Here is a 56,739-nt window from a genome sequence, read left to right on the forward strand (position 1 = left end):
AGGCCTTCGAGGAATCCGCGCCCGGGCCGCTGCAGCCGCTGCCCGGCGACCTGCTGGCCCTGGCCGGCCTGGCCGATGCCCCGGCCGGCTGGCGCCCACGGCGCGACCAGGTGCGCCCGCAGACCATTGCCCCCGTGCGCGGCGGCGGCCTGCTGGACGAGACGCCACCCGTGCAGGTGCTGCTGGCCGGCAGCTCCAACGGGCTGCGCAGCAATTTCGCGCCGCAGCTCGGCCGCGCGCTGGGCCAGGAAGTCTGGAACCTCAGCATGGATGGCGGCCAGTTCAGCGGCGCCATGGTGGCCGCGCTCAAGCGCCGCGCCTCCTGGCCGGCCAGCCTGCGGCTGGTGATCTGGGAGTTCTCGGAAAACACCTTGTCCCTGCCCCTGACGGACGATGAAAAAGCGGCGCTCAAGGAGATGGACGCCGCCTCCCCGCCTGCGTGACCCCGCCCGCTACATGCTGTTCAATTCCTATCTTTTCCTGCTGCTGTTCCTGCCCATCGCGCTGGCGGGCCACTACCTGGCCGGGGCCATCAGCCTGCGGCTGGCCGCGTTCTGGCTGTGCCTGACGTCCTTTGTCTTCTACGGCTGGTGGAACCCGCAGTTCGTCGCCCTGCTGGCGCTGTCCATCGCCTTCAACTACGTGGTGAGCCTGCTGATCCTACGCTTTGCGGGCCGCGCGCGGCTGCAGGGGCTGGTCACCGCCCTGGGCGTGGGCGCCGACCTGGCGGCGCTGTTCCACTACAAGTACTTCGCCACGCTGTTCAACTTCCTGGGCGAATGGGGGCTGACGCAGGGCGGCATGCACGAGCTCATCCTGCCGCTGGGCATCTCGTTCTTCACCTTCACCCAGATCGGCTACCTGCTGGACTGCCGCTCGGGCATCGTCAAGGAACGCAGCCTGCTCAGCTACGTGCTGTTCGTGACCTTCTTCCCGCACCTGATCGCGGGGCCCATCCTGCATCACAAGGAAATGATGCCGCAGTTCGCGCAGCCGGATAACTACCGGTTCCGCGCGGACAACCTGTCCATCGGCGGCACGCTGTTCGTGATCGGCCTGGCCAAGAAAGTGCTGCTGGCCGACGAGATCGCGCCCTATGCAGACGCGGGCTTCGCGGCGCCCGGCGAGCTGCAGTTCTGGGCCGCCTGGGGCGCCAGCCTCAGCTACGCGCTGCAGCTGTACTTCGACTTCTCGGGCTACTCGGACATGGCGCTGGGCCTGGCGCGCATGTTCGGCATCCGTTTCCCGCTGAACTTCAACTCGCCCTACAAGGCCGGCAGCATCATCGACTTCTGGGCACGCTGGCACATGACGCTGACGCGCTACCTCACGGCCTACCTGTACTACCCAGTGGCCATGGCCATCTCGCGCGCACGCGAAAAGCGCGGCCTGTCCGTGGGCTCCAGCGCCGCGCGCACGCCCGGCGGCTTTGCGGCCACCATCGTCGTGCCCACGCTGTTCACCATGGGGCTGGCGGGCATCTGGCACGGCGCCGGCCTGCAGTACGTGATCTTCGGCCTGCTGCATGCCTTCTACCTGTCGGTCAACCATGCCTGGCGCATCTTCGTGGTCAGCCGCAAGCCGGCCGCCGCACGCAAGTCGGGCCGGGGCGTGCAGGCGCTGTGCGTTGTCATCACCTTCATCGCCGTGCTCATCGCCCAGACCTTCTTCCGCGCCCATGGCGTGGGCGACGCCATGCTGCTGCTCAAGGGCATGGCCGGCCTGCGCGGCGTGGAGGCGCTGGAGTCGCTGTCCCACGTCCAGGGCCTGGCACTGGGCGATGCCATACGCCTGGCCATAGGCCACCACATGCAGCTGGCCCTGGTGCTGCTGCTGCTGGCCATTGCCTGGTTCACACCCAATGCCCACCAGATCCTGGGCCGCTTCTCGCCCGCCATGTTCAAGGTGCAGGAAGCGCCCCGGGCCTGGATGCGCTGGCGCCCCAGCGCAGGCTGGACGGCCGTGACCCTGGTCCTGCTCTTCCTGTGCCTGGTCAACCTGCACAAGGAAACCCGCTTCCTGTATTTCCAGTTCTGAAACACCTGTTGGAGAAAAACCATGTCCCTGAATGACATCGAAACCAAGATTGCCCAGATCATCGGCGCCATCATCCTGACCTCGGTCGAGCCCGATACGCTGCTGCTCGAATCGGGCCTGGTGGACTCGCTGTCCGCCGTGGACGTGGCACTGGCCATCGAAAAGGAATTCGGCGTCAAGATACCGCCATCGGAGATCGACCTGCACCTGGAATCCGTGCACACGCTGGCGCAGTACGTGGCCGAGCAGCGCAAGGCCTGATGCAGCGCCTGCACGCCGCCGCCCTGTCCCTTTGTCCCTGCGCAACAAGGAGCCCGCATGCGATTCAGTTTTGACCGCTTCGACTTCACCGAGCCCGGCGCCGACACCGCGCGGCCCGCCGTGATCGATGCCGCCGGCACGCTGGACTGGCAGCAACTGGCCCAGGCCGTGGCGCAATGGGAGCAGCAGGCGCTGGCACGCGGCGCGCGGCGCGACGAGCCGCTGCTGATCACGGGGCACAAGGAGACCGCGTTCCTCGTGGCCATCCTCGGCTGCCTGCGCCTGGGCGTGCCCTTCGTGCCGGTGGACGTGATCAACCCGCCCGAGCGCATGGCGCGCATCGCCACGCTGGTGCAGGCCGGCCTGCACTACGACGCGCAGGCCCGCAGCTTCCTTGACACCGGCATCGCCGCGCAGCCGCTGCAGGAAAAATCGCTGGCCTACATCATGTTCACCTCGGGCAGCACGGGCGATCCCAAGGGCGTGCAGATCGGGCGCGAGAGCCTGGGCCTGTTCGCCGGCTGGATACGCGACTGCCTGGCCCTGGGCGAGGCGCCGGTCTTCATGGACCAGATGCTGTTCAGCTTCGACTTTTCGCTGTTCAACTGGATGGGCGCCCTGGTCACGGGCGGCGCCTGCGTGCTGTGCGCGCGCGAGACCATTGCCGACCGCCAGGCCTTTGCCGCCTACCTGGCGGGCACCCATGTGAACGTCTGGGCGTCCACGCCCTCCTTCGTGCGCCAGCAGCTGCTGGATGCCGACTTCGACCAGCAGCACCTGCCCGACCTGCGCGTCTTCGTCTTCGGCGCCGAATCGCTCACGCCCACCGTGGCCGAGGCGCTGTGGAGCCGCTTTCCCCAGGCGCGCATCATCAACTCCTACGGCCCCACCGAGGCCACCTGCTCCACCACCTGGGTGGAGATCGACCCCGCGCTGCGCCAGCGCGCGTCGCTGCCCTTTCCCATCGGCCGGGCCAAGCCCTATGCCGATGTGTTCCTGGACGAAGGCGAGATCTGCGTGGCCGGCGACCACGTGATGCGCGGCTACCTGAACCGCCCCGACCTGCACGCCACACGCATGTTCATGCGCAACGGCAAGCGCGGCTACCGCACGGGCGACCTGGGCGAGATCGACGGCGACGGCCTGGTCACCTTCCACGGCCGGCGCGACGACCAGATCAAGATGCACGGCTACCGCATCGAGCTGGCCGAGGTCGATGCCGTGCTGGCCACCCTGCCCGGCGTGCGCGCAGGCGCGGCGGTGGCGCTGAAGCGGCCCGATGGCTTCATCGTGCGCATGATCGGCTTCGTGGACCTGGACCGCAGCGGCCCGCCCGGCATGCAGCCCCTGCCCGAAGACCTGGCCGGGTGGCGCGAATTGCTGGCCCAGCGCGTGCCGCCCTACATGATTCCGTCGGAACTGCTGGCCTGCCACGGCTTTCCGCTGACGCAGACTGACAAGGCCGACCGCAAGCAACTGGAGCGCATGTACCTTGATGCACGCATGCGCCCCGCCAAGGAAACCAAGGACCCGCAGGCATGACCTCCGTTTTTTCCCCCGTGATGCGTACCGTCGCGCTCGCCCTGGCCGGCCTGGCCGGGCTCTCCTGCCTGCCTGCCGCGCATGCCGAAGGCACGCTGGCCCAGCTCTATGCGGCGCGCCCGCCAGCAGGCTCGTCCTTCGTGCGCGTGGTCCACCCCGACGCGGGCAGCCTGCGCGTGAAGATAGGCGACGGCCCCGAGCAGACGCTGTCCGGCAGCAAGCCGGCCAGCAGCTACGCCATCGTCAAGGGCGACACGCCCTTTGCCATTCAGCTGGACGGCAAGAGCGCCGGCAGCATGAAGGTGGCGCCGGGCAGCTTCACCACCTTGGTGCCGCAGCGCCAGGGCAAGAACGCGGCCACGCGCTTCACGTCCATCGACGACTCCGGCGGAAGCCAGGACGCGCTCAAGGCCGAGCTGCGCTTCTACAACCTGATCGACGATTGCACCGAAGGCGGGCTCAAGATCGCCGGCACGGGCACGCCGCTGTTCACGGGCGTGGCGCACGCCAAGTCGGCCAGCCGCTCCATCAACCCGGTCAGCGCCCAGCTCGCCGCCACCTGCGCCACTGCGGCCAGCGCGCCGCTGGCGCTGCCCCAGCTGCAGCCGGGCGACCACTACAGCCTGTTCATGACGGGTACGGCCGCCGCACCCGTGCTGCGCGGCCAGGCCAGCGCCACCGACACCTATCGTCCCTGACCCAGCCCAAGGAGACCGACACAGACATGCGCACCCGCTCCGTATTGCGTGAAGACCACCTGCTGTTCAAGGAACAGGTGGACCGATTCGTGGCCACCGAGATCCTGCCCCACATCAATGACTGGGAGGCCGAGGGCATCACGCCGCGCGCCCTCTGGCGCAAGGCGGGCGACAGCGGCCTGCTCAACTGCGACCTGCCCCCGCCCTACGGCCAGGGCGGCGACTTCGGCCACGCGGCCGTGGTCATCGAGGCGCTGGCGCGCGCCAACTGCCTGGGCATCGGCTTTTCCATCCATTCCGACATGGTGGCGCCCTATCTCTGGAACTTCGGCACGCAAGTGCAGAAGGACCGCTGGCTGCCGCGCATGGCCACGGGCGAGCTGATCGGCGCCATCGCCCTGACCGAGCCCGGCGCGGGCAGCGACCTCAAGGCCGTGCGCACGCGCGCCCGCCGCAAGAGCGACAGTGAAGGTGACGGCTACGTGCTCAACGGCCAGAAAACCTTCATCACCAATGGCGTCAACGCCGGCCTGATGGTGGTTCTGGCCAGCACCGAGCCCGACCTGGGCGCGCGCGGCCTGTCGCTGTTCGTGGTGGAAGAAGGCATGAAGGGCCTGGGCAAGGGTGCCGCCCTGCGCAAGATAGGCCAGCACAGCCAGGACACCTGCGAGCTGTTCTTCGACGAGCTGCACCTACCGGCCGACCACCTGCTGGGCCGCGAGAACGCCGCCTTCGAGCATGTGACGCAGGAGCTGGCGCAGGAGCGGCTGGCGATCGCGCTGCGCGCGGCAGCCTCCACCGAAGGCATGCTGGACGAGGCCGCCGAGTTCGTGCGCAACCGCAAGGTCTTCGGGCGCCGCGTGCTTGACTACCAGAACACCCGCTTCAAGTTCGCCGATGCCCTGGCCAAGACCACCATGCTGCGCGTCTTCCTGGACGACTGCCTGGCCCAGCACATGGAAGGCTCACTGGACTCCGTCACCGCTGCCATGGCCAAGCTCAACGCCACCGAGCTGCAGGGCCAGGTGCTGGACGAGCTGCTGCAACTGCACGGCGGCTACGGCTACATGGCCGAATACGGCATTGGCCGCGCCTGGGCCGATGCACGGGCGCTGCGGATCTTCGGCGGAAGCAGCGAAATCCTCAGAGAGATCATCGGCAAGCGCTTCTGACCCGGCAGCCACCGCGCTCAGCGGGCGGCGGCCTTCCACTCGCGCAGCAGTTGCCGGGCCTCCGGCGTGTCGTTCAGCACCCAGGGGTCGATGGCGAAGGCGACGACGCGCTGGGCGCCGTAGTCGCGGGCCACGTCCCACTGGCGGCGCACGCGCTCGAAACTGGCCGTGCGCGCCTGGAAGTCCGAACCATCGGGCCGCGTGGGCGGCAGTTGCTCGAACAGTTCCACGATGAGGTCGAACGGCGCCCTGCGCTCCAGCAGCATCTGCTGCAGCGGTGCCAGCGCCTCGTAGTTGCGCAGCCCCGCCACGCCCACGCCGTCCTGCACCATGGGGCGCAGGGACACCCGGTCCAGCAGGATGCTCCACAGCGTGGGCAGGCTGCCCAGTGTCTGCAGCTGGCTGAAATAGGTGGAGATGCCGGGCACCTGGCCGGACGTGGCCGCTGCCGCCTGCGCCAGTGGCTGCAGTGCGCTCACCAGCAGCTCGACGCGCTCGGGCGCGGCCCAGTGGTATTGCTCCAGCTCGTAGGGGATGTACCAGCCGCGAAACGCCGCGTGGCGCGGCCAGGTGCTGGCGTACATATGGCTGGCGCCCTGCTCGGCGATATGCGCCAGGTAGGGCGCGGGGCCCGCGGCGTTGGAAAGGCTGATCTGCTTCCACCAGCGCTCGTCATAGGGCAGGCCCAGGTGCACGCCCATGCCCAGTTCGGTGCAGATGTCCAGCAGGTCGGCGATCTGCGCGTCGGCCAGCATCCAGCTGTCCGCCTCGGAATCGCCCAGCAGGCCGCTCCATTGCACGAACAGCTCCCGGCAGCCCAGCGCCTGGGTGGCGGCCAGGCGCTGGCGCCATTGGTCGCGCGGCATCTCCAGATGGCTGCGCCACGGCTGCAGAAAACTGCCCGACACGGGCGCCGAGGCCGCGCAACCGACCAGCGAGGCACAGGCGGCGGCCGCGCCGGCGCCGAGGAATTCGCGTCTGGACAAATGCATGGTGGGAACGGCCGCAAGGCTGCGTGAAGCGAAGCACCAAGAATACAGCCAAGCGGCGCGGCAGCCGCCTTAAAAAGCAGCAGTCCAGCCAGGCTTGACCTGGCTGGGCTGAGGGTTGTCGCTTTCAGGGGCCGCGCAACATGCGTCGCCGCGGTATGGATCAGGAAACCTTGCCGACAGCGGCAGGTACCGCTGTTCCTGCCGGGGTCACCTCCATGGCGGGAGCACCATCCAGGGCGGCATTGAGCTTGGTGTAGTCCAGCTCGTTTTCCCAGCGCGAGACCACCACGGTGGCCACGGCGTTGCCCATGAAGTTGGTCAGCGAGCGGCACTCGCTCATGAAGCGGTCCACGCCCAGGATCAGGGCCATGCCGGCCACCGGCACTTCGGGCACCACGGCCAGCGTGGCGGCCAGGGTGATGAAGCCTGCGCCGGTCACGCCGGCAGCGCCCTTGGAGCTGAGCATGGCCACCAGCAGCAGCGCGATCTCATGGCCCAGGGTCAGGTGGGTGTTGGTGGCCTGGGCGATGAACAGCGCGGCCAGCGTCATGTAGATGTTGGTGCCGTCCAGGTTGAACGAATAGCCCGTGGGCACGACCAGGCCCACGACGGACTTGCCGCAGCCGGCGCGCTCCATCTTCTGCATCAGCGAAGGCAGGGCCGATTCCGAGGACGAGGTGCCCAGCACCAGCAGCAGTTCCGCCTTCAGGTAGCGCGCCAGCTTGAGCACCGAGAAGCCGCACAGCCGCGCCACGAAGCCCAGCACCACGACCACGAAGAGCAGCGAGGTGATGTAGAACGAGCCCACCAGCCAGGCCAGGTTCACCAGCGAACCCAGGCCGAACTTGCCGATGGTGAAGGCGATGGCGCCAAAGGCTCCCAGCGGCGCGGCCTTCATCAGGATGCCCACCAGCTTGAACACGGGGGCCGTCAGCGCCTCCAGGAAGTTGAGCACGGGCTTGCCCGCATCACCGACCATGGCCAGCGAGATGCCGAACAGCACGGCCACGAACAGCACCTGCAGGATGTTGTCGCCCACGAAGGGGCTGACCAGCGTCTTGGGGATGATGTCCATGGCAAAGCCGGTGAGCGTCAGCTCGTGCGACTTGGCCACATAGCCCTTGACGGCGGCCTGGTCCAGGTCGGCCGGGTTGATGTTCATGCCCGCGCCGGGCTGCACCACGTGCGCCACCACCATGCCGACCACCAGGGCCAGCGTGGAGAAGAACAGGAAGTAGGCCATGGCCTTGAGGAACACGCGGCCCACGGTGCGCAGGTGCGTCATGCCCGCAATGCCGGTGACGATGGTCAGGAAGATCACCGGCGCGATGATCATCTTCACCAGCTTGATGAAGGCATCGCCCAGCGGCTTGAACTGCTCGGCATACTGGGGCTCGAAGTGGCCGAGCAGCACGCCTGCCACGATGGCGACCACCACCTGGAAATACAGCTGGCGGTAGAAAGGCAGCCGCTCGGGGCTGGCGGCGTGGGTGGGGACGGCATGCATGGTGCGGCTCCGGCGGGACTGTGTGGGGGTGGGCGCACCACCAAGGTGCGGCGAGGTCCAGTTTGTACCGCTGGCGTGCTCCGGCGCCGATAACCTATTGGTATTAGGCGCCGGTGCGCTCCCAGGGAGAATGCACGCAGAATCAGGGTAATCCCCAACTCCTTCCCGCCCCTGGAAGGCTCCAAGCTGGCGCCCAATCGGGTCCAGACCACCATGCCCCAACCCGTTCGCCGCCCTTCACGCCGCTCCTTCTGGACCCTGCTGCTGCTGTTCGGCGGCATGCTCGCCTGCATGCTGCTGGCCGGTGAGCTGGTCTACCACCGCGCCCTGCGCGGCGAGGCCGAAAGCGTGCAGCGCCAGCTCAGCCTCTACGCCCAGGCCCTGGGCCAGCGCATAGACCGCTACCGCACCCTGCCCGAAGTGCTGGCGCTGGACGCGCAGCTGCGCGCCGCCCTCACCCACCCGCTGTCTCCCGCCGAGGTCGATGCCCTGAACCGCAAGCTGGAGCAGGCCAACGGCGCCAGCCAGTCGTCCACGCTGACCCTGATCGACCGCCACGGCACGGCCCTGGCTGCCAGCAACTGGCGCGAGACGCGCAGCAACGTGGGCGTGGACTACAGCTTCAGGCCCTATGTGCAGCAGGCGCTGTCGCGCGGCAGCGGGCGCTTCTACGGCATCGGCCTGACCACGGGCCTGCCGGGCTACTTCCTGTCGCAGGCCATCCTGGACGAACAGAACGCCGTCGCGGGCCTGGTGGTGATCAAGATCGCGCTGCTGGAGCTGGAGCGCGAATGGCTGCAGACGCCCGACGTGGTCATGGCCTCGGACGAGCACGGCGTGGTCTTCCTGGCCAGCCAGCCCGACTGGCGCTACCGCCTGCTGTCACCCCTGAGCCCCGCCGACGAGGCGGACCTGGCCGCCACGCGCCAGTACATAGACCAGGAGTTGCACCCCATGCGCTACCGGGTGCGCCAGGGCCTGGAGCAAGGCAGCCGCCTGGTGCAGATGCAGGAGCCCGCCCTGCCCGGCACCACGCTGTGGCAGACCCTGCCCCTGCCCGGCAGCGACTGGCAGTTGCACCTGCTGCACGACACGCAGGCCAGCACCGTGGCCAGCCGCTGGGCGGCGGCGGCCGCTGCGGGCGGCTGGCTGGCCCTGGGCCTGCTGGTGCTGTTCGTGCGCCAGCGCAGGCGGCTGGCCGCGCTGCGCCTGCGCAGCCGCCTGGAGCTGGAGACCGTGCTGCGCCAGCATGCCCAGGAGCTGCGCACGGCCCAGGACGGCATCGTCCAGGCCGCGCGCCAGGCCGACACGGGCCTGAGCCGCAGCCTGGAGCACCTGCCCCAGGGCGTGGTGGTGATCGATGCCGACCTCAACCTGGTGGCCTGGAACTCGCGCTACGTGGAGCTGTTCCGGTTTCCCTCCGAACTGCTGCGCACGGGCCAGCCCATAGAGAACCTGTTCCGCTACAACGCCCGGCGCGGCCTGCTGGGGCTCGGCCCCATCGAGGAGGCCATCCACCGGCGGCTGCAGCATCTGCGCAGCGGCAGCCCGCACCTGCGTGAAAGCACCAAGGACGACGGCACGGTGCTGGAGATCCGTGGCAACCCGCTGCCCGATGGCGGCTTCGTCACCAGCTACGCCGACATCACCAGCTACAAGAACGCCGCGCGCGAACTGCGCTCGCTGGCCGATGCGCTGGAGCAGCGCATTGCCGAGCGCACGCGCGACCTGGCCGAAGCCAAGCGCGAGGCCGAGCAGGCCAACCGCTACAAGACCCGCTTCGTGGCCGCCGCCGTGCACGACCTGCTGCAGCCGCTGAACGCCGCGCGCATGTTCAGCTCCCTGCTGCGCAGCCATCTGCATGACGACGCGGGCCGCCATGTGGCCGACAGCATCGACGGCGCCCTGGCCGCGCAGGACGCCATCCTGGGCAGCCTGCTGGACATCTCGCGCATGGAATCGGGCCAGCTGGAGGTGCGCGTGCGCGACTTCGCGCTGGGCCCGCTGCTGCAGGTCATGCGCCACAACTTCGGCATCCTGGCCGAAAGCCGGGGCCTGCGCCTGAGCGCAGTGGACACGCGCTGCGTGGTGCGCAGCGACGAGGCGCTGCTGCGCCGCATCCTGCAGAACTTCCTGTCCAACGCCATACGCTATACGCGCCAGGGCCGCATCGTCATCGGCTGCCGGCGCCAGGGCCAGCAGTTGCGCATCGAGGTGCACGACCAGGGCCCTGGCATTCCCGAAAGCCTGCAGCACGAGATCTTCGAGGAATTCCGCCGCCTGGACGAAGGCCATGGCGACGACCGTGGCGCCGGGCTGGGCCTGGCCATCGTCGAGCGCCTGGGCCGCCTGCTGGGCCACGAGATCGGCCTGCGCTCGCACCTGGGCCGGGGCAGCGTGTTCTGGGTCTGCGTGCCGCTGGGCGATCCCGCAGCCGTGCCGCAGATCGCCGCGGCCACGCATTGCGGCGAGGCAGGCCAGGACGCACCGCTGCAGGGCATGAGCGCCTGGTACGTGGAAGACGATGCCCAGTCCTGCACCGCCATGCGCGCCCTGCTGCAGCGCTGGGGCTGCAACGTGCCGCTGGCCGGTGGCCCGGCCGAGGCGCTGGCGCTGGCCGCGCCCGGCGAAGCGCCGCAGCTGGTGCTGCTCGATGTGCGCCTGGGCCAGTTGCACGGCCCCGATGTCTACGCGCAGCTGTGCCAGCGCTGGGGCCAGTCGCCGCCCGTGATCCTGGTCACGGCCGAGCGCGACGGCATGGTGCGCCGCCAGGCGGCCGAGCGCGGCTGGGGCTTTCTGGCCAAGCCCGTGCGCCCGCCCGCGCTGCGCGCGCTCATGAGCCAGATGCTGCTGCGCCACCGATAGACGTGGCACGGCAGGGCCTGGCGTTCAGACCGTGCCGTCGTTCTCCAGGCTCTTGACCAGCACGGCCGCCTGCGTGCGGCTGTAGCACTCCAGCTTCTTGAGAATGGCCGTCACATGCACCTTGACGGTGTTCTCGGCCAGCCCCAGCTCGTGGGCGATCTGTTTGTTGAGCAGGCCATCGGCCAGGCACAGCAGCACGCGGAACTGCTGGGGCGTGAGCTGGGCCAGCCGCGCGGCCAGCGCGGCGTCGGCCTCGGAGCGCTCGGCGGCCATGGGCGGGAACCAGCTGCCGCCGTCCAGCACTTCCTGCAGGGCCGTGCCTATGGCCTCGGCCGGCGCCGACTTCGGAATGAAGCCCGCGGCACCGAACTGCTGCGCACGGCGGATCACGCGCGGATGGTCGTTGGACGAAATCACCACCACCGGAACATCGGGGTACTCGCCGCGCACATGCAGCAGCGCCGAGAAACCACGCGCGCCCGGCATGGCCAGGTCCAGCAGCACCAGCTCGATCTCGGGGTGCTGCTGCAGCGCCGCGCCCAGCGTGGCGGCGCTTGCGGCCTCCAGCACGGCGAACTGCGGCAGGGCCTCGCGCAGCACATGGATCACCGCGGCGCGGAACAGCGGGTGGTCATCGGCAACGAGCAGCGTGGATTCGGACATGGGCGCGAGTCTGACACGTCTGGAAGCACATGCCCGGCTCATGGGGCCCAGGCCTGGTCCATGGCCGGGTTGCAAGCTGGCACGCTGTTTGCAATCAGTTGCAGCCAAAGGCCTGGCAACAGGCACAGATCCACCGCCCAACCGACGAACAAGGAGCCCTGAATTGACCTTTGAGCCCTCTTGCAACGACCTGCTGCACAGCCCTGGTGCCCCGGCCCCATCCCAGTGCACGGCAGTGTTCAAGCCGCGAGAGTGCAAAACACAAATTAAGTTTCGTCATAACTGTGTCAAAGACACCACTTTCTGGCCGGTGCAATGGCTGGGATGCGTTGTAATACGCGGCTTAGCCAGTCAAGACCGCCTTGCGCACAGGCCGCAAAGACGTGCCGACGCCAGCCCGCCCCTGATGCGAAAACGCCACTGTCCCAGGTTTGCCACGTAGCCCAGCCCGGGCGATTGGTTCATCGTCTGCCCCGGTCACAGCACTGGCCACCCGTTTCCACTCTCCAACAATGAAAGACTCCTCAACATGAAACGTTCCTTCATCGCACTGGCCGCTGCACTGGCCTGCGCCGGCGCTGCACACGCCCAAAGCTCGGTCCAGCTGACTGGCCTGGTGGACGCCTATGCCGGCTCCATGCGCATGGCTGGCGACGCCAGCGGCAAGGGTGTCGTGGGTTCGGGCGGCATGACCACCTCCTGGTGGGGCATGAAGGGCCAGGAAGACCTGGGCGGCGGCCTGAAGGTCGATTTCCAGCTGACGGCCTTCATGCGTGTGGACACTGGCAGCCCTGGCCGTTTCGATGGTGACCCGTACTTCTCGCGCGATGCCAACGTCGGCCTGTCCGGCGGCTTCGGCACGGTGCGCCTGGGCCGCGGCATGGCGCCCAACTTCCTGCCCACCATCCTGACCAACCCCTTCGGCGACTCCTTCACCATCTCCCCGCTGGTGCTGCACGCCAACGTGGGCACGACAGCCTGGGGCTCGGCCAACCTGACCACGCCGTCCGACACCGGCTGGAGCAACCAGGTCGTCTACACCACGCCCAAGTTCGGCGGCCTGCAGGCCAACGTCCACTACCAGTTCGGTGAAAAGGGCGGCGATTCCGGCAAGAAGAACATCGGCGTGAACGCCATGTACTTCGGCGGCCCCCTGAGCCTGGTGGCCTTCTACGAGCGCGCCCAGATCAGCAACCCCGTGAGCCTGGCCGTGATGCCCACCAAGACCGACTGGATGCTGGGCGGCACCTACAACTTCGAAGTGGCCAAGCTGTACGCAACCTACGGCCAGGCCAAGGTCAAGGATCTGGATCGCAAGAACAGCACCTACTCGCTGGGCCTGGACGTGCCCGTGACCAGCGCCGGCACCATCAAGGCAGCCCTGGCCCGCACCAAGGCCGAAATCGGCGCCGTGGACTCCACGCGCACCACGGCCAGCCTGGGCTACGACCACTACCTGTCCAAGCGCACCGATGTGTACACCGTGCTGATGCACGACCGCATCACGGACCTGAAGTCGGGCACCAGCCTGATCGCGGGTATCCGCCACCGTTTCTAAGGCGACGCCTGGCCTGCCAGCACGGGCCAGGGACTTACGTCCCGAACTTTCAGCGAGGCTCTGCCTCGCTTTTTTTTTGGCCTCTTGAAAGTCGATAGAAATTTTCTCTCAGTACTTTTTTACAAACGTCAAGAGAGAAAGCGATTGTCCGACAGCCGCGCTGCGCAATCCGGTGTGCAATGGAGTCCAGGCCCAGCCCAATGCTCTGCCTGCGCTGCCAGACAGGAGGTCCACCATGCGCAGACCCAGCCCCTTCGGACGTCATCCCTTCATCGCCTTCACCGCCACGGTCGTGCTTGCCGTAGCCGCCAGCGTTGCCACCTTCTGGCTGGACAGCGCCGCCCCGGCCGCAGACACCTTGCTGCAAAAAGACCCGGGCGCCCTGCTGTCGTCGATGTAAGCCCTGCAAACGCCTGCAAATGCCTGCCCAGCGCCATCCCTTTCGGACTGGCGCTGTTTTCATTTGCCGGCCGATGTGCCCCCACCGCTGGCCGTCTTCTCCAGCAGCGACAGCCTGCGCCTGACGGCCTGGGCCTTGTCCACCTCGCCCGCCTGATCATGGGCCCTGGCCTGCAGCAGCAGCCAGGCCATCACCGCGCGGCGCCAGCCCTGGGCCGAGGCGGTTTCGGCACCCAGCTCCAGTAGTTGCGGCTGCGCCGCACCCGCCCGCAAGGCCGCACCGGCTGCCACCAGCCGGGGCAGCGGCTCCTTGATGGCGCTCACGGCGGCCAGCGCCGACGCAGACCCGCCCAGCAGCGCCTGTGCCACGGGGCGCTGTAATTCTGGCAATAGCGCAATGTCTTCGGGCCGGGGCTTGCCTTGCAGATACCGCGCATAGGCTGCCTCCGCCGGCGCAGCGTCAAGCGCCAGCGCCTGGTAGCCGGGGCAGTCGTCCCATTCCAGACTGGCCACCTGGGCCGCGCAGCGCATCAGCTCCAGACGCGCGGCCAGGTCGGTGCGGCCCGTAGCGGCCACCTCGGCGCGGGCCTTGTCCCATTCCATGGCCTGCACGCGCTGGCGGCCTTCCAGGTAGGCGGTGGATGCGCGTTGCGAAGCCGATTCGGCATTCAGCGCCCAGTCCGGCGCGGGCGGGCGGCTGCTGCAGCCGGCCAGCACCAGGGTCAGCACGGCGCCGGCGGCGGCATGGCGCGCCAGGAGGGTTGCGGCAGAAAGTTTCTTGGCGGCAGCACTCATGGCAGCTTCAACTCCGGTTGGTGCGCAAACGGCCACTTGCGCTGCAGGTCGGCCAGCACGCCTTCGAGGCGGCGCAGGTTGCCCTCGACCTCGGCGCGCAGGGCGCCCAGGTCGGCCGTGGCCTCGCGCGCATTGGAGCCCACGGCCTGGGCCTCGGCCAGCACGGCGTCCACCTTGCCCAGCGTGCGGCGCGTGTCGGCCAGCAGGCCGTTGAGCTGCACCACGGTGGAACGCACCTCGGGCATGACGCCGCCGGCGTCGAACACCTGGCTGTCGGCCCGCGCCACCATGCGCTCCATGCGGGCCAGCGTGGCATTGGCGCGGTCCAGCAGGGCCGTGACCTTGCGCGCCTCCTGTTCGCTGCCCATGACCACGCCCAGCACGCCGCCCGGCCCCTGGGCCCGGCCGGCCAGGCCGCGCAGCTCGGTCAGCGACCCGCCCAGGGCCGAGTCCGGCGCGGTGAGCTGGGCGATGTTGCCCAGCACTTCCTTGGCCGTGGACATGATCTGCGGCAGCTCGGCCGTGGCATCGCCACGCAGCACGGGGCGCACGGCCTCGTCGGGCAGCGGCGGATCGCTGAGGATGCCGCTGTAGGCCTTGATGGTGGTGCCGCCCACCAGCCCCTTGACCAGGGTGAAGACGCTGGACTCGCGCAGCCAGTGCGCGTCCTTTCGCGGCACGTCGATGAGGATGCGCACATTGCCGTCCTGGGCCAGTTCGATGCGGCGCACGCGCCCGATCGGAAAGCCCGAGAAGGTCATGTCCATGCCCACGCTCACGCCCTCGGAGTCGTCGGCCGTGAGCACCAGGCGCTGCGTGGCGTCGAACACGCCGCGCGAGTACAGCAGGTACAGGGCCGATCCAAGAATCAGCACCAGCGTGAACAGCAGCAGTCCAGCAGCCTTGGCGCGCAGGTGCGCCACGGGCTTGAGGGCCTCGATTTCCTCGCCGTCCCAGGGGTCTGGCGGCGGGCGCCGCGTATCGGTCATGGCATTCCTTGTTCTGGCACGGGCCTTGCCGTGCATGTGGGGTTCGTGGAGTTCAGCGGGCGTGCTCAGTAATAGTTGCCCATGAGCGAGATCACCTCGATCACCAGCAGCACGGCAAACATGCGCGCAAAGCCGCCCAGCGCCGCGCCGCCCAGCCGGTGGCGCCGCAGCGGCGCATACAGGCCCGAGGCCATGGGCATGATGGCCACGGTGAGGCTGAAGAACCAGGTCTTGAGCACGAAGACCAGGGTCACGGCCGGCGTGAAGATCTGGCCGAAGATGCGCGTGTAGCCGGGCAGGCCCGCCAGCGTGAAGCCATAGACGCTCAGGTAGACGGTGACCAGGGCCACCACGCAGCTGAGCACGGCCAGCGTGACCGAGGCGAACACGCCCCCGGCGGCGCGCGGCACCAGGGCCATGCGCAGCGGATCGGAGCCGCGCTCCTGCCAGGCCTGGAGCTGGCCCCGTGCGCGCAGCTGCGCAATCAGCGTGCCATTGGGAATGGTGCAGCGCATGGCCACGAACAGCGCGGCCGTCAGCGGGATCAGCTCGATAACCAGCACACGCACCACCATCTCCAGCGCATAGCGCGACAGCCCATAGCTCAGCGCCGTGACGATGACGATGCGCGTGATCACCGCGCACAACAGCGCCGCCAGCGCCGTGAAACCCAGCAGGATGGGCCCGGTCTGCACATAGATCTGGTGCGCCATGGCACGCCGTGCACCGCGCCGGTAGCTGGAAGGGGACATGGCCAGCACCAGCAGCACGGCGCCCAGGTAGACGCTGCGCCACCAGGCCAGCGCATGGTCGCGCAGCGCCGCCCAGATGCGGTCGGGAAGGGACAGGGCTGCGTGGCTGAGGCTCATCGGGCGATGATAGCGAGCCGTACCGGGACGGTCCGTCGGACGCCGGCGCAAGACAGGCAGCTGCGGACGGCGCTACACATGGCGTTTGGCGCCGGAGCTGCCCAGGGCGGGTGCCAGCGGTTCGTCGGCCTGGGCGTGCAGGGCCTCGATCAGATGGCAGTAGCTGTCCGACCCGTCGCACTGGCTGCGCAGCTGCATCAGCTCATGCTCCAGCGCGCGCAGCTCGGCCAGGCGCTCGCGCACATGGCCCAGATGCGCATCCAGGGTTTCGTTGGCGGCCACGCAGTCGGCCTTGCTGGCGCCGTCCAGCGCCAGCAGGGTGCGGACCTCGTCCAGCGACATGTCCATGGCGCGGCACAGGCGGATGAAGCGCAGCCGGTGCACATCGCTGTCGCTGTACAGCCGGTACTGGTTGTTCTCGCGCACGCCTGCACTGAGCAGCCTTTCCTTCTCGTAGTAGCGGATGTTGGCGGCGGCCACGCCGGAACGCTTGGCCGCCTCGCCGATGCGCCAGCGCGCAGATTCATGCTGTGACATGCTTGACCTTGAAGTGACTTCACCGTTTCCAATGCTCGCATGAACTCCAATCGCCTGCCAAGCCCTCAGGGCAACGAGGCCCTGAAAGCCTCCCCAGCCCTTTCCAAGCCCGCCTCGACTTCGCCGTCTTCCGCCTGCGGCACCGATTGCTGCGCGCCCTTCACCATCACCCAGCCCACGCCGGCCCGCAAGAAGGCCCAAGGCCACTCGCATGCGCACGGCGAGGGCCATGGCCACGATCACGCCCATGACCATGACCATGACCATGACCACGGTCACGACGAGAGCGATCCCCATGCCGGCCACGACCACAGCGTGCTGCCCGGCTGGCCGCGCATCACGGCCGCGCTGATTGCAGCCGTGCTGGCCGAAGCCGCCCACTGGTTCAGCGGCTCCCAGGGCGGCGTGCCGGCCCTGCAATACGGCGGCATGGCCGTGGCCGTGCTGGCCATTGCCCTGTCGGGCCTGGGCGTCTACAAGGCCGGCATCCGCGACGTGCTGCGCCTGAAGCTGGGCATCCATGCGCTGATGGCCATTGCCGTCACGGGTGCCTTCGCCATCGGCCAGTGGCCCGAGGCCGCCATGGTCATGGCCCTGTACGCCGCGGCCGAGCGCATCGAGGACCAGGCCATGGACCGGGCGCGCAATGCCATCCGCAGCCTGCTGCAGATGGCGCCCGAGACGGCCGACGTGCTCCAGCCCGATGGCAGCGTGCAGCGCGTGGCCGCCGCCGACGTGGCGCTGGACGCCACCGTGCGCGTGGCCCCCGGCGCGCGCGTGCCGCTGGACGGCGTGGTCCTGCGAGGCCAAAGTTCGGTCAACCAGGCGCCCATCACCGGAGAAAGCGCCCTGGCCGACAAGGCCCCGGGCGACGAGCTCTACGCCGGCAGCATCAACCAGGATGGCGAGCTGCAGATGCGCGTCACCTCGGCGGCCAATGACAGCCTGATCGCGCGCATCGTCCATGCCGTGGAGCAGGCCCAGGCCTCCAAGGCGCCCACCCAGCGCTTCGTCGATCGCTTTGCCGCCGTCTACACGCCCATCGTGCTGGTGCTGGCCATTGCGCTGGCGGTGCTGGCACCGCTGGTCATGGACTGGAGCTGGCATGACGCGGCCTACCAGGCGCTGGCCCTGCTGGTGATCTCCTGCCCCTGCGCCCTCGTGCTGTCCACCCCCGTCACCGTGGTCAGCGCGCTCACGGCGGCTGCACGCCGCGGCCTGCTGATCAAGGGCGGCCAGGCGCTGGAATCGGCCCGCAAGCTGCGCGCCATTGCCCTGGACAAGACCGGCACGCTGACCACGGGCAGCCCCAAGCTGGTCGAATGGAAATCCTGGAGCGAAGAAGACGCGGCCCAGGACTCCAGCCAGCCCGCCGCATATGCCCTGGCCCTGGCCGGCCGCTCCGACCACCCGGTCTCGCGCGCCATTGCTTCCGGCCTCCAGGCCGATGCCGCCGTGGCCGCCGATTCCGCACGGGCCTCGGTCAGCAAGCTGCTGGCCCTGCCCGGCCGTGGCGTGCAGGCCGAGATCGACGGCCAGCTCTGGACCCTGGCCAACCTGCGCTGGGTGCAGGAGCAAGGCTGGGACAGCGCCGCGCTGCGTGCCAGCCTGGCCACCCATGAGGCCCAGGGCCGCACCGTGACCCTGCTGGCCGACAGCAGCGGCGTGCGGGCCCTGTTCGCCGTGGCCGACCCGCTGCGGCCCCAGGCCCGTGAGGCCGTGGCACGCCTGCAGGCCCTGGGTGTGCAGCCCGTGGTGCTCAGCGGCGACAACACGGCCACCGTGCGCTCCATCGCTGCCGAAGCCGGCATCCAGGATGCGCGCGGCGGCCTGCTGCCCCAGGACAAGCTCGACGCACTGGCCGAGCTGCAGCGCACCCGCGGCCCCACCGCCATGACGGGCGACGGCATCAACGACGCACCGGCCCTGGCCCAGGCCGATATCGGCTTTGCCATGGGCGGCATGCACAGCACGGGCATGGCCATGGAAACCGCCGACGTGGTGCTGATGAACGACGACCTGCGCCGCCTGCCTGAGGTGGTGGAACTGTCGCGCAGCGCCCACGCCGTGCTCTGGCAGAACATCGCCCTGTCGCTGGGCGTCAAGCTGGTGTTCTTCGCACTGGCCCTGGCCGGAAACGCCAGCATGTGGCTGGCCGTGCTGGCGGACATGGGTGTGAGCCTGCTGGTGGTCGCCAACGGCCTGCGGCTGCGCCGCTGGGGCAGCGACAGGGAGGCGGCATGACCGACGCCCAGCGCCGCGCCGCCTTCACCCACCTGCTGCACAGCTTCCGCTCAAGCCAGGACCAGGCGCCCGCACAGCGCTGGCTGCTGCTGGAGGCCAGCCATGTGCTGGGCCAGCAGATGCTGGGCCTGCACTGGCGATCCCACTGCTGGATGCTGCGCCATGCGCTGCAGCTGCGCGATGGCGGGGAGGTAGCAGGCCAGTTGCTGCGCCTGGCCCTGGTGCCTGCAGGCCACCTGCTGGACCGGCTGCCGCGCGGCAACACAGGCCGCGCCACGGTGCCGGCCACCCTGCCCATGGACATGCCGCCCGCCGTATCGGCCCTGATCGCCGAGGCCCTGCGCGCCACGCGCCGCCCGCCCCGGCAAAGCCCACGCGCCTGAGGAACTTCGCGCCGCCGTCCGGTATCATCCAAACCTATGCGCCGCCCCTTGTCCATTGTCCTGGTCTTGCTGCTGGTCCTTCGTGGCCTGCTGGGCGACGCCATGGCCATGGGGGCTGCGCCGGTCATGTCGGCCCTGGCGCCGGCTGCGGCATCTGCGCCAGCGTTGGCTCCGGCGTCGGCACTCCACCACCACGCGCCCGAAATCGCGCGGGAAGTCGCGCTGGAAATCACGCAATCGCCGGACAGCCCTGAGCAGCATCATGCGGCGCACGTCGCAGATCACGACCCAGATCACGCATCACACGCCGAGCACAGTGCAGGCTGCGCTCCCCAGGCCGGTGGCCTTGCGGGCGGCAGCTGCGGCGAACATGAACATGGGCCCAGCTGCACCCTGTGCGGCATCTGCCATTCGGCCCTTTTCACTCCTGGCCAGATCGGTTCGGACGGCGCAGCGCCGTCCGCCGCACTGCGCCCCCAAGGCAGCGCGCGCTTTGCCAGCGCGGCCAAGCTGCAGGCCATCAAGCCACCCATTTCCTGAAGCCTGACGCCCGAAGTGCGTCCGCGCCATCCCTGCCGCCCCTCCATGGGCAGCCCGCTTGCGGGCATGGCGGGGCGTCTGGCCGCGGATGCGTTGTCCGTTTCGCATTCAGGAGAACACCATGCGCCGTGCGCATTTTCTCGTCCCCCTTATCCAATTCGGGCTGGCGGCCCTTGCCGCATCCAGCCCCGCTGCCTGGGCCCAAGCCCATGACGGCAGCCACCCCCCGGCCTCTTCCTCCGCAGGCCTGACCGGCGCCATCGATCCGGCTGCGGCCAGCCTGCCGCTGCGCCATGCCGCGCTGCCGGCCAGTGGCGCCGTGGAAACCGAGCTGACCGACTGGCGCCAGGCCAATGCGGCCGTGGCCGAGTTTCCCAACGGCCATATGGACATCCTGCGCTGGGAAGCCGCCCAGGGCGGCCGATCCACGCCTGCGCCGTCCCCGCACGGCTCTCACATGCAGCACGGAGGCCGGCCATGAAGCGCACCCTCTTCGCCCCCACCCGGCTGGTCGGCGCCATGGCTGCCGTGCTGGTCCTGGCCGGCTGCGCCAGCATCTCGCCCGACGGCCTGCGCGGCGCGGTCCAATCCCATACCGCCAGCCGCCTGCCGGACGGCGCCCAGCTGCCGCCAACCGATCTGCAGGCCCGCGACACGGCGCAGCAGCGCATCGACGAGTGGCTGCGCCAGCCGCTGGACATGGACCAGTCCGTGCGCATCGCACTGCTCAACAACCCCGGCCTGCAGGCGCGCCTGGCGCAACTGGGCGTGCAGGATGCCGAACGCGTTCAGGCCCTGACCCTGCCCAACCCCACGCTGGCCCTGGGCCGCATGGTCAACAGCGACGAGCGCGAGATCGAGCGCCAGCTGAGCTTCGGCTTGGTCAGCCTGATCACCCTGCCCTGGCGCAGCCGCTGGCAGGGCATGCAGATGGAACAGGCCACCCTGACCGCCGCGCAGGATGTGCTGCGGCTGGCCGCCGACACGCGCCGCGCCTGGCTGCGCGCCGTGGCCGCGCGCCAGCAGCTGGCGTCCAGCGAGCGCATGCACGAAGCGGCCGAGGCCGGTGCCGAGCTGGCGCGGCGCATGGCCCGCGTGGGCAACTTCAGCCGGCTGCAGCAGGCGCGCGAGCTCAGCATCCAGCAGGACACTGCAGCCCAGCTGGCGCGTGCGCGCCTGGCCGCCACGGCCGAGCATGAGCAACTGGCCCGTCTGATGGGCCTGTGGGGACGGCGCATCGATTTCAAGCTGCCCGACCAGCTGCCCGCCATCCCGCAGGCCGCCACGCAGTTGCGCTCCGGGGACGACGCCGAAGCCACCGCGCTGCGCGAGCGCCTGGACCTGCGCGCCCTGCGCCGCGACCTGGACCAGTTGGCCGAGCGCCCTGGCTGGGCACGCCTGGGCGCCATGTTCGGCGACATCGGCCTGGGCTACAACCGCAACACCGCCACGGACCGGGCCACCGGCCACAGCGATGTGACACGCGGCTGGGAGATCGACCTGCCCCTGCCGCTGTTCGACTGGGGTGGCGCCGCCAGCGGCCGCGCACGTGCCGAGGTCCGGCGCAGCGCGGCCCAGTTGCAGCAAGGCGCCATCCAGGCGCGGGCCGAGGCGCGCAGCAGCTGGATGCGCTACCGCACGGCCTGGGACCTGGCCCACCAGCAGCAGGCCGAGGTGCTGCCGCTGCGCCGCTTCATCCAGGACGAAACCATGCTCCGCTACAACGGCATGTTCGTCAGCGTCTGGGAGTTGCTGGCCGAGGCCCGCAACAGCGCCCAGGCCGTGGCCACCGCCACCGACGCCCAGCGCGACTTCTGGCTGGCTGACACCGACCTGCAGCTGGCTCTGGCCGGAACCTCGCCAGGCACGGTCGAGGCCGCATCCAGCGCCGCCGCACCCACTCCCACGAACACAGCGAGCCACTGACATGAACCGCCGCAACTTCTTCACCGGCGCGGCCGTGGCCGCCGTCTCCAGCGCCGCCGTCAGCCGCGTGGCCCTGGCCGCCCTGCCCGAGGCAGCGACCCAGTCCTCGGCCGAAACCGCCGCCCCGCTGGCACCGCCCAACGGCCGCCCCTACCGCCCCGTGGTCACGCTCAACGGCTGGACCACGCCCTGGCGCATGAACGCAGGCGTCAAGGAATTCCACCTGGTGGCCGAGCCCGTGGTGCGCGAGGTGGCACCGGGCTTCTTCGTCAACATGTGGGGCTACAACGGCCAGAGCCCGGGACCGACCATCGAGGTGGTGGAAGGCGACAAGGTCCGCATCTTCGTGACCAACCGCCTGCCCGAGCACACCACCGTGCACTGGCACGGCCAGCGCCTGCCCAACGGCATGGACGGCGTGGGCGGCGTGACCCAGCCGCACATCCCGCCCGGCAAGACCTTTGTCTACGAGTTCACGGCGCGCCGTCCCGGCACCTTCATGTACCACCCGCATGCCGACGAGATGGTGCAGATGGCCATGGGCATGATGGGACTGTGGATCACGCATCCGAAGGCGGCCCATCCGCAGATCGCCGAGGTCCAGCGCGACTACGCCTTCCTGCTGTCGGCCTACGACGTGGAGCCCGGCTCCATGACGCCGCGCGTGGCCGAGATGACGGACTTCAACATCTGGACCTTCAACAGCCGGGTGTTCCCCGCCATCAGCCCCGTCGTCGCCAGGCGCGGCGACCGGGTGCGCCTGCGCGTGGGCAACCTGACCATGACCAACCACCCCATCCACCTGCACGGCCACGAATTCGAGGTCACGGGCACCGACGGCGGCCCCGTACCCCGGTCCGCGCGCTGGCCCGAGGTGACCACCGACGTGGCCGTGGGCCAGATGCGCCAGGTGGAGTTCATCGCCGACGAGCTGGGCGACTGGGCCCTGCACTGCCACAAGAGCCACCACACCATGGGCGCCATGGGGCATGACACGCCGACCATGATCGGCGTGGACCACCGGGGCCTGGTCGGCAAGATCCAGAAGATCGTGCCCGACTACATGGTCATGGGCGAGCGCGGCATGGGCGACATGGCCTCCATGGAAATGCCCCTGCCCGACAACACCTTCCCGATGATGACCGGCACGGGCCCCTTCGGCCCCATCGAGATGGGCGGCATGTTCACCACCCTCAAGGTGCGCGAGCAGCTGGGCGCCAACGACTACGGCGACCCGGGCTGGTTCACCCACCCCAAGGGCAGCGTGGCCTATGAATGGAAGGGGCCGGCGGGCGAAGCCTCCGCACCGCGACAGACCACGCCCGGCCAGTCCCCCGGCGCGCCCAGCGTGCGCAAGCCCGGTGCGGGCCATGAGCACCACTGATGCCATCCAAGGAGTACCTCATGAACACCTTTGCCCTCCTCCTCGCCACCGCACTGCTCGCCGGCCCCGCTGCCGTCTTCGCCCATGGCAGCGAAACCCACGATGACGCTCCCAAGGCCGCCGCGATCAAGGAGCAAAAGCCCTGGGGCATTGCCGGCGATGCCTCGGCCGCCCGGCGCACCATCACCCTGGACATGAGCGACAACATGCGCTTCACGCCAGAGCGCATCAGCGTCAAGCGCGGCGAGACGGTGCGCCTGCGCGTGGCCAACAAGGGCCAGGTCATGCACGAGATCGTGCTGGGCACGCCGGCCTCGCTGGACGAGCACGCGCAGATGATGCTCAAGTTCCCCACCATGGAGCACGGCGAGCCCTACATGGCCCATGTCTCGCCCGGCAAATCCGGCGACCTGGTCTGGAATTTCAACCGCGAAGGCAGCTTCGACTTTGCCTGCCTCATCCCCGGCCACTACCAGGCCGGCATGCGCGGAACCATCACGGTGACGCAATGAGCGCGCCCCTTCTTCCCCCCCCTTCAGGAGCACCCCATGAAACATGAACGCATGGCATCCGCCCACCCGCGCCGCAGTGCGCTGCGCCGCATGGCCCTGGCCTGCACGGCATTCGCCGCCCCTTCGCTGTGGGCGGCTGCACCCACGGCGCCCAAAGAAGCACCCAGCACCCGCATCCCCGTCGAGGTCTGGAAGGACCCCAACTGCGGCTGCTGCCAGGACTGGGTGGTGCACATGGAGCAAAACGGCTTTGCCGTCACCGTGCACGACACCGGCAACAGCGCCGTGCGCGCCAGGCTGGGCATTCCGGCGCGCCTGGGCTCCTGCCACACGGCCCTGGTCGAAGGCTATGCGCTCGAAGGCCATGTGCCTGCGGCCGACGTGCACAAGCTGCTCAAGCAAAAGCCCAAGGCGCTGGGCATTGCCGTGCCCGGCATGCCCGTGGGCAGCCCCGGCATGGACGGCCCCGAGTACGGCGGCCGCAAGGACCCCTACGAGGTGCTGCTGATCACCAAGAACCTCATGAACAGCGACGTTTCCACCCGCACCTTCACCAGCTACCGCTGAACCCCGGAGCACACCATGCACAACACAGCCCTCCTTGTTTCCCGTACGTCCCGTACGTCCAGTACCGCCCTTGCCGTGCGCCTGGCCCTTGCCGCCGCGCTGATCCCGGCCTGGGCCGGTGCCCAGGCCACGGCCCACGACCATGCGGCGCATGGCGCGCAATCTGCAGAAACCGCACCTGCCGCCGCCAGCCAGGACCTCAGCGAAGGCGAGGTCACGCGCTGGGATGCTCGCACCAGCAAGGTCACGCTGCGCCACGGCGAACTCAAGAACCTGGGCATGCCGCCCATGACCATGGTCTTCCAGCTGCGCGTGGCTGCACCCGAGCCCGCCCTCAAGGCCGGCGACAAGGTGCGCTTTCGCGCCGAGCAGGACCAGGGCGCCTTCGTGGTCACGCAGCTGGAAGTGCTGCGCTGAAGAGCGGGTGCAGGGCTGCCGTTTCGGCTAAGGTGAAGGCCTGTCCATCACCGAGCAGAGCAGCGCATGCCAAGCACCGACTCAGACCCCGGCTCCATCACCCGCGTACAGGGCATCGAGGTAGGCCACCACACCGATGCCCGCCGCCCCACGGGCTGCACCGTCGTGCTGGCGCGCGGCGGTGCCGTGGGGGGCTGCGATGTGCGTGGCGCCGCCCCCGGCACGCGCGAGACCGACCTGCTGCACCCCTCCAACCTGGTGCAGCAGGTGCATGCCGTCATGCTCTCGGGCGGCAGCGCATGGGGGCTGGACGCGGCCAGCGGCGCCATGCGCTGGCTCGATGAGCAGGGCATAGGGCTGGATGTGGGCGTGGGCCGCGTGCCCATCGTGCCGGCCGCCGTGCTGTTCGACCTGGCGGTGGGCGACAGCCGCATCCGCCCGGGTGCCGATGCCGGCCATGCGGCCTGCCAGGCCGCCAGCGCCGCGCGGCCTGCCGAGGGCAATGTGGGCGCCGGCATGGGCGCCTGCGTGGGCAAGGTCTTCGGCATGGATCGCGCCATGAAGGGCGGCATTGGCACGGCCTCGCTGACCGTGCATGGCGTCACCGTGGGCGCGCTGATCGCCTGCAATGCCGTGGGCGATGTGGTCGACCCCCACAGCGGCGCGCTGCTGGCCGGCGCGCGCAGCCCCGATGGCCGCCAGCTGCACGACACCTGCCGTGCCCTGCTGCGCGGCGAAGAGCCCCGGCCGCTGCTGGCAGGCACCAACACCACCATCGGTGTGATTGCCACCGATGCACGCATCACCAAGGTCCAGGCCCAGCGCCTGGCCGTGGTATCCCATGACGGCCTGGCACGCGCCATACGCCCCGTGCACACCATGAGCGATGGCGACACATTGTTCGCCCTGGGCACGGGCCTGGCCGAGCACTCGCTGGGCATGCTGACCCTGTCTGTCATGGCCGCTGAGGCCGTGGCCCTGGCCACGGTGCGTGCCGTGCTGGCCGCGCAGTCGCTGACCACGGCCGAAGGGCTGGAGCTGCCCTGTGCCAGGGAGCTGGCCGCCTGCCGGCCCTGACCGGGCTCAGGCCTGCAGCGCAACCGCCCAGGCGTCGTAGCCGTAGACGCCATCGGCATTGCCACCGGCGCGCAGCCAGTTGTTGCCGCGCGAGCCGATCTGGATCTCGCTGGTGCGCTGCATGCGCATGGCCTGGTAGCGCGCCAGGACCTCGGGCACCTGCTGCGGACCCGGGGCGGCATCCAGGTTGCGGGCCAGCACCACGGCGTCTTCGATGGCCATGCCTGCGCCCTGGGCCATGAAGGGCATCATCGGGTGGCAGGCATCGCCCAGCAGCGTGATGCGGTCCTGCGACCAGGCCGGCAGGGGATCGCGCTCGTACAGCGCAGTCTTGAGCACGCCATCGCAGGCGTCGAGCAACGCCCGGGCATCGGGATGGAAATCGGCGTAGAAGCCGCGCAACTCCTCGACGCTGCCGGGCGTGGTCCACGATTCCTCGTGCCAGGAATCCTGGGCCGTGGTGGCGAAGATGAAGGTGTCGCGCCCCTGGTTCAGAGGAAAGGTCACGATCTGGCTTTGCGGCGTGGCGCCCCACCATTTGGTGAAGGCCTGGATGTCGGGCACATGGCGCACGCGCTCGGTGGGCACCACCGCGCGGAAGGCCACCACACCCGTGAAGCGCGGGCTCTCGGCACCGAACAGGGCCGCGCGCACCACGGAGTGGATGCCGTCCGCGCCAATGAGTGCGTCCAACCCGGCCACTTCGCTGCCATCGGTGAAGGCGATGTCCACGCCTTGCCCCGTCTGCGTGATCTGGCTGGCACGCTTGCCCAACTGCACCTGGTCCAGCGGAAAGGCATCGGCCAGCGCGGCCAGCAGATCGGCGCGGTGGATGGTCAACTGCGGGGCGCCGTACTTGCGCTCGGCCTCGTCACCCATGGTCAGGCGCGAGGTTTCCTCGCCCGTGTCCCAGTTGCGGCTGATGCGGTGCGTGGGCCGTGCGGCGCTGGCGCGCACGGCAGCGGCAATGTCGGCGCCCAGGCCATCGAGGGCGCGCACGGCATTGGGCGTGAGGTTGATGTCCGCGCCCACGCGCAGAAACTGCCGGCTTTGCTCGAACACCAATACTTCATGCCCTGCCTGGTGCAGCGCATTGGCTGCCGCCAGTCCGCCAATGCCTGCTCCGACGATGCCTATCCTCAAACGCGCCATGATTCCTGTCTCCTGCTGGTGGGGTCTATTCGGTGATGCGCCCCGTGATCCGGAGCGCACCGATGCAGGACATTGTCTTTTTGACGGGCCTCAGGCCTCAACCTCCGCAAGGCCCGAATTGGGCACGATTCGTCCCCATCGGCGCCGGCGCATGTCCGGCAGGCGCCTCAGTCCACGCGCCGCAGCTGCCCTTGCGCCAGCAGCTTGTCGCGCATGCGGCGCGTCATGGACTGGGTGCTGCCATCGGTGGCCGTGAACAGGAACAGCGTCTGCTGCGGGCTGACCCAGGTCAGCTGGGTGCGGATGCACTGCCGGGCGTTGGACAGTTCCACCCAGGTGCCCAGTGCCCAGTCTTCGGACACCACGGGAACCACCGGCGGCGGTGGCTCCAGGGGCAGCGCGGGCTCGGCAGGCATCGGGGCGGCTTCGCCACCGGCCAACGCAGCCTGCCCCGCAAGCCCAGCAAAGGCCTGCGGCGCTTGTGCAGCCGGGGTGGCCGGCAGCTCATCCTGCAGCGCCTCGGGCAGCTCCAGATCCTGCTCGGTCAGCGCGCCGATATCGTCCACCATCGGCTGCCGCACATCGAGCGGCACCGGCAGGGAGGCCGCCACGCCAAACAACGACTGCGGCAGACGGCCCGCCAGGGAGCCGGGCGTTGTCTGGCCAAGCGTTGCCGCACCAGTGGAGGAAGACAGGGACGCCAGCACCGAGTCCGACCCGTAGATGGTCGGCGGTACGGAGTCCAGATAAATGTCCACGCTCTCTATGGGCTGGCGGACCACACCGGCATCCAGCGCGTCCTGGTGCAGGCCGGCCAGGCGCGCGGCAAAGGCCTGGATTTCCTCTTCCGTACGCCCCACGCTGCGCAGGCCAGCGCGCAGCCGGGCCTGCAGCCGGGGTGCCAGCGCCACCAGGCGGTCGGTATCACGGCCCGCATGTGCCGACACGCTCCACAGCAGGCTGGGCACCAGGGCCAGATAGCCGCCGGGATCCCGGGCCTCGCTGCCGTCCACGGGTTCCTGAACGCTGGCGATCACTTCGGCCCAGGGCCCAGTGGCGAATTCCAGAATGTCATCGGGCACGCCCTGGGCGCTGGGCAGGCGCCGGATGGCGGCTGCAATCTGCTCGGCCCTGGGCATGGCGGTTTCGGGCCAGCGCGGGTCCACGCCCCGCCTTTCCACATGCCTGAGCGCAGCCGAGACAGGCCCGGTCACCGTGCCGCCTTCCGGCATTTCGCCAGGACCCACGGGCTGCATGCCGCTGCCGCCCCAACCGTCGCGCAGCTGCTGCAGCACCGTGGCAAAGGCCGACGCATCGGCACGCTGCAGGGCCGCCAGCCGCATGGCGGCGGAATCGGCCACCTGCAGGAATTGACCGTAGCCGGGCGCGGATTCACTGTCGAACCACAGGCTGCGTGCCGTCAACTCATCAAGCAGCTGGCGCGCGGGGTGGCTGCGGTCTTCAAAAAAGCGCGCGTCCTGGACCACCAGCTGCTGCAGCAGCGGCTCCAGACGGCCCACGGTGCGCTGCACGGAAGGCAGCAGGCGCGTGTCGGCCGCCATGAAACGCATCATGCGCTGCAGGGTGTGCAGCGCGGCGCCGTCGTCGGCACGCACGCCGGGTGCGGGCTCCTGCTGCTCGGGCGGCTGCAGCGCCTGCATCAGTTGCTCCAGCTGGGCCGAGTGGTGCTGCACGGACTCCAGCGCCATGCAGCTCAGCGAAGTCCAGCCTTCGGGCAGCGCCGCCAGCACGGTGGGTGCCGTCTCGCTGCCCTGCCAGGCGGTGGTCTGCAGGCGGCTTGCGCCGTCCATGGCCGGCGCAAACTGCCCGGGCACGGAATAGGCGGATGTGTGGGCCAGCGCCAACATGGAAGAAGGCGCCGCAGCGGGCGCCTCGCGGTGCGAATCCATCCAGCGTGGATCGGACAGCAGGGCCGCCACCAGGCGCCGCGTCAACTCATCTTCCTGGGCCTGCTGGCCAAAGGAGCCATAGGCGCGGCTCTGGGCCACGGCATCGCCATAGTGGGAAGGCGCCCGCCAGCGGCTTTGCCCCGGCAGGTCGGAATGGCGGCGTCCCGCATCGGGCGATGGGGCCTGTGCTGGCGCCAGGCCATAGGCCGCAGGCTGCACTCCCTTGTCACGCAGGGATTGGGCGATATGGCCGTACTCGGACACCAGCAGCGCACCCAGGTGCTCGCGCATGAAGCCCAGCCAGCAGGCGGCGGAGCCGGGGTCCACCCCGGTGTCGTCGATCACGCGCTGCAGCGCCTGCACATAGCTGTGGGGCCGCAGCGGATTGCGTTCGGGCTGGACACGGTCCAGGCCCTGGACGGCGCTGACCAGGGCATCGAGCTCGGCCAGCGCGATCTCCACCTGCGGCGCCACATGCTGCAGCAGGCGCTGGTGGGCCAGCTGCGACTGCAGCACGGAATCGTCCAGGAGGGAGAGAGAGGCGAAATCGGTGGTGCCGGGCACACCGGACGCACCGGACATGCCAGGCACAGGGGGCCAGACAGCAGCGCCGCCGGATTGACCAAAGCATTCCAGCAGCGCCCGCCCATAGCCCTTGAGCATGGGCGCCCGATGGCGGGCCAGCAGCTCCAGCGCCTCGGGGATTTCAGCGCGGCGCGGCAGGCCCGAGCCCGGCTGGTCGGCCTGCTCCATGGCATGCGCCGTGCGCTGCAGCAGCCGCAGGATCAGCGCCTCCGAGCCACGCACAGCCTGCACCAGGCAGGCTTGCAACGCGGCAACAGAAACGGGTGGAGGATTCATGGCCCGAAGAATACAGGCTCCAGCCCGTGCCGGAGGCGCTTTGAGGCTTGCCTTTGATGCTTACTTCAGTGCCTTGTAGCGCATGCGCTTGGGCTTGGCACCCTCCTCGCCCAGACGCTTTTTCTTATCGGCTTCGTACTCCTGGTAGTTGCCGTCGAAGTACACCCATTGCGAATCGCCTTCGGCGGCCAGGATGTGCGTGGCGATACGGTCGAGGAACCAGCGATCGTGGGAGATCACCAGCACCGTGCCCGCATACTCCAGCAGCGCATCTTCCAGCGCGCGCAGGGTTTCCACGTCCAGGTCGTTGGACGGCTCGTCCAGCAGCAGCACGTTGCCGCCCTGGATCAGCGTCTTGGCCAGGTGCAGGCGGCCGCGCTCGCCGCCGGAGAGGTTGCCGACCTTCTTTTGCTGGTCCTGGCCGTTGAAGTTGAAGCGGCCTGCGTAGGCACGCGAAGCCATCTGGAACTTGCCGACGTTGATGATGTCCAGCCCGCCCGAGATGTCTTCCCACACCGTCTTGTCGTTGGCCAGCGCGTCACGCGTCTGCTCCACATAGGCCATCTTGACCGTCTGGCCCACGATGACTTCGCCGGAGTCGGCCTGCTCGCGCCCCGCGATCAGCTTGAACAGCGTGGACTTGCCGGCACCGTTGGGACCGATGATGCCGACGATGGCGCCAGCGGGGATGTTCATGGTCAGGTTGTCGATGAGCACGCGGTCGCCAAAGCTCTTGGTGACGTTGTTGAACTCGATGACCTGGGTGCCCAGGCGCTCGGCCACAGGAATGAAGATTTCCTGGGTTTCGTTGCGCTTCTGGTATTCGAAATCGCTCAGCTCCTCGAAGCGCGCAATACGGGCCTTCGACTTGGTCTGGCGGCCCTTGGCGTTCTGGCGAACCCACTCCAGTTCCTTCTTCAGGGCCTTGGCGCGGGCTTCCTCGCCCTTTTGCTCGGACTCCAGGCGGCTTTGCTTCTGGAACAGCCATTCGGAATAGTTGCCCTTGTAGGGAATGCCGTGGCCACGGTCCAGTTCCAGAATCCACTCGGCAGCGTTGTCCAGGAAGTAGCGATCGTGGGTGATGGCCACCACGGTGCCGGTGAAGCGGTGCAGGAATTGCTCCAGCCATTCCACGGACTCGGCATCCAAGTGGTTGGTGGGTTCGTCAAGCAGCAGCATGTCGGGCTTGGACAGCAGCAGCTTGCACAGGGCCACGCGGCGCTTTTCGCCACCGGACAGCTTGCCGATCACGGCATCCCAGGCCGGCAGGCGCAGGGCGTCGGCAGCGATCTCCAGCTGGTGCTCGGAGTCGGTGCCGGCAGCGGCGATCTTGGCTTCGAGCTCGCCTTGCTCGGCGGCCAGCGCGTCGAAGTCGGCATCGGGCTCGGCATAGGCGGCGTAGATTTCATCGAGGCGCGAACGGGCCGCGTTGACTTCGGCCATGGCCTCTTCCACGGCCTGGCGCACGGTGTGCTCCGCATTGAGCTGCGGCTCCTGCGGCAGGTAGCCGATGGACAGGCCCTGCATGGGCAGCGCCTCGCCTTCGAATTCCTTGTCCACCCCAGCCATGATCTTGAGCAGCGAGGACTTGCCCGAGCCGTTCAGACCCAGCACGCCGATCTTGGCGCCCGGGAAAAAGCTGAGAGAGATGTCCTTCAAGATCTGCCGCTTGGGCGGCACGGTCTTGGTGAGGTGGTTCATCGAGAAAACGTATTGAGCCATTCTGGTCCGAGTACTTGAATCGTTGATTTCTGCAAAAACCGGGCAACAAATCGGTTGCACGCCAGCCGTGATTATCCGCGCATGCGACAATACCCTGCGTCACGGGTTCCAGTTGCCCGTGACATCAGCATTCCAGCTGGGGACGATGGACGCTGTTTTCCAGGCTCCCGACATTGAACTACATCCGCCTACGACTGGTCCGGCAACCGCCCTGGTTGCCTCGACAGGCAGATACCCAGCGCCCCGGACGGGCGCATCTTTGATCACATGACATTTGAAGAACTGAATCTGGCTCCCGCCATTCTGAAGGCCGTGCTTGAGGAGGGTTACGAGAACCCGACTCCCATCCAGGCACAAGCCATCCCTGCGGTGCTCGCCGGCCACGACCTGCTGGCAGGTGCCCAGACCGGCACCGGCAAGACCGCTGCCTTCACCCTGCCCATGCTGCACCGCCTCTCGCAAGGCCAGGTGCCGCGCAACAAGTTCGGCGGCAAGGGCATCCGCGCCCTGGTGCTGACGCCCACGCGTGAACTCGCCGCACAGGTCGAGGAATCGGTGCGCAGCTACGCCAAGTACCTGGACATCAACTCCACCGTCATCTTCGGCGGCGTGGGCATGAAGCCCCAGATCGACCGCATCAAGAAGGGCGTGGACATCCTGGTCGCCACGCCGGGCCGCCTGCTGGATCTGCAGCAGCAAGGCTTCATGGACCTATCCACCGTCGAAGTCCTGGTGCTCGACGAAGCCGACCGCATGCTGGACATGGGCTTCATCCATGACGTCAAGAAGGTGCTGGCCCTGGTGCCCAAGGACAAGCAAAGCCTGCTGTTCTCGGCCACCTTCAGCGACGAGATCCGCGACCTGGCCAACGGCCTGCTGCGCAACCCGCAGTCCATTCAGGTCACGCCCAGCAACACCACGGTCCAGCGCATCACCCAGGTGATCCACCCCGTGGGCCGCGGCAAGAAAAAGCAGGTGCTGCTGCACATCATCAACGAGAACAACTGGAGCCAGGTTCTGGTGTTCACGCGCACCAAGTTCGGCGCCAACAACGTTGCCGAATTCCTGACCAAGAACAACATCAGCGCCATGGCGCTGCACGGCAACAAGAGCCAGAGCGCCCGCACCCAGGCCCTGGCCGGCTTCAAGACCGGCGAGCTGCGCGCCCTGGTCGCCACCGACATCGCTGCACGCGGCATCGATATCGACGAGCTGCCGCACGTCGTGAACTACGAGATCCCCAACGTGTCCGAGGACTACGTGCACCGCATCGGCCGCACGGGCCGTGCCGGTCGCGAAGGCCACGCCGTCAGCCTGGTCTGCATGGACGAAGAAGGCTTCATGATGGACATCGAGCGCTTCACCAAGCAGGAAATCCCTGTGCAGGTGCTCGAAGGCTTCGGACCCGAAGAGGACGAAGTGGCCGAGCCCATCGCCATGGGCCGCCAGACCATCTGGGGCGGTGCAGGCAAGCCGCCCAGCCGTGACGTCATGCAGGCCGCCGCCAAGGCTGCGCGCCAGGAAATGATGGACCGCATCCGCACCACCAAGGCCACCCAGCCCGACCGTGGCGGCCGCGCAGGTGGCCGTGGCCAGGCTCCCAAGGCCGGCTCGGATGAAGGCCGCTCCGAAGGCAACGCCGGCGGCCAGGGCCGTGGCCGCAACCACGCCGGTGCAAGCGCCAACAACAAGCCGCGCCGCGATCGCTTCGATGGTCCGGGCAATGGATCCGGCGCCGCCCACCGTCCCAAGGCAGCCCCCCAGAACGCCCCCAGGCGCGGCCCGCGCCCTGACGGCGAAGGCGGCGGCGGTGTCCGTCGCTTCGATGACCAACCCCCGCGCGCTGATGCCCACCTGGGCACGCAGCTGGGCCATGCACGCAGCAGCGGCCCCCGTGGCAGCGCAGGTGGCGGCCAGCCCGATCCGATGCGCACCAGCGTGGACACCATGGCCGAACGTGGCCGCCGTGGCGGCTTCAACCGCGGCGGCAATGGCGGCGGTGGTGGTGGCGGCTTCGGCGGCGGTGGCCGTGGCGGCCCCTCGCGCGGCGGCTACGGTCGCTGACCTGCACCACGGCTCCTTGGCATGCCCTGCGGCAAGCCGAGGAATCCGCCAACAAAAAAGGGCTGCATCTCTCCGGGGCTGCAGCCCTTTTCACGTGGCGCAGATTGCGCATTCAGCCGACAGCGCGCCGCAAGCCTGCATGGCTATCATCCCGATAGCATTGCGGCCTGCGGCTATTGAAGGCCGCGCCCTTTTCCCGGATTTCAAAGACTCCCCCGACTGGTTCCTCAAGGCCACGCCATGACACTGCAGACCCCACACGCCACCCCCTCCAGCCAGCGCCCCGATTCGGAGCTGCCACAGGACAGGTTGCGGTGGTCGGCCCTGGCGTGCGCAGCCCTGCTTTCCGCCTGCGCCAGCACCCCGCTGCCGCCATGGCCCACCACCTCCAAACCCCAGGCGCCCGCCCCCACCCGGCCGGCCCCAGCCACCCCGGTGGTGCCGCAGGCGACCACGCAGCCCATCGCGCCGGCCAACAACCTGGTCCCGCTGCCCTACAACGCGGCCGTGGCTGCGCGCTTTCCCGATCCAGCCACCCGCTACGACACACCGGGCCTGGCGCCGCAGCGCAACCAGTTCACCACGGCCAGCGAACTGTCTTCCTGGCTGAACAGCCAGGCCAGCAAATCCCTGGGCCGCGACACGCGCCTGGGTATCGTGCAGCCCGGCAGCTCGCAGCGCGGCAGCCCCATCCAGGCCCTGGTGGCCACGCGCGCACCCGGCATTCAGCCATCGGCGCTCTATGACAGCCGCCGCCCCACGGTCATGCTCGTGGCCGGCCAGCACGGCGACGAACCCGCGGGTACGGAGGCCTTGCTCATCATCGCCCGCGAGCTCGCCCCCGGCGGCCTGCTGGAGCCGCTGCTGCAGCAGATCAACGTGATCCTCGTGCCGCGCGCCAACCCCGACGCAGTGGAAGCCGGCACGCGCAATGCAGCCGATGGCACCGACATCGCCCATGACCACCTGCTCCTGAACACGCCGGAGGCCAAGGCCCTGGCCACCTTGGCACGCGACTACCGCCCCGTCGCCGTGGTGGACCTGCAGGAATTCCCCGCCGCCAGCGTCTTCCTGCAGAAGTACCAGGCCATACAGCGCTACGACGCCCTGCTGCAGTACTCGGCCACGGCCAACCAGAATGAATTCGTGACCAAGGCTGCGCGCGAGTGGTACACGGCGCCGCTGCGCACCGCGCTGTCGCAGGCCGGGCTGAGCAGCGACTGGTACTACACCACCAGCCAGGACCTGCAGGACAAGTCCATCTCCATGGGCAGCCTCGCGCCCGATTCGCTGCGCAACGTCAGCGGGCTCAAGAACTCGGTGGGCTACCTGGTCAGCAGCCGTGGCTCGGACCTGGGCCGCGCCCACATCCAGCGGCGCGTGCACACCCTGGTCACCGCGTCCACACGCATGCTGCATTCCAGCGCCGAGCGCGCCAAGGACCTCACCCAGGTGCAGGCCTTCGTGGCGCGCGAGACCGCCTCCCTTGCCTGCCACCAGCAACTGGCCGTACTGGCCGAGCAGACCCCCGAGCAGCGCACCCTCACCATGATCCAGCCCGACACGGGCGCCGACCAGCAGGTGCGCGTGGACTGGAACGCTTCGCTGCAGCCACGCACCACGCTGTCGCGCCCGCGCTCCTGCGGCTATTGGCTGTCCGCCAGCGCCCAGCCCGCCGTGGACAGGCTGCGCCTGCTGGGCCTGCAGGTGCTCAAGGTGGCCGAGCCCGGCCAGCTGCTGGCCGACTCGTACAACGAAGCCCGCTCGGCCACGCCCGCCAGCGGCGCCTATGCGCTCACGCGCGGCGCCGTCGAAGCGCCCGTGGGCAGCTACTACCTGACGATGAACCAGCCCATGGCCAATCTTGCCGCTGCGGCGCTGGAGCCCGACACGCCCTACAGCTACCTTGCACGCGGCCTGGTGCCCACGATGACCGACATGGCGCGCGTGATGGCGCCTCCTTCGGTGGTTTTCGAGGAAGAAGACGACGCCGAATGACGGCAAGGGCGCCAGGGCACGCCGCCAAGCCCTGAGCGCCCGCCCATTGCGGGTATGATCCGCGCTGGCCCGTCAGCGGCCATACCTGCCCGTAGCTCAACCGGATAGAGCAATTGCCTTCTAAGCAATAGGTCGGGGGTTCGAGTCCCTCCGGGCAGGCCATCCTGGCATCCCAAGAAATCCCAATACGTCCAAAGAAGTCCAAGGGCCCGTACTGGTCTCGGGCTTCAGGTACATCCAGCTTTCGATGTCGTCCAACGGCGCCCCGGTGGCGCCATACACGCTTGACGTGATGCCATCCGGAGTGGGTTCGACGTGCCTGACTACGTGCCTGACTAACGGCAAGCACCGGGACATTGCCGTGCTCTACGGGCAGGATCGATGTCGCACAAGAGCTGTCTCCTGGCGTCCGCTCGGCGCACATGTAACACGACGGCCGCGTGATCGCACGGTCCCGATTGATTGAAAATCTGGTCGCTCTGGAAAAGCAGCTTCCGGAGGTGGAAGGCATCAAGGTACCCGGCCGGATCATTCATCTGTCAGCGATGAAGATGGAGCTCCGGGTGGTAGCCAGTCGGCTTCCCGGCAGCTCAGTCTTCGTCCATCGCCTCAAACCGCTCTGCCAGAAAATCCATCAGCGCCCGCACGGCCGGCAGCAGCCCGCGCCGTGAGGCGAACACCGCATGGATGATCTCGCGCCGTGGCGCCCAGCCCGGGATGACGTGGACCAGTTCACCGCGCGCGATCTGCTCGCGCACCATCATCGAGGGCAGTTGCACCACGCCCACCCCCGCCAAGGCCGCCGCGCGCAGCGCCAGCATGCCGCGCGTGACCAGGCGCGGCCGGTGGCGGATGGCCGCCTGCGTGCCGTCCGGGCCGATCAGGTGCCACACATGCTCGTGCTGCGGCAGGCCCAGGTCCATGCTCGGCAGGCCTGCCAGGTCGGCGGGCACCTGGGGGATGCCGCCTGTCAACAGCCGCGGGCAGGCCACCAGGCATTGCCCGCGCTCGGCGAGCATGCGCATCACCAGGTCGCTGTCTTCCAGCGGCGGCGGGCGCACGCGGATGGCAACGTCGATTCCTTCGCCCACCACGTCCACGCGGCGGTTGGTTTCCTCGAGGTGGATCTCCACGCGCGGGTACGCGGCCATGAAGGCCGCCAGCATGTCGGCGATGCGCGCATCGAGCAGCGCCACCGGGCAGGTCATGCGCACGATGCCACGCGGCTCGGCGTGGGTCAGCGCGATGGCCTCGTCGGCGGCGTCGGCCTCCACCAGCATCGCCTTGCAGTGGCCGTAGTAGGTCTGGCCGGTCTCGGTGACGGCAAATCGCCGCGTGGAGCGCTGGATCAGGCGCGTGCCGAGACGCTCCTCAAGCTGCGCGATGCGCCGGCTCAGCTTGGATTTGGGCATCCCCAGCGCGCGGCCCGCGGGCGCAAAGCCGCCGTGGTCCACCACCTGCACGTAGTAGTAGAGGTCGTTCAGGTCTTTCATTGCACACCGTCTTCATCGTTCCTCAGATAGGACTCTGATGGCAATTATTAACGACTACCGCGTTCATCGTTCGAATCCTATTCTCTATCCATCAGCCAAGACCTTTGTCTGGGCGACCCAAGGAGATTCACCATGACCAAGCCCTACGTCCGCCTGGACAAGGACAACGCCGCCGTGCTGCTGGTAGACCACCAGACCGGCCTGCTATCCCTTGTACGCGACATCGACCCGGACAAGTTCAAGAACAACGTGCTGGCGCTGGCCGACATCGCCAGCTATTTCAAGCTGCCCACCATCCTGACGACCAGCTTCGAGAACGGTCCCAACGGACCTCTGGTGCCGGAGCTCAAGAGCCAGTTTCCCCAGGCGCCCTACATCGCCCGGCCCGGCAACATCAACGCCTGGGACAACGAGGACTTCGTCAAGGCCGTGAAGGCCACGGGCAAGAAGCAACTCATCATCGCCGGCGTGGTGACCGAGGTGTGCGTGGCCTTCCCGGCACTGTCGGCCATCGAGGAAGGCTTCGACGTCTTCGTGATCACTGACGCCTCAGGCACCTTCAACCCCATCACCCGCGATGCGGCGTGGAATCGCATGTCGCAGGCCGGCGTGCAACTGATGAGCTGGTTCGGCGCTGCCTGCGAACTGCACCGCGACTGGCGCAACGACGTGCAGGGGCTGGGCACTCTGTTTTCCAACCACATCCCCGACTACCGCAACCTGATCACGAGCCACATCACGTTCACCCAGGGCAATTGAGGAGAAGACCGTGAGCACACCCCAAACCATCGCCAACTTCAACGGCGCCCGCCCGGTCATCGATCCCGACAATGTGGCGATGCTGCTGATCGACCATCAAAGCGGCCTGTTCCAGACCATCAAGGACATGCCCTTCACCGAGGTACGTGCCAATGCCACCACACTCGCCAAGGTAGCGACACTGGCGAAGATCCCGGTCATCACCACCGCATCGGTGCCGCAGGGTCCGAACGGCCCCTTGATCCCCGAGATCCACCAGTACGCCCCGCATGCCCGGTACGTTGCGCGCAAGGGCGAGATCAACGCCTGGGACAACCCGGAGTTCGTCGCTGCCGTCAAGGCCACCGGGCGCAGGCAGCTCATCATCGCGGGGACGATCACCAGCGTCTGCATGGCCTTTCCCAGCATCGCCGCGGTGCACGAGGGCTACCAGGTCTTCGCGGTGATCGACGCCTCGGGGACCTACTCGAAAATGGCGCAGGAAATCACGCTGGCGCGCATCGTGCAGGCTGGTGTCGTGCCGATGGACACGGCGGCGGTGTGCTCGGAGGTGCAAAAGACCTGGAACCGTGAGGACGCGTTGCAGTGGGCGCAGGCCTACAGCGCAGTCTTCCCGCCTTACCAGTTGCTGATCGAAAGCTACTCCGAGGCGCAGGAAGTGGCCAGGAACGGTGAGCAGCTGGATTCGCAACGCACCTGACTGCGGTAGCACGGAACGGGTACGAGGCCGCTTGCCCAAGGTGTCGGCGGCCATGGTGGAATTTGTGGATGAGGCGCAGGACTGAGGCCCCGGCCCCGATGGCGCTCAGCGCCAGCAGTCTCCCACCGTTCCCAAGGGCGAGATGCCCTTCACGCCCAGGGCGTTCAGGGTGTAGTCGCCGCAGCGCCTGTCCGATGCCTGGCGGCCTGTGCGCGTGGCCTTGAGCGTGTAGCCGCCGTCATTGGCGGCCGTGGCCATCGTCAGGGTGTAGTGGCCGTTCTCGGACTTGTCCCCCCAGGGCAGTCTGAGGTTGGCGACGGAGCTTGTGTATCCGCCGTTCTGCGCCCGCCAGCGCTCCTGCCGGGCGGCGGCCTCGCCCAGCAGGCTTTGCGCCTCCACGCGCCGCGATCGCAGCACGTATTCCTGGTAGGAGGGGTAGGCGATCGCCGAAAGAATGGCGACCACCGCCACCGTGATCATCAGCTCGATCAGCGTGAATCCATTTAGCTTGCTGCGCACGCATTTCTCCTTGGGGGCCCGCAGGGCCAGCCAGACGGCCGGGGCCGGCAGGCCCCTGTGTGTAGTGGATGGGTGTGTAGTGGATGGGATGGCGGTCACGGGTTCGCTGGCTGGCGGCGCCAGCTCTGTCGCCCCCGGTCCACTCCGCTGTTGATATCGTCGCCCCCGGTCTTGACTGGGTCTCCCGCCCCGCTTGGCTTTCCGCTGGAGTCGAAGATCTTCGCGCCGCTGATGGTGGTCCTGCCCGGCCCCACCTCGCGGCCGTTGACCTGCTGGCCTGCCAAGTTGTCGGAGGCGTTGAAGATGCCGTCGCCGTTCACATCGAAGGCGACATAGTCGGTCTTGCCCCCGGTGTCGGGATCGATGGCGTAGATCGTGCTGGCCAGGCCTGCGGAGCAGGGGTCGCCCAGCGGCGGCCGGATGGAGGTGAACACCAGCCCCCGCCCGTACAGGCTCATGTCGTAGACCAGTCTTTCGCCGTCGCGCGGCAGATCGACGTACCAGCCCCAGCTGTGCACATTGGAGTCGGCGGTGCTGGTGGCGTCCTTGTACCAGGTGACCGGGTTGGCCGACAGGGCAAACTTGCCCGGAAAGCCGCTCACCTGGGTGAACTGCTGGGCCTGCAGATCCCCACGCCCCTTGCCGGCGGTAGGCAGCGGCTGCGGCGCAGCCGTGGCGGGTGTGCCGTAGCGATCCCAGACGCCGAACACCGATTGCCGGCGCATGTCCAGCTTGTCGTCATCCGTCATGAAGCGGCCCGTGCCGAAGGCCACCACATCGCCCTTGCCGCTGGAGTGCCGCACCACGTAGGGTGCGGTGGTGATGGACAGCCGCTTGCCGCCGCTGCGTTCGGACTCGCGTGCCACAAAGAACAGCTGCGCATTCCATGAGCCGCTGGTACCACTGGCCAGGTCCACGCGCCATACATTGCCCGCAAGATCACCGGCATAGGCCAGGTCCACCTTGCCATCGCCGTTGTTGTCCACCACGGCGGCACGCGACAGGCCGTTCTTCGGCGCAGGCAGCGCGTTCAACTCCGCAGCCGTCATGCCTGCCGCGAAATCAAAGCGCCGGATGACCTCGCCACTGGAGACATCCAGCACAAACAGGCTGGACTCGCCGGAGGCGCTGTTCGAAGCCTGGTAGCCATTGGACAGGAATACCACCCACCTGCCCTTGGACCGGCCGGCATCGTTGAGCCGCGCAACGACAGGCGCGGGCATCGAGTAACCCATGCGGTCGTCCTGTTCAACCCCGAACTCCCACAGCAACCGGGGGGAGGTGGGGTCCGTGACGTCCAGCGCGAAGACCTGCCGCCCGCCCGCGCCCAGGCTGCCGACCAGCACCCTGTGCCAGGCGTTGCCGAAGTAGACATCCGAGACCACGGGCGTCCCGTCCACGAAGTAGCGGTGGGGAGCGCCGCCCGCGCCATACCGGGACGCCAGGACATTGAGCGAATCCTTCACGCCCGATGGAATGAAGGCGAACTCCTCCTTGCCCGATGCCGCGTCGAAGGCGTGCAGCATGCCGTCGTTGGCGCCCACATACAGCATCTCCTTGGCAGCCTGTTTCGCGGCAAAGGCGGCATAGGTGGTGCTGCCCTCCAGCTTGTCCGCAGCGGAGGCGCGGTACAGGCCGCCCTTGACCCGCACCAGCGAGGAATTGACGATATCGCCCAGCACATTGGGCTTTCCGCTGTCCAGGGGCTTGCGCACGCGCAAGTCATCGCGCACCTCGCCACGCAGGAACTCGATGCGCTTTTTTGCCTGGCCATCGGCGGAGTTCGTGGCCGGGTCCGTGTTGAGCACGGCCAGCCAGGACGCATCGGAGCGCTGCCCGCTGAGACTGGAGTACGTGAAAGGGCTCAGCGACACGGCACTGCCGGTCCTGCTGGGATAGTAGATCTTGCGATCATCGGCGGGCCGCGCCGACAGGAGTTCCGCCGCGCTCCAGACCAGCGTTCTGTCGCTGGTGGTGAGCTTCTCGCGGATGACGTCGCCGCTCCAGTACTGGACCTCGAACGTGGTCCGGTACAGGTCGGCTCCTTCGCCCAGTGTCGCAGTGGGCATGTCCACGCTGACCGCCGTCACGGAACTGATGCTCTGCAGGATGTCGTTGAACGCCTTGGTCAATTGGTCCTTGAGCGTGCCGGCATTGGTCACCAGAAAATAGTTGTCCGGATCTCCCGTGATCTTGGAGGGGTCGCGGTCCGGCACACCGTACTTGGCGGCATACCACAGCGGTCCCTTCAGGAAGCTGCCCGCGTCGGTCGCATTGCCGGGAGTGAAGCTGCGGGTGGCCGTGAGTCCCAGGTTCGTGCATTCCGTGCGCTGCTGGGCCGAGATGCTGCCCCGGCAGTAGCCCGGATCGCGATTGGGTGGCGTGTTGTAGGCGTAGTAGGCCGAGGCCGTGTCCTTGTCACGCACCTCCAGGTACATGCCGTCCTTGGTGGTGCCCGAGATCACATAGCCCATGTGCTGTCCCAGGCCGCCAGCGGCGTATTCGGACACCATGTCGATCTTCACCTTGCCATCGGCCTGCAGCGCGACCGTATAGCGCGCGATGGCGTCCATGTCATGGTCGGCGCCCTGCTCCACGTCCTCGTAGTTGATGCGGAACTCCGCATAGGGCCGCCCGCCATTGACCGAGGCATCGATGTCCGCCTTGCCCGTGTTGGCAATGTTGACCACGTAGTAGTCGACGATCTGGTTGGTCGGCGTGAAGACCGCATTGTTCACGGTGCTGCCACCGGCACTGCCGGAGACGGTCTTGGCAAACGGGGCAATGGTCACAAAGCGTTTGCCGCCGATCGGAAAGCGTATTTCCGGCAGCGGTGACGCAATGGCCACGGAGTAGGTCCTCAGCGCATTCTTGCCCTGGCTGTTGCCGAAGATGGCATTCCTGGCGCCGAAACGGGCCACACCGGCGGCATAGTAGGTGCCTTCCTTGCTGGGCTCCTCGGGAGACAGGCCGCGCGCCCAGGACAGGTCTGCAATGGTCTTGACCGAAGGAGCCTGGTCGGCATTGGCCGATGTTGACTGGCCGATGAAGAAGTTCTTCCCGTCTATGCGCTCGGCCGAGCCGATGGCCGCCACCTCGTCAGAGACATTGAAGCCATTGAGGGCGCTGGCACCGACGCTCGCGTAGCGGCTGCCGGGCAGCTTGCCGTCGTAGGAGGGATTGATGTCGCTGAGCACCGTCATGACGGGACGGGAGCAGTACTGGTAGCCGCCCCCGCCTTCGGCCTTGGCCTTGTAGGGCGTTTCCCAGGCGGGCTTGGACAGGCCCAGGGACGCGTCCTTGGAGGAGCCGCCGGCGTAGTCATAGATGCCGAGGGCCTGGGACGCGCCGCCGAAATAGCGCATGGTCTCGAACATCATTTCGCTGATGGGATTGCCCCACATGGCGCACTTCGAAGGCTTGTCCAGCGAACTGATGGGGCCGGACGTGATCCAGCCGCATTCCACGTATTTGCCGCCGGTGTAGCCGATCAGGCGCTGGCGGTCTATGTTGGCGACCACGCCATTGACACCCGTCCTGAACTGGCCCGTCTGAGGGTCGACTTCCTCTGCGAAATTGCTGATATTGCGGCGCAGCACGCCGCCGGCGATGTTTTTCTCGTACGAGCCTGTGAGCAGGCCGAAGTACATCTTCCCGTTCTCTCCGAAGTCGTGCAGCAGCCCCGTGGGCTTGTAGATGGTCTTGCCGCCGTTGGGATAGGCCTTGCAGCTGGCCTCGAGCAACTGGACATTGCTGCTGGAGCAGGCCTCCACAAGCAGGTTGTAGTCAGTGATCCTGCTGGTGCCTCGCGCGCACGAATTGCCGCCTGCACAGTTGCTCTGCCCTGCAAAGCCCTCCTGGGACACCCAATCCCAGATCTGGAACGAGGAGTCATTGAGCACGCGCAACTGTGTGATGACGCCAGCGGCCTCCCCCAGCGTGGTGACGGCAAACAGATGGCGCGTGCCGGACGCCGGCTGGCGCAGCGGCGCATAGTCCGAAATGCTGTAGACCCCGAGATCCCGCGCAGGGTCATAGGCCTTGCCCCAGCTGTGCGCATCCCTGGGAATGTAGGCGGTCTGCAAAACGGTGCGCGAAGCCGTGTCCTCCGCACGCATGCCGCCATAAAGCACGCGGCGTATGGCGTCCATGCGCGATGTGCCCAGATAGTTCAGGAAGTCGCCACTCCAGTTGTTCGAGCACTTTTTCCTGTTGCTTCCGGTCGCTGCCTGCGAGGGCACGAAAACACCCTTGGAATAGCTGTAGCAGACGTTGTTGTTGAAGTAGCCGTAGTAGTCGATCTGGTCCGGCTTGTACCCGACATCGATCACACCGTCGCCGTTGAGGTCGGAGGCATCGTTGTAGGCCTCGTAGTACAGCTTGTGGTCACGCCCCATCACCAGCATGTTCAAGGGCGCCAACGCCTGGTTCACGAACAGCGGCATCTGGGACAGCACGGTGTCCGCGCGCCCCTGGGCATGCGCCGGCGTACCGGCCAGTGCCAGTGCCCACGTCCACAGCGCCAGGGCCAGGGCCCTCGGGCCCTGCATGGTTTTCCAACTTGCAATGCGAGCCATTGAAGCTCCCTCCCCCTGCTTACTTTATGAACATGTTGACGCTGGACCGCAGGCACAGCGCATCCGCTCCGCAGGCCTGGGCCTGCGACTTTTCCGTGGCCTGGGCATTGACCTCATAGAAGTCCGTGCAGCCGGTGGCGGGTGCATCCAGCGCGGACGTCGCACTACCCGACTTGGGACAGGCGGTCGTGATGTATCGGGGATACCAGTACCCATCGGGCTTCTGAAACCCGGCCGCCTTGGCCTTGGTCGTCCGAAAATCCGTACCGAGCCCGATGGAGTCCGTACGCACATCGGACACCGAGCAGGGAATGCCGCTGCCCTCGGCCACCGGAGTGCCGGCGCCATTGCAAGGCTTGAGCGCGACGGCATGCTCCAGCAGCTTGCGCTCGCCTTCTCGCAGCGTGCCATCCGCGGTTTCATACAGCCGCTGGCTATCCACCATGTTGGCGCGCCTCCAGCGTGGCCACGCGCATGCCGACCACCGCCAGCAACAACACCAGCAGCAGCATGATCATGGACACCAGCAAGGCATTGCCGCGCTGGCGCCCGTCCAGGACACAGGACATGCAGCGGCGGCTCCGGGCTCCGATCAGCGCGGTCATGGCATCAGATTCCTCAGGGTGAGCGTGCCGGTGGCCAGTTGCAGCAGGGCGCCGGCATTCGCATCGCATCGGGCCGCGGCGCCGCCCAGTTGCGCCCAACGCTCGCAGACGGTGGAGGCCATGCCCTGCGTCACCTTGCCGGAGCTTTCCAGCAAGAGGGCAAGGCGCAGGGAACGGATGGCTTCCTGCTGCCCGGGCAACGTGGCCGCGAAGGCATCGACCCGGCGTATCGCGCCGGGCGCTGTCTGCCGATCGATGCCGAACTCGAAATGCACCGCCCGCACGCCATCGGCAAGCGGCACAACCTCCTGCGCAGCCCGGCAGACCAGCACACCACTTTCGACGGTGTATTTCTCCGCGAACATGCCGGTCGCCGGCGCCGGAGCGTCATAGGGGCCGGCGGCTCCCAGGTTCGCGGGCGTGCCCGCACAATCGGTTTCCGCAGCGTCCCGGGGCTGGAAGCGAAGGCAGATGCTCTGCGTGTCAGCCGCGTAGAGCGCCTGTCCCTGGGCGAACTGGCAGCCGTTGGGATGGGGCGAGGAATCGGCAGGAAATGCGTCGAACATCGCCTGCGAAGGGTCTCTCCTGTAGCCTGCCTTGGAGAACTCGGAGTCCAGCACGGCCAGTGCCAGCCGGCTGTTGCCGAGGTTCTCGCTCTGCCCCACGCGAAAACCGAAGCTCGACAGCCCCTGCATGTAGATGGTGGTGGCAATCAGCACGAGGAACAGGCCGATGGCCAGCGCCACCATAATCTCCACCAGGGACATGCCCGCCTGTGACGGCATGCGCATGCGGCACGCCCATGCGCCCGGCCCGCGCTCAAAGCCGCGACCGCAGCGTGAATGTGCAAAATTCATTGTCGCTTCCATCCAGACATTGGCCTTTCTTGACCGGCCAGGCCACCGTCACGGACACCAGGCCATCGGCATCGGCGCTCACGGCGAAGGAGCTGTCGATGCGGTCCGCGGTGAGATCGGGCACCAGCTTGCGGGCCCGGTCGCCCCAGCAGGCCAGGCGCTGCTCCCGCGGTTGCGGCAAAGGCTGGCAGGCCGCAGGGGCCGCGGGCATCGCGGCCCCCTGTAGCTTCTGATAGCCGGCCAGTTCCTCCACGGGCGAGCCCTTCGCGTCAAGGACCGTGGCCGTATCCCCCCGCAGGGTCTCCAGCAGTTCGGAAGCCAGCATGGATGCCATCTGGCGCCGCTCGGTATCCACGGTGTATTCAATGGCACGCACATGGATGCGCACGGCGCCCAGCAGCCCCACGGCCACCAGCAGCACGGCGACGAGTACCTCGATAAGGCCTGCGCCGCGTTGCCTGCGAGAAGGAAAAGGAATGGACATGTTGCAGACCCGTTGCACGCGCATCAGCAACTGCCGCCGGCAGGCAGCCGCTGCTGGCGCACAAGCCCGGCGCGAGTCACTCTCAGGCAGTGCATGCGCGTGGCATGGCGAGCCGTGACGGTCAGCGTGTACAGCGTGCTGGCGCCGGAGAACTGCCTGGCGGTCCCCGTGGTTTCAAACAGGACGCCCTGGGAAGAATCACCGGAGGGCGACACGGTCACGGCATCAGGCACCCGGGCCTCGCGCACCAGTTGCCCTCCCGACTTGGCGGACCATGTCTGCCCCGCGCCCACGAAGCTGCTTTCCACCCGTTTGTAGACCGCTTCGGAGCGAGCCAGCTGCAGCAACGACTGCAACTCGAGCGCAGCCGAGCTGACGCGCTGGTTGGCTATTTGGACGATGAAGGAAGGAGCGGCCAGAGCGGCCAGAATCGCGACCAGCGCCACCACAACCATCATCTCGATGAGGGTGAAGCCACGGGGCCGTTGCCACCTGCCGCCTGGACAGCCGTTGCGCGTGTAACCGGGATTTTTCATGCAAGCGTGCTTCTCGTTGGCGGGGGACCATGCGACAGGCCTGCAAGCCCTGCGCCATTGCTCTTGATTGATGTTTGCAATCGTAATTCAATAGCAATGCAAAACACCTATTGACACAGGTCATGCGACAAATATAGGACTTGTCTTATAAAAACCTGCGCAGAGCGCAACACCCCATCCAGGCAAGCCCGGCCCGCCGTCCGCGCACGCAAGCTCGGCGGAACGGCCTGCGCAACGGGCATGGCCACGGTGGCGATACGGCAGATCGCGAAGTCAGGCAGGCAGGCCTCGCATCAAACGCCTGAAAATCCACGGCAGCATGAGCGGCCGCAATCCAGCCGCAGCGCGATTGGCCATGCGAATATCCCGCCTGCTTCCAGCCCCAGAAAGATAAAGTTTCCGCCCAAAGCAAAAATCCCCAGTGCATTTCTGCACTGGGGATTTTCTTGTTTGGGGTGGCTGATGGGGCTCGAACCCACGACAACAGGAATCACAATCCTGGACTCTACCAACTGAGCTACAGCCACCGTTGAAGCATTCGATTATATGCCAAAAACCAGCAGACAAATGCTTTGGAACAGGCGTTGCGTGACGGATCAGGAGCAGCCGGAACAAAGGCGCATCGGGGGATGCGGGCAACGGGCAGGATGCCGCCATCCTCCATGCCGCCGCAGCCGGCAGGAACCTAGTCCGGCGCCCCTGGAGCTTTCGGGGCAACCAGTCCCCCTGTCGCCCAAAGCAAAAATCCCCAGAGCATTTTTGCTCTGGGGATTTTTTTATTTGGGGTGGCTGATGGGGCTCGAACCCACGACAACAGGAATCACAATCCTGGACTCTACCAACTGAGCTACAGCCACCGTAGAAGAACGCTATTCTATTCCAAAAAACTGCTTGATTTTTGAAATTTCTGTCTTTCTAGAAATTTCTCTCATCAGGGGCGCGGGACCTTGATCTGCACCTTGAGCTGTTTCTTGAGAAGCTCGTAGTATGCCATAGCTTCTGCGACAGCAGAGCTTCGCAGGAAGTCCTGCTTCTGCGCGGCAGCAGCCTGTGCATCATCGGCCGGGCGCTCGACGATACGGTTGATCTTGACCACGGCATAGCCTTGGGCACCCATGTCAACACCCGTCCAGGCAGGCAGCTGAGCGGTCGGTGCGCGCAGGGCGGCATCCACCACTTCGCGCGACAGGCCTTCGGGCTGGTCACGGCTGATCACCTTGGCGGCAGGCAGTTGCGCCGCATCAGGCTTGGCCTTCCATGCTGCAAGCTTGGCCTCGCCATCGGCCTTGGCCAGTTCGGCGGACTTTTGCGCCACGTACAGGGTGCGCAGCTTGTCGCCCACCTCGGCCATGGGCAGCGTGCGGGCAGGCGTGTACTCCACCACGCGGCCGGCCACCAGTTGGCTGGAACCCAGCTCCACTGCGTCGGTGTTGCGCTTGTTGTTCAGCGAGTCGCTGGAGAACAACGCTTCCAGGAAGCGGGGGTTGGCCAGGGGGCCCTTGACGTTGGGGCCGGGCTGGCGCGTCACATGGTCTGCCTTTTGCACGGTGAGCTTGAACTTCTCGGCCACGGGCTGCAGGCTGTCCGACTGCTCGTAGACCGCGTTGGAGAAGCCTTCCGCCAGTTCGGCGAACTTGCGCTGGGCCTGCTGCTGCTTGAGTTCGGCTTCCAGCTTGGGACGCATCTGCTCGAAGCTCGGAGCCTTGGGCTTCTTGATGTCCACCAGCGAGATGATGTGGTAGCCGAAGTCGCTGTGCACCACGTCGCTGATGTCGCCCACCTTCATGCCGAAGGCTGCGTCCTCGAAGGGCTTGACCATGGCGCCACGGCCGAAGTAGCCCAGATCGCCACCCGATGCAGCGGAACCACCGTCCTGCGAATTGGCCTTGGCCAGTTCGGCGAAGCGCTTGGGGTCCTTGCGCAGCTCGGCCAGCAGTTCCTCGGCCTTGGCCTTGGCTTTTTCCTGCTCGGCAGCAGGCGCATCCTTGCTTGCATTGATCAGGATGTGGCTGGCACGGCGCTCTTCGGGGCCGGCCAGGCGCTCGGCGTTCTGGTTGTAGTAGGAACGCACATCGTCTTCGCTCAGCGTGATGCCGGCCTCGATGCTGGGAACGTCCAGCAGCAGGTATTCCACCTTGGCCTGCTCCGATTGCTGGAACTGGCTGGTGTGGGCATCGTAGTAGGCCTTGAGGTCTGCCTCGGTGGGCTGGACCTTGCTGGCGTAGGCGCTGGCTTCAAAGCGGGCCACCTGCACTTCGCGGCGCTGGTACAGCGCATCGATGGCCTGCTTGACCTGGGTGTCGGTCGCAAAGGCCGTACCCGTCACGCCACCCATCACCTGGTTCATGGACAGCTCGCGGCGCAGGTTGGCCTCGAAGCCTTCGGGCGTCAGGCCCTGCGATCCGACCAGGGCGCGATAGGCCTCGGCATCCATCGAGCCGTCAGGCTTCTTGAGCGCGGCAATCGCGGGAATCTCCTGCAGCGTGCGCACCAGCTGGGCATCGGATGCGGCCAGATGCATCTTCTGCACGGCAGCGGCCAGCACCTGGTCACGCACCATCTTCTCCAGCGTGGCGTAGCGCGCCTGCGGCGAGTCCAGCAGCTTGGGGTCGATGTTGGGGTTCTCGGCGCGCAGGCGATCACTCTCCATGCGGTGCGCGTTCTCCCAGTCGGCCTGCTTGATCTCATGACCATCGACACGTGCGACGATGACGCTGGACTCTGTGAAGTAGTTCTGGTTCACACCCACGAAGATGAACGAGGGAATGATCAGCAAGAACAACAAGATCATCACGAACTTGGAATGCTTGCGGATGGATTCGAACATGGTCTGTCGTCTTTCAATGGCAGAAATAGAAAAGGCGAACTTTCGTTCGCCTTTTGTTCTTGGTGGGTGCTGACGGGGTCGAACCGCCGACCTACGCCTTGTAAGGGCGCCGCTCTACCAACTGAGCTAAGCACCCCACCTTGACTGGTGTCAGTTCAGGGCATCTTTCAATGCCTTGCCCGGACGGAACTTTGGAACCTTGGCGGCCTTGATCTTGATGGTTTCGCCGGTGCGGGGGTTGCGGCCCGTACGAGCAGCGCGCTTACCAACGGCGAATGTGCCAAAACCAACGAGCGACACTGTACCACCCTTTTTGAGGGTTTTCTTCACAGCCTCAATCGTGGAATCCAGTGCACGAGCAGCCGCAGCCTTGGAGATGTCGGCGTTGTTAGCGATGTGCTCAATCAGTTCGGTTTTATTCACAAGATGCCTCTGGAGAAATAAGTGAATGGGATGTCTCTGCGGCCACCAACTTGGCTCGGCCAGAAACCCGGCGCGACGGATACGGAATCTGGCTTGCCGTTCGACGCCTGCCTCGGGGCAGACATCGGTGAATTAAAGCCATCGACCTTCCAGGTGTCAATGCACGCTGCGCATCGCAGCGACAGGGGACGATTCTATGCGGTTTTGGCGCCAGCTTTGGCTTTGCGGCCGGTTTTTTGCGCCCGGCGCAGGCTAGCGGCTTCACGAATTGACAAGGGTTGACAATGGACTTGTCCGCTGCAGGCCTTGCCAGTGCTGCAATGCGCCTCACCGCTTCGCATCCACGACGCCGCAGCGGCGGCCCTGCCTGATTCAAATGCTTCCAAAAAAGTAGCAACGCCAGACAGTTTGACGTGTCTGGCGCAGGATCCCGGGAACGGCCGGAAAGGCCCTCAGTGCGTGACCCGCGCGCGGATCTCGGGCAGGGCTTTTTGCAGGTAGTACACCATCGACCAGACGGTGAGCACCGCCGCCACCCAGATCAGCACCTGGCCCCAGACGCCGGTGTCGATCATGCCGAACACGCGGCCGTCATACAGCAGGAAGGGGATGGCCACCATCTGCGCCGTGGTCTTGAGCTTGCCCAGCATGTGGACGGCCACGCTCTTGCCCGCGCCCAGGTGCGCCATCCACTCGCGCAGGGCCGAGATGGCGATCTCGCGGCCGATGATGATCAGGGCCACGAACACATCGGTGCGCTGCAGGTGCACCAGCACCAGCAGCGACGCGCAGACCAGGAACTTGTCGGCCACCGGGTCGAGGAAGGCGCCGAAGGCCGATGTCTGGTTGAGCTTGCGCGCCAGGTAGCCGTCGAGCCAGTCGGTGGCCGCGAAGACGATGAACATGACCGTGGCGACCAGGTTGCGGGTCGCCACATCGAACGGCGCGTAGAACACCCCGACGATCAGCGGAATCGCGACGATCCGCGTACAGGTCATCAAGGTGGGGATTGTGAGAAACATGGCCGCCATTGTGTCACGTACCTTGGTGTTTGAGGTTCTGTTTCAAGGCCCGCGGTGCAGCCTGCGGGACGGTCATTTCAATGCAATGCACGGTAGATATCTTCAGCCAGCGCGGCCGAGATGCCGTCCACGCTGCACAGGTCCTCGACGGTGGCTTCGGACACGCCGCGCACGCCGCCAAAGCGCTGCAGAAGGCGCGCGCGCTTCTTGGGGCCCACGCCCGGAATCTCCTCGAGCTTGCCGCCGCCCACGCGCACCTTGGCGCGCGCCGCGCGCATGCCGGTGATGGCGAAGCGGTGGGCCTCGTCGCGGATCTGGGCCACCAGCATCAGCGCGGCCGAGTCGTAGCCCAGGTAGATCTTCTCGCGCCCGTCGGCAAAGACCAGCTCTTCCAGGCCGACCTTGCGCCCCTCGCCCTTTTCCACGCCCACGATGCGCGAGACATCGAGGCCCAGCTGCTCGAAGACTTCGCGCGCCATGCTGACCTGGCCCTTGCCGCCGTCGACCAGCACCAGGTCCGGCAATTGCGGCTGCTTGCCCGTGAGCTCGGCACCGCCCGCCTCTCTTTGCGCTTCGGCCACGCGGCTGTAACGGCGCGTCAGCACCTGGCGCATGGCGGCATAGTCGTCGCCGCCCGTGATGCCTTCGATGTTGAAACGCCGGTATTCGCTGCTTTGCATCTTGTGGTGATGGAAGACCACACAGGAGGCCTGCGTGGCCTCGCCCGCCGTGTGCGAGATGTCGAAGCATTCGATGGTGAGCTCGTCCAGGTTCTCGCAGGCCAGGTCCAGCGCCTCGACCAGCGCGCGCGTGCGCGCCTGCTGCGAGCCTTCTTCGGCCAGCAGGCGGGCCATCTGGATGTCGGCATTCTTTTGCGCCATCTCCAGCCAGATGCGCCGCTGCTCGCGCGGCTGCTGCACGGCGGTGATGCGCACGCCGCCTTGCTCGCTCAGCAGGGCCAGCAGCTTCTTGTCCACCGGATGGCTGACGATGAGCACGGGCGGCACGGCCACGCCGGTGTAGTGCTGGGCGATGAAGGCCTCCAGCACGATGTCCTCGACCGGGCGCGCGGATTCGGCAAGATTGGCCTCTTCCTCGCCGGCGTAAACCGAGGCGGCATCGCCCAGATTGGCGGGAAAGTACGGCCGGTCGCCCAGGTGGCGGCCGCCGCGCACCATGGCCAGATTCACGCAGGCGCGGCCGCCCTGCACCTTCACGGCGAGGATGTCCACGTCGCGGTCGTCGGCGGTTTCTATGACCTGCTGGTGCAGCACGCGCGACAGCGCCGTCATCTGGTTGCGCACCTCGGCAGCCTGCTCGTATTCCATGCGCCCGGCGTGCTCCATCATGCGGGCCTCGAGCTGGCGCAGCAGTTCCTGGGTTTCACCGCGCAGCATGGCTTCGGCATTGCGCACGTCCAGCGCATAGGCTTCGGGCGAGATCAGATCCACGCAAGGGCCGCTGCAGCGCTTGATCTGGTAGAGCAGGCAGGGGCGCGAGCGGTTGGCAAAGACCGTGTCCTCGCAGGTGCGCAGCCGGAAGACCTTCTGCAGCAACTGGATGCTTTCCTTGACGGCCCAGGCGTTGGGATAGGGACCGAAGTAGCGGTGGCGCTTGTCCACGGCACCACGGTAGTAGGCCATGCGCGCGAAGCGCTGGTGGGCAGGCTCGCCAGCCTGGCCGTCGCGCGCGGCCACGCCGGTGATCTTCAGGTAGGGATAGCTCTTGTCGTCCCTAAACAGGATGTTGTACTTGGGGTGCTGCGTCTTGATGAGGTTGTTTTCGAGCAGCAGGGCCTCGGCCTCGGAGCGCACCACCGTGGTCTCCATGCGGGCGATCTTGCCCACCATGTGGCCTATGCGCGTGCCGCCATGGTTCTTGGTGAAGTAGCTGGAGACCCGGCGCTTGAGGTTGATGGCCTTGCCCACGTACAGCAGCGTGCCTGCCGCGTCGAAATAGCGGTAGACGCCGGGCAGGCCCGGCAACGCTGCCACCTGGGCCAGCAGTTCATCGGAATGGGGTTCGGACATGCGCCTATTGTGGCCGCTGCCCGGGCCCGCCGCAGCGGGCCTGCGGGCCCTCGGGCTCTTACTCGGCCTCGATCTTCGAGGACTTGACCACCTGGGCCCAGTTGGACCACTCGGTCTTGACCATGGCGCCCAGCTGCTGCGGGCTCATGTAGTCCGCCGTGGCGCCCTGCTCCTGTGCCTTTTGCTTGAAGGCCGGGTTCTCCACCACCTTCTTGAGGTCGGCCGTGAGCTTGTCGATCACGGGCTTGGGCGTGGCGGCGGGCGCAAACACGGCAAACCAGGAGGTGGCGTTGACGCCCGCATAGCCGGCCTCGGCCGTGGTGGGCGCATCAGGCAGGCTGGGCAGGCGCTGCGTGCCGGTGACGGCCAGCACGCGCAGCTTGCCGCTTTGCACGTGGGGCATGAAGGGCGGCGCCGTGCCGAAGGTCAGGTCCACCTGGCCGCCCAGCAGGTCCTGCAGCGCGGGGCCGGTGCCCTTGTAGGGGACGTGGACCATCTTGATGCCGGCCTGCTGCTCCAGCATGGCGCCCGTCACGTGCTGCAGCGAGCCATTGCCCGATGAGGCGTAGTTCAGCTTGCCGGGGTTGGCCTTGGCATAGGCCACGAGTTCGGCCAGCGTCTTCACGGGCAGCTCGGACCGCACCACGATGATCTGCGGCGCCGACAGCACATTGGCCACGGGCTGGAAGTCGCCCTGCTCCCAGATGCGGGCCTTGGTCAGGTGGGGCGAGATGACGTGATAGCCCGAGTACTGCATGAGCAGGGTGTAGCCATCGGCCTCGGCACGCTTGACCAGGCTGGCTGCGATGGAGCCGTTGCCGCCGCCCTTGTTGTCCACCACCACCGACTGGCCGATGACGGGCGCCAGGGCCTGGGCCGCCATGCGCGCCGCCAGGTCGGTAGTGCCGCCGGCTGCGGCCGGCACGATCATGGTGATGGTCTTGGCGGGGTAGCCGCCCTGGGCCAGCGCGGCTGTGCCGCCCAGGCCCAGTCCTGCGATGGCCATGGCCACGGCTGCGATCTGTCTGCGTTGAATCTTCTTCATCTTTGTCTCCTTGGTTTGCTCGGTTCTTGTGAATGAGAATGCGCGCCGGCCTCAGCCCTTGGCCAAGGCCCGTTCGCGGATGGCTGCAAAGTCGGCTGGCGGCTGGTGCAGGTCCAGCCGCGCGCCGGCCTTGGCGATCTGGCTGGCCGTGTCATGGCCGATCAGCGCGGGCAGGCTGCGCGCGGCAGCGACGATCTGCGCCAGGTCCACGCCGGTGTCGTAGCCCATGAGCTGCAGCGCGTGGACGATGTCCTCGGTGCAGGCATTGCCCGAGGCGCCGGGCGCGTAGGGGCAGCCGCCCAGGCCGCCGATGGAGGCATCGAAGCGGTCGCCGCCCGCCTCGATGGAGGCCAGCACATTGCCCAGGGCCATGCCGCGTGTGTTGTGGAAGTGCAGGGTCAGTCCCAGCTGCGGCCAGCGCTGCCGGAAGGCAGCCACCATGGCACGCACCTGGGTCGGAAAGGCCATGCCCGTGGTGTCGCACAGCGTGATGCCCTGCACGCCCAGGTCGGCAAAGCGCTGCACCCAGTCGAAGACTTCCTGCTGCGGCACATCGCCCTCCATGGGGCAGCCAAAGCAGCACGACAGCGAGACGTTGACGGGCACGCCCGCCTGCTGCGCCGTGGCCACGACCTGGGCCAGCGCCGCGAACGACTGGCTGCGCTGCATGCGCAGGTTGCACAGGTTGTGCGTCTCGCTGACCGACATGACCAGGTTGAGCTCGTCCGTGCGCGCCTCGATGGCGCGCTCGGCGCCGCGGGCATTGGGCACCAGGGCCGTGTAGACGGTGCCGGGGCGGCGCTCTATCTCACGCATCACGATCTCGCCATCGCGCAGTGCGGGAATGGCCGTGGGCGAGACAAAGGCCGTGACCTCGATCTTGGACAGGCCGGCCTGCGACAGCGCATTGACCAGGGCGATCTTGTCCTCGGTGGGGACAAAGGCCTGCTCCATCTGCAGCCCGTCGCGCGTGCCGACCTCGTTGAAGAAAACGCGGCGGCCCGCGCCCTGCCAGACATCCGTGGGGTGGACGGCATTCATTGGATCACTCCCTTGCTGCGCAGCAGCGCAATCTGTTGGACCGTGAGGCCGGCCTCGGCCAGCACGGCATCGGTGTCATCGCCCACATGGGGCGCACTGCTGCGCACCGTGCCGGGCGTGAGCGAGAGCTTGGGGACGATGCCCGGCACCTCGATGTCGTCTCCGTCGCGCGTGTGCTGGCTGAGGATCATGTCGCGGGCGCGGTAGTGCGGGTCCTCGGCAATGTCCTTGGCCGTGTAGACCTTGCCGGCCGGCACGCGCGCGGCGGCCAATTGGTCCATCACCGCCTGCACGCTCTGCGTGCGCGTCCAGCCGCCGATGACGGCGTCGATCTCGGTGATGCGCGCCACGCGGCCCGCGTTGTCGGCCAGCTGCGGATCGTCGGCCAGGTCCTGGCGGCCGATGGTGGCCATCAGGCGCTTGAAGATGGAGTCGCCATTGCCGGCCACCAGCACCCACCCGTCCTGGCAGGGATAGGCGTTGGACGGCGCAATGCCCGGCAGCGCACTGCCCGCCGCCTCGCGCACGGCACCGAAGGCGCTGTATTCGGGCAGCAGGCTTTCCATGACATTGAACACGGCCTCATGCAGTGCCACGTCGATGACCTGGCCGGCACCGCCGTTCACCTTGCGGTGGTACAGGGCCATCATCACGCCGATCACGCCATGCAGCGCGGCCAGCGTGTCGCCAATCGAGACGCCCACGCGCACCGGCACGCGGCCTGGCTCGGCAGTCAGGTGGCGCAGGCCGCCCATGGCCTCGCCGATCACGCCAAAGCCCGGCAGGTCGCGGTAGGGGCCGGTCTGGCCGTAGCCCGAGATGCGCAGGATGACCAGGCCGGGGTTGAGCGCATGGAGCTCCTCGGGCGACATGCCCCAGCCCTCCAGCGTGCCGGGACGGAAGTTCTCGACCAGCACATCGGCCTCGGCGATCAGGCGCCGCGCGATGTCCTGGCCCTCCTGCTGGCGCAGGTCCAGCGCCACCGAACGCTTGTTGCGCGACTGCACCTGCCACCAGACCGAGGTGCCGTTCTTGATCAGGCGCCAGTTGCGCAGCGGATCGCCCGCGCCCGGCGCCTCGATCTTGACCACGTCGGCGCCGAACTCGCCCAGCGTCTTGCCGCAGAACGGCCCTGCGATCAATTGCCCCATCTCGACCACGCGCACGCCGTTGAGCGCGCCGGGGGTGGGAACCAGCCTTGTCTGTTGTGTCATGGGTTAGCGCTTCCTCTTTGTCTCCTGCGGCCAGCCTCCGATGGCATTGCCGCGGCGCCGATCTTGCCGCCGTCCGCGCCGGCCGCAAAACGCTCAAGCGCGACGCTGCCATCGCAAACCGGCATGGCAGAACCCAGCCGGGCGGGGCCGGGAGATAATCGCCACCCCATGAAACTCGACCCGATTTCGCTGCGCCTGTTCGTGGCCGTGATGGAGGAAAGCGCCATCGCCCGCGCCGCCGCACGTGAACACATCGCCCCCTCGGCCGCCAGCCGGCGGCTGGCCGAGCTGGAAAGCCAGCTGCAGGTGGAGCTGTTCACCCGCAGCAACCGCGGCAGCGTACCCACGGCCGCCGCCTATGCACTGCTGAACATGGCGCGCGGCGTACTCAACGACCTGGACGGCATCGGCGAGCAGATGCGCGAGTACGGCAGCGGCCTGCGCGGCCATGTGCGCGTGATGGCCAACATCTCGGCCATCACGCAGTTCCTGCCCTCGCAGCTGCAGCGCTTCCTGGACCAGCACCCGCATGTGGACGTGCGCCTGCAGGAGCGCGTGAGCAGCGACATCGCACGCGCCGTGGCCGACAACGAGGCCGATATCGGCATCCTCAACCAGGGCAGCTACGGAGAGAAGATCCGCCTGCGCCCGTACCGGCGCGACCGCCTCATCGTCATCGTGCCCCAGGGCCATGCGCTGGTACGGCGGCGCTCGCTGCGGCTGGCCCAGGTGCTGGACCATGACCTGGTGGGCATGCATGCCGGCAGCGCGCTCAACCACCAGATCACGCGCGCCGCGGCCGACCTGGGCCTGCAGCCCCGGCTGCGCATGAAGGTCACGGGCTATGACGCGCTGTGCCTGATGGTGGCCTCGGGCCTGGGCGTCGGCATCCTGCCCGAAGGCAGCGCACGCCTGTACCTGGGCGCCCTGCCGCTGCGCTGCATTGCGCTGGACGAGCCTTGGGCC

General features: G+C 67.5%; 48 protein-coding genes, 4 tRNA genes and 1 pseudogene (1 of these 53 only partly in view). 25 read left to right on the top strand and 28 right to left on the bottom strand.

Features of this window, described 5'->3' with window-relative positions; translation table 11 throughout:
• From ACM14_RS11905 to ACM14_RS11930, 6 genes and pseudogenes are all read left to right on the top strand, one after another.
• Window positions 1-443: pseudogene (locus ACM14_RS11905) on the top strand (cell division protein FtsQ); the annotation flags it as partial.
• Between the two features lie 13 nt (window positions 444-456).
• Window positions 457-2,037, top strand: coding sequence for an MBOAT family protein (locus tag ACM14_RS11910; RefSeq protein WP_065346253.1), 1,581 nt, complete (start codon window positions 457-459; stop codon window positions 2,035-2,037).
• A 21-nt stretch (window positions 2,038-2,058) separates the two neighbouring features.
• Entirely contained in the window at window positions 2,059-2,298 is a 240-nt protein-coding gene (locus ACM14_RS11915) for an acyl carrier protein (RefSeq protein ID WP_012204786.1), read from the top strand.
• A 57-nt stretch (window positions 2,299-2,355) separates the two neighbouring features.
• Window positions 2,356-3,840: an AMP-binding protein gene (locus tag ACM14_RS11920; RefSeq protein ID WP_065346254.1), complete on the top strand. Its 1,485-nt coding sequence runs from the start codon at window positions 2,356-2,358 to the stop codon at window positions 3,838-3,840.
• Complete coding sequence (locus ACM14_RS11925; RefSeq protein ID WP_065346255.1) at window positions 3,837-4,538, top strand: alginate O-acetyltransferase AlgF; 702 nt, start codon at window positions 3,837-3,839, stop codon at window positions 4,536-4,538. Before ACM14_RS11920 ends, ACM14_RS11925 begins: the two co-directional genes overlap by 4 nt.
• 26 nt (window positions 4,539-4,564) lie before the next feature.
• Entirely contained in the window at window positions 4,565-5,710 is a 1,146-nt protein-coding gene (locus ACM14_RS11930) for an acyl-CoA dehydrogenase family protein (protein ID WP_065346256.1), read from the top strand.
• A gap of 17 nt (window positions 5,711-5,727) precedes the next feature.
• Here the strand turns inward: ACM14_RS11930 and ACM14_RS11935 are convergent, their stop codons facing one another.
• Both ACM14_RS11935 and ACM14_RS11940 read right to left on the bottom strand, forming a co-directional pair.
• The gene (locus tag ACM14_RS11935) at window positions 5,728-6,702 is read right to left on the bottom strand and encodes a DUF4434 domain-containing protein (RefSeq protein WP_063326555.1); all 975 of its coding nucleotides are present in this window, start codon (window positions 6,700-6,702) and stop codon (window positions 5,728-5,730) included.
• A 160-nt stretch (window positions 6,703-6,862) separates the two neighbouring features.
• Window positions 6,863-8,209 carry a dicarboxylate/amino acid:cation symporter gene (locus ACM14_RS11940; protein WP_063326556.1) on the bottom strand — a complete coding sequence of 449 codons (1,347 nt, stop codon included), beginning with the start codon at window positions 8,207-8,209 and terminating at the stop codon, window positions 6,863-6,865.
• Between the two features lie 213 nt (window positions 8,210-8,422).
• Between ACM14_RS11940 and ACM14_RS11945 the strand changes: the two genes are divergently transcribed.
• Window positions 8,423-11,074: a PAS-domain containing protein gene (locus ACM14_RS11945; protein ID WP_065346257.1), complete on the top strand. Its 2,652-nt coding sequence runs from the start codon at window positions 8,423-8,425 to the stop codon at window positions 11,072-11,074.
• A gap of 24 nt (window positions 11,075-11,098) precedes the next feature.
• On the opposite strand, the gene ACM14_RS11950 is transcribed toward ACM14_RS11945, so the two are convergent.
• Window positions 11,099-11,737, bottom strand: a complete 639-nt coding sequence (locus ACM14_RS11950) for a response regulator transcription factor (RefSeq protein ID WP_034392075.1) — start codon at window positions 11,735-11,737, stop codon at window positions 11,099-11,101.
• A 529-nt stretch (window positions 11,738-12,266) separates the two neighbouring features.
• On the opposite strand from ACM14_RS11950, the gene ACM14_RS11955 reads away from it, so the two are divergent.
• Together ACM14_RS11955 and ACM14_RS32050 are read left to right on the top strand one after the other, a co-directional pair.
• Window positions 12,267-13,295 carry a porin gene (locus ACM14_RS11955; protein ID WP_013803085.1) on the top strand — a complete coding sequence of 343 codons (1,029 nt, stop codon included), beginning with the start codon at window positions 12,267-12,269 and terminating at the stop codon, window positions 13,293-13,295.
• A 235-nt stretch (window positions 13,296-13,530) separates the two neighbouring features.
• Window positions 13,531-13,695 carry a hypothetical protein gene (locus tag ACM14_RS32050; RefSeq protein ID WP_013803086.1) on the top strand — a complete coding sequence of 55 codons (165 nt, stop codon included), beginning with the start codon at window positions 13,531-13,533 and terminating at the stop codon, window positions 13,693-13,695.
• Between the two features lie 59 nt (window positions 13,696-13,754).
• Here ACM14_RS32050 and ACM14_RS11960 read toward each other — a convergent pair whose 3' ends face one another.
• The 4 genes from ACM14_RS11960 to ACM14_RS11975 all read right to left on the bottom strand — a co-directional run bounded on the left by ACM14_RS11960 (window position 13,755) and on the right by ACM14_RS11975 (window position 16,884).
• Window positions 13,755-14,489 carry a hypothetical protein gene (locus ACM14_RS11960; protein ID WP_065346258.1) on the bottom strand — a complete coding sequence of 245 codons (735 nt, stop codon included), beginning with the start codon at window positions 14,487-14,489 and terminating at the stop codon, window positions 13,755-13,757.
• Complete coding sequence (locus tag ACM14_RS11965; RefSeq protein WP_065346259.1) at window positions 14,486-15,478, bottom strand: MlaD family protein; 993 nt, start codon at window positions 15,476-15,478, stop codon at window positions 14,486-14,488. The genes ACM14_RS11960 and ACM14_RS11965 overlap by 4 nt, the downstream gene beginning before the upstream one ends.
• 65 nt (window positions 15,479-15,543) lie before the next feature.
• Window positions 15,544-16,347 carry an ABC transporter permease gene (locus ACM14_RS11970; RefSeq protein WP_012204765.1) on the bottom strand — a complete coding sequence of 268 codons (804 nt, stop codon included), beginning with the start codon at window positions 16,345-16,347 and terminating at the stop codon, window positions 15,544-15,546.
• 72 nt (window positions 16,348-16,419) lie between these two features.
• Complete coding sequence (locus ACM14_RS11975) at window positions 16,420-16,884, bottom strand: MerR family transcriptional regulator (protein ID WP_065346260.1); 465 nt, start codon at window positions 16,882-16,884, stop codon at window positions 16,420-16,422.
• A gap of 39 nt (window positions 16,885-16,923) precedes the next feature.
• Between ACM14_RS11975 and ACM14_RS11980 the strand changes: the two genes are divergently transcribed.
• The 10 genes from ACM14_RS11980 to ACM14_RS12025 all read left to right on the top strand — a co-directional run bounded on the left by ACM14_RS11980 (window position 16,924) and on the right by ACM14_RS12025 (window position 25,934).
• On the top strand, window positions 16,924-19,128 hold the full coding sequence (locus tag ACM14_RS11980) for a cation-translocating P-type ATPase (protein WP_065346261.1): 2,205 nt from the start codon (window positions 16,924-16,926) through the stop codon (window positions 19,126-19,128).
• Entirely contained in the window at window positions 19,125-19,511 is a 387-nt protein-coding gene (locus tag ACM14_RS11985; RefSeq protein WP_043824848.1) for a DUF3703 domain-containing protein, read from the top strand. The genes ACM14_RS11980 and ACM14_RS11985 overlap by 4 nt, the downstream gene beginning before the upstream one ends.
• Window positions 19,512-19,559: 48 nt before the next feature.
• Window positions 19,560-20,051, top strand: coding sequence for a hypothetical protein (locus ACM14_RS11990; RefSeq protein ID WP_254662039.1), 492 nt, complete (start codon window positions 19,560-19,562; stop codon window positions 20,049-20,051).
• A gap of 121 nt (window positions 20,052-20,172) precedes the next feature.
• Complete coding sequence (locus ACM14_RS11995; RefSeq protein ID WP_013803092.1) at window positions 20,173-20,532, top strand: hypothetical protein; 360 nt, start codon at window positions 20,173-20,175, stop codon at window positions 20,530-20,532.
• The gene (locus ACM14_RS12000; RefSeq protein ID WP_065346263.1) at window positions 20,529-21,977 is read left to right on the top strand and encodes a TolC family protein; all 1,449 of its coding nucleotides are present in this window, start codon (window positions 20,529-20,531) and stop codon (window positions 21,975-21,977) included. Before ACM14_RS11995 ends, ACM14_RS12000 begins: the two co-directional genes overlap by 4 nt.
• Window position 21,978: 1 nt before the next feature.
• On the top strand, window positions 21,979-23,361 hold the full coding sequence (locus ACM14_RS12005; RefSeq protein ID WP_065346264.1) for a multicopper oxidase family protein: 1,383 nt from the start codon (window positions 21,979-21,981) through the stop codon (window positions 23,359-23,361).
• A gap of 20 nt (window positions 23,362-23,381) precedes the next feature.
• Complete coding sequence (locus tag ACM14_RS12010) at window positions 23,382-23,873, top strand: plastocyanin/azurin family copper-binding protein (protein ID WP_065346265.1); 492 nt, start codon at window positions 23,382-23,384, stop codon at window positions 23,871-23,873.
• A 36-nt stretch (window positions 23,874-23,909) separates the two neighbouring features.
• Window positions 23,910-24,440, top strand: coding sequence for a DUF411 domain-containing protein (locus tag ACM14_RS12015; protein WP_065346266.1), 531 nt, complete (start codon window positions 23,910-23,912; stop codon window positions 24,438-24,440).
• 15 nt (window positions 24,441-24,455) lie between these two features.
• Window positions 24,456-24,857, top strand: coding sequence for a copper-binding protein (locus ACM14_RS12020; RefSeq protein ID WP_063326564.1), 402 nt, complete (start codon window positions 24,456-24,458; stop codon window positions 24,855-24,857).
• 66 nt (window positions 24,858-24,923) lie between these two features.
• Entirely contained in the window at window positions 24,924-25,934 is a 1,011-nt protein-coding gene (locus ACM14_RS12025) for a P1 family peptidase (protein ID WP_065346267.1), read from the top strand.
• Between the two features lie 6 nt (window positions 25,935-25,940).
• Here ACM14_RS12025 and ACM14_RS12030 read toward each other — a convergent pair whose 3' ends face one another.
• From ACM14_RS12030 to ettA, 3 genes are all read right to left on the bottom strand, one after another.
• Window positions 25,941-27,086 (bottom strand): FAD-dependent monooxygenase, encoded by a 1,146-nt coding sequence (locus ACM14_RS12030; RefSeq protein ID WP_012204753.1) that lies wholly within the window; start codon window positions 27,084-27,086, stop codon window positions 25,941-25,943.
• 167 nt (window positions 27,087-27,253) lie between these two features.
• Window positions 27,254-29,857 (bottom strand): DUF1631 family protein, encoded by a 2,604-nt coding sequence (locus ACM14_RS12035; protein WP_065346268.1) that lies wholly within the window; start codon window positions 29,855-29,857, stop codon window positions 27,254-27,256.
• A gap of 60 nt (window positions 29,858-29,917) precedes the next feature.
• Window positions 29,918-31,579 carry an energy-dependent translational throttle protein EttA gene (gene ettA / locus ACM14_RS12040; protein WP_013803101.1) on the bottom strand — a complete coding sequence of 554 codons (1,662 nt, stop codon included), beginning with the start codon at window positions 31,577-31,579 and terminating at the stop codon, window positions 29,918-29,920.
• A gap of 267 nt (window positions 31,580-31,846) precedes the next feature.
• Here ettA and ACM14_RS12045 point away from each other — a divergent pair, with 267 nt between their 5' ends.
• From ACM14_RS12045 to ACM14_RS12055, 3 genes are all read left to right on the top strand, one after another.
• On the top strand, window positions 31,847-33,643 hold the full coding sequence (locus ACM14_RS12045; protein WP_013803102.1) for a DEAD/DEAH box helicase: 1,797 nt from the start codon (window positions 31,847-31,849) through the stop codon (window positions 33,641-33,643).
• 240 nt (window positions 33,644-33,883) lie between these two features.
• Window positions 33,884-35,641: a M14 family metallocarboxypeptidase gene (locus tag ACM14_RS12050; protein WP_065346269.1), complete on the top strand. Its 1,758-nt coding sequence runs from the start codon at window positions 33,884-33,886 to the stop codon at window positions 35,639-35,641.
• Between the two features lie 85 nt (window positions 35,642-35,726).
• Window positions 35,727-35,803, top strand: a tRNA-Arg gene (locus tag ACM14_RS12055).
• Window positions 35,804-36,231: 428 nt separating this feature from the next.
• On the opposite strand, the gene ACM14_RS12060 is transcribed toward ACM14_RS12055, so the two are convergent.
• Window positions 36,232-37,134, bottom strand: a complete 903-nt coding sequence (locus tag ACM14_RS12060; protein WP_065346270.1) for a LysR family transcriptional regulator — start codon at window positions 37,132-37,134, stop codon at window positions 36,232-36,234.
• 132 nt (window positions 37,135-37,266) lie between these two features.
• On the opposite strand from ACM14_RS12060, the gene ycaC reads away from it, so the two are divergent.
• Together ycaC and ACM14_RS12070 are read left to right on the top strand one after the other, a co-directional pair.
• Entirely contained in the window at window positions 37,267-37,893 is a 627-nt protein-coding gene (ycaC, locus tag ACM14_RS12065) for an isochorismate family cysteine hydrolase YcaC (protein ID WP_065346271.1), read from the top strand.
• 10 nt (window positions 37,894-37,903) lie between these two features.
• The gene (locus ACM14_RS12070) at window positions 37,904-38,593 is read left to right on the top strand and encodes a hydrolase (RefSeq protein ID WP_065346272.1); all 690 of its coding nucleotides are present in this window, start codon (window positions 37,904-37,906) and stop codon (window positions 38,591-38,593) included.
• 105 nt (window positions 38,594-38,698) lie between these two features.
• On the opposite strand, the gene ACM14_RS12075 is transcribed toward ACM14_RS12070, so the two are convergent.
• From ACM14_RS12075 to ACM14_RS12150, 17 genes are all read right to left on the bottom strand, one after another.
• Complete coding sequence (locus tag ACM14_RS12075; RefSeq protein WP_170962055.1) at window positions 38,699-39,112, bottom strand: type IV pilin protein; 414 nt, start codon at window positions 39,110-39,112, stop codon at window positions 38,699-38,701.
• A 95-nt stretch (window positions 39,113-39,207) separates the two neighbouring features.
• The gene (locus tag ACM14_RS12080; protein WP_254662040.1) at window positions 39,208-43,662 is read right to left on the bottom strand and encodes a pilus assembly protein; all 4,455 of its coding nucleotides are present in this window, start codon (window positions 43,660-43,662) and stop codon (window positions 39,208-39,210) included.
• Window positions 43,663-43,708: 46 nt separating this feature from the next.
• The gene (locus tag ACM14_RS12085) at window positions 43,709-44,134 is read right to left on the bottom strand and encodes a pilus assembly protein PilX (protein WP_254662041.1); all 426 of its coding nucleotides are present in this window, start codon (window positions 44,132-44,134) and stop codon (window positions 43,709-43,711) included.
• The gene (locus ACM14_RS32410; RefSeq protein WP_254662042.1) at window positions 44,124-44,294 is read right to left on the bottom strand and encodes a hypothetical protein; all 171 of its coding nucleotides are present in this window, start codon (window positions 44,292-44,294) and stop codon (window positions 44,124-44,126) included. Before ACM14_RS32410 ends, ACM14_RS12085 begins: the two co-directional genes overlap by 11 nt.
• Window positions 44,291-45,151, bottom strand: a complete 861-nt coding sequence (locus tag ACM14_RS12090; protein ID WP_254662043.1) for a prepilin-type N-terminal cleavage/methylation domain-containing protein — start codon at window positions 45,149-45,151, stop codon at window positions 44,291-44,293. The genes ACM14_RS32410 and ACM14_RS12090 overlap by 4 nt, the downstream gene beginning before the upstream one ends.
• On the bottom strand, window positions 45,114-45,635 hold the full coding sequence (gene pilV, locus ACM14_RS12095) for a type IV pilus modification protein PilV (protein ID WP_238002926.1): 522 nt from the start codon (window positions 45,633-45,635) through the stop codon (window positions 45,114-45,116). Before pilV ends, ACM14_RS12090 begins: the two co-directional genes overlap by 38 nt.
• 23 nt (window positions 45,636-45,658) lie before the next feature.
• Window positions 45,659-46,171: a GspH/FimT family pseudopilin gene (locus tag ACM14_RS12100; RefSeq protein ID WP_065346276.1), complete on the bottom strand. Its 513-nt coding sequence runs from the start codon at window positions 46,169-46,171 to the stop codon at window positions 45,659-45,661.
• Between the two features lie 451 nt (window positions 46,172-46,622).
• Window positions 46,623-46,698 (bottom strand) — tRNA-His (locus ACM14_RS12105).
• Window positions 46,699-46,952: 254 nt separating this feature from the next.
• Window positions 46,953-47,028, bottom strand: a tRNA-His gene (locus ACM14_RS12110).
• Between the two features lie 74 nt (window positions 47,029-47,102).
• Window positions 47,103-48,998 (bottom strand): SurA N-terminal domain-containing protein, encoded by a 1,896-nt coding sequence (locus ACM14_RS12115; RefSeq protein ID WP_013803122.1) that lies wholly within the window; start codon window positions 48,996-48,998, stop codon window positions 47,103-47,105.
• A gap of 60 nt (window positions 48,999-49,058) precedes the next feature.
• Window positions 49,059-49,134 (bottom strand) — tRNA-Val (locus ACM14_RS12120).
• Window positions 49,135-49,148: 14 nt separating this feature from the next.
• Window positions 49,149-49,421, bottom strand: coding sequence for an HU family DNA-binding protein (locus ACM14_RS12125; RefSeq protein WP_012204727.1), 273 nt, complete (start codon window positions 49,419-49,421; stop codon window positions 49,149-49,151).
• A 452-nt stretch (window positions 49,422-49,873) separates the two neighbouring features.
• Entirely contained in the window at window positions 49,874-50,443 is a 570-nt protein-coding gene (gene pgsA, locus ACM14_RS12130) for a CDP-diacylglycerol--glycerol-3-phosphate 3-phosphatidyltransferase (RefSeq protein ID WP_026062576.1), read from the bottom strand.
• Window positions 50,444-50,520: 77 nt separating this feature from the next.
• Window positions 50,521-52,473 carry an excinuclease ABC subunit UvrC gene (gene uvrC / locus ACM14_RS12135; protein ID WP_063326573.1) on the bottom strand — a complete coding sequence of 651 codons (1,953 nt, stop codon included), beginning with the start codon at window positions 52,471-52,473 and terminating at the stop codon, window positions 50,521-50,523.
• Between the two features lie 58 nt (window positions 52,474-52,531).
• Entirely contained in the window at window positions 52,532-53,518 is a 987-nt protein-coding gene (locus ACM14_RS12140) for a tripartite tricarboxylate transporter substrate binding protein (RefSeq protein ID WP_043823497.1), read from the bottom strand.
• 51 nt (window positions 53,519-53,569) lie between these two features.
• Window positions 53,570-54,559 (bottom strand): hydroxymethylglutaryl-CoA lyase, encoded by a 990-nt coding sequence (locus tag ACM14_RS12145; protein WP_034391949.1) that lies wholly within the window; start codon window positions 54,557-54,559, stop codon window positions 53,570-53,572.
• Window positions 54,556-55,773: a CaiB/BaiF CoA-transferase family protein gene (locus ACM14_RS12150; protein ID WP_065346277.1), complete on the bottom strand. Its 1,218-nt coding sequence runs from the start codon at window positions 55,771-55,773 to the stop codon at window positions 54,556-54,558. The genes ACM14_RS12145 and ACM14_RS12150 overlap by 4 nt, the downstream gene beginning before the upstream one ends.
• A gap of 168 nt (window positions 55,774-55,941) precedes the next feature.
• On the opposite strand from ACM14_RS12150, the gene ACM14_RS12155 reads away from it, so the two are divergent.
• A protein-coding gene (locus ACM14_RS12155; protein WP_012204721.1) for a LysR family transcriptional regulator crosses the window boundary here: on the top strand, window positions 55,942-56,739 show its 5' portion. It continues 87 nt past the right edge of the window; 798 of the gene's 885 nt are visible here — the first part of the coding sequence; the start codon lies at window positions 55,942-55,944; its stop codon lies beyond the right edge, outside the window.

Origin of the sequence: Delftia sp. JD2 (assembly GCF_001682645.1) — a bacterium.
GTDB lineage: Bacteria > Pseudomonadota > Gammaproteobacteria > Burkholderiales > Burkholderiaceae_C > Comamonas > Comamonas acidovorans.

What these genes read in the sequence shown, in the direction of transcription:
- ettA (WP_013803101.1), bottom strand. Translation starts at nt 31,579, where the DNA reads ATGGCTCAATACGTTTTCTCGATGAACCACCTCACCAAGACCGTGCCG.
- ACM14_RS11950 (WP_034392075.1), bottom strand. Translation starts at nt 11,737, where the DNA reads ATGTCCGAATCCACGCTGCTCGTTGCCGATGACCACCCGCTGTTCCGC.
- ACM14_RS11965 (WP_065346259.1), bottom strand. Translation starts at nt 15,478, where the DNA reads ATGACCGATACGCGGCGCCCGCCGCCAGACCCCTGGGACGGCGAGGAA.
- ACM14_RS12020 (WP_063326564.1), top strand. Translation starts at nt 24,456, where the DNA reads ATGCACAACACAGCCCTCCTTGTTTCCCGTACGTCCCGTACGTCCAGT.
- ycaC (WP_065346271.1), top strand. Translation starts at nt 37,267, where the DNA reads ATGACCAAGCCCTACGTCCGCCTGGACAAGGACAACGCCGCCGTGCTG.
- ACM14_RS11985 (WP_043824848.1), top strand. Translation starts at nt 19,125, where the DNA reads ATGACCGACGCCCAGCGCCGCGCCGCCTTCACCCACCTGCTGCACAGC.
- ACM14_RS12030 (WP_012204753.1), bottom strand. Translation starts at nt 27,086, where the DNA reads ATGGCGCGTTTGAGGATAGGCATCGTCGGAGCAGGCATTGGCGGACTG.
- ACM14_RS12115 (WP_013803122.1), bottom strand. Translation starts at nt 48,998, where the DNA reads ATGTTCGAATCCATCCGCAAGCATTCCAAGTTCGTGATGATCTTGTTG.
- ACM14_RS11935 (WP_063326555.1), bottom strand. Translation starts at nt 6,702, where the DNA reads ATGCATTTGTCCAGACGCGAATTCCTCGGCGCCGGCGCGGCCGCCGCC.
- ACM14_RS12145 (WP_034391949.1), bottom strand. Translation starts at nt 54,559, where the DNA reads ATGAATGCCGTCCACCCCACGGATGTCTGGCAGGGCGCGGGCCGCCGC.
- ACM14_RS11945 (WP_065346257.1), top strand. Translation starts at nt 8,423, where the DNA reads ATGCCCCAACCCGTTCGCCGCCCTTCACGCCGCTCCTTCTGGACCCTG.
- ACM14_RS11975 (WP_065346260.1), bottom strand. Translation starts at nt 16,884, where the DNA reads ATGTCACAGCATGAATCTGCGCGCTGGCGCATCGGCGAGGCGGCCAAG.
- ACM14_RS12100 (WP_065346276.1), bottom strand. Translation starts at nt 46,171, where the DNA reads ATGAAAAATCCCGGTTACACGCGCAACGGCTGTCCAGGCGGCAGGTGG.
- ACM14_RS12060 (WP_065346270.1), bottom strand. Translation starts at nt 37,134, where the DNA reads ATGAAAGACCTGAACGACCTCTACTACTACGTGCAGGTGGTGGACCAC.
- ACM14_RS12150 (WP_065346277.1), bottom strand. Translation starts at nt 55,773, where the DNA reads ATGACACAACAGACAAGGCTGGTTCCCACCCCCGGCGCGCTCAACGGC.
- ACM14_RS12050 (WP_065346269.1), top strand. Translation starts at nt 33,884, where the DNA reads ATGACACTGCAGACCCCACACGCCACCCCCTCCAGCCAGCGCCCCGAT.
- ACM14_RS11970 (WP_012204765.1), bottom strand. Translation starts at nt 16,347, where the DNA reads ATGAGCCTCAGCCACGCAGCCCTGTCCCTTCCCGACCGCATCTGGGCG.
- ACM14_RS12005 (WP_065346264.1), top strand. Translation starts at nt 21,979, where the DNA reads ATGAACCGCCGCAACTTCTTCACCGGCGCGGCCGTGGCCGCCGTCTCC.
- pgsA (WP_026062576.1), bottom strand. Translation starts at nt 50,443, where the DNA reads ATGTTTCTCACAATCCCCACCTTGATGACCTGTACGCGGATCGTCGCG.
- ACM14_RS12090 (WP_254662043.1), bottom strand. Translation starts at nt 45,151, where the DNA reads ATGAATTTTGCACATTCACGCTGCGGTCGCGGCTTTGAGCGCGGGCCG.
- ACM14_RS12140 (WP_043823497.1), bottom strand. Translation starts at nt 53,518, where the DNA reads ATGAAGAAGATTCAACGCAGACAGATCGCAGCCGTGGCCATGGCCATC.
- ACM14_RS11915 (WP_012204786.1), top strand. Translation starts at nt 2,059, where the DNA reads ATGTCCCTGAATGACATCGAAACCAAGATTGCCCAGATCATCGGCGCC.
- ACM14_RS12035 (WP_065346268.1), bottom strand. Translation starts at nt 29,857, where the DNA reads ATGAATCCTCCACCCGTTTCTGTTGCCGCGTTGCAAGCCTGCCTGGTG.
- ACM14_RS11925 (WP_065346255.1), top strand. Translation starts at nt 3,837, where the DNA reads ATGACCTCCGTTTTTTCCCCCGTGATGCGTACCGTCGCGCTCGCCCTG.
- ACM14_RS12015 (WP_065346266.1), top strand. Translation starts at nt 23,910, where the DNA reads ATGAAACATGAACGCATGGCATCCGCCCACCCGCGCCGCAGTGCGCTG.
- ACM14_RS11960 (WP_065346258.1), bottom strand. Translation starts at nt 14,489, where the DNA reads ATGAGTGCTGCCGCCAAGAAACTTTCTGCCGCAACCCTCCTGGCGCGC.
- ACM14_RS11955 (WP_013803085.1), top strand. Translation starts at nt 12,267, where the DNA reads ATGAAACGTTCCTTCATCGCACTGGCCGCTGCACTGGCCTGCGCCGGC.
- ACM14_RS32050 (WP_013803086.1), top strand. Translation starts at nt 13,531, where the DNA reads ATGCGCAGACCCAGCCCCTTCGGACGTCATCCCTTCATCGCCTTCACC.
- ACM14_RS11940 (WP_063326556.1), bottom strand. Translation starts at nt 8,209, where the DNA reads ATGCATGCCGTCCCCACCCACGCCGCCAGCCCCGAGCGGCTGCCTTTC.
- ACM14_RS12010 (WP_065346265.1), top strand. Translation starts at nt 23,382, where the DNA reads ATGAACACCTTTGCCCTCCTCCTCGCCACCGCACTGCTCGCCGGCCCC.
- uvrC (WP_063326573.1), bottom strand. Translation starts at nt 52,473, where the DNA reads ATGTCCGAACCCCATTCCGATGAACTGCTGGCCCAGGTGGCAGCGTTG.
- ACM14_RS12000 (WP_065346263.1), top strand. Translation starts at nt 20,529, where the DNA reads ATGAAGCGCACCCTCTTCGCCCCCACCCGGCTGGTCGGCGCCATGGCT.
- ACM14_RS11920 (WP_065346254.1), top strand. Translation starts at nt 2,356, where the DNA reads ATGCGATTCAGTTTTGACCGCTTCGACTTCACCGAGCCCGGCGCCGAC.
- ACM14_RS12025 (WP_065346267.1), top strand. Translation starts at nt 24,924, where the DNA reads ATGCCAAGCACCGACTCAGACCCCGGCTCCATCACCCGCGTACAGGGC.
- pilV (WP_238002926.1), bottom strand. Translation starts at nt 45,635, where the DNA reads ATGTCCATTCCTTTTCCTTCTCGCAGGCAACGCGGCGCAGGCCTTATC.
- ACM14_RS12085 (WP_254662041.1), bottom strand. Translation starts at nt 44,134, where the DNA reads ATGGTGGATAGCCAGCGGCTGTATGAAACCGCGGATGGCACGCTGCGA.
- ACM14_RS32410 (WP_254662042.1), bottom strand. Translation starts at nt 44,294, where the DNA reads ATGACCGCGCTGATCGGAGCCCGGAGCCGCCGCTGCATGTCCTGTGTC.
- ACM14_RS11910 (WP_065346253.1), top strand. Translation starts at nt 457, where the DNA reads ATGCTGTTCAATTCCTATCTTTTCCTGCTGCTGTTCCTGCCCATCGCG.
- ACM14_RS12045 (WP_013803102.1), top strand. Translation starts at nt 31,847, where the DNA reads ATGACATTTGAAGAACTGAATCTGGCTCCCGCCATTCTGAAGGCCGTG.
- ACM14_RS12080 (WP_254662040.1), bottom strand. Translation starts at nt 43,662, where the DNA reads ATGCAGGGCCCGAGGGCCCTGGCCCTGGCGCTGTGGACGTGGGCACTG.
- ACM14_RS11930 (WP_065346256.1), top strand. Translation starts at nt 4,565, where the DNA reads ATGCGCACCCGCTCCGTATTGCGTGAAGACCACCTGCTGTTCAAGGAA.
- ACM14_RS11995 (WP_013803092.1), top strand. Translation starts at nt 20,173, where the DNA reads ATGCGCCGTGCGCATTTTCTCGTCCCCCTTATCCAATTCGGGCTGGCG.
- ACM14_RS11980 (WP_065346261.1), top strand. Translation starts at nt 16,924, where the DNA reads ATGAACTCCAATCGCCTGCCAAGCCCTCAGGGCAACGAGGCCCTGAAA.